Source organism: Sphingopyxis sp. LC363, assembly GCF_000756385.1.
Classification (GTDB): Bacteria; Pseudomonadota; Alphaproteobacteria; order Sphingomonadales; family Sphingomonadaceae; genus Sphingopyxis.
The window spans coordinates 57,672-113,413 of sequence record NZ_JNFC01000072.1 but is presented as its reverse complement, the minus strand read 5'-3'; the positions used below and the strand labels follow the sequence as shown (position 1 = coordinate 113,413).

Annotated in this window: 58 protein-coding genes, 1 tRNA gene and 1 other RNA gene (2 of these 60 cut by a window edge); 24 read left to right on the top strand and 36 right to left on the bottom strand. The window is 64.8% G+C overall.

Annotation, left to right across the window (positions count from 1 at the left end; genetic code table 11):
- A protein-coding gene (gene eno / locus FG95_RS19035) for a phosphopyruvate hydratase (RefSeq protein ID WP_037557921.1) crosses the window boundary here: on the bottom strand, window positions 1–627 show its start. It extends 648 nt beyond the left edge of the window; the window shows 627 of its 1,275 coding nt (coding positions 1–627); it begins with the start codon at window positions 625–627; its stop codon lies off the left edge, out of view.
- Window positions 628–826: 199 nt separating this feature from the next.
- On the opposite strand from eno, the gene FG95_RS19030 reads away from it, so the two are divergent.
- The 5 genes from FG95_RS19030 (at window position 827) to FG95_RS19010 (ending at window position 2,863) form a co-directional block, all read left to right on the top strand.
- Window positions 827–1,375: a hypothetical protein gene (locus FG95_RS19030; protein WP_235211620.1), complete on the top strand. Its 549-nt coding sequence runs from the start codon at window positions 827–829 to the stop codon at window positions 1,373–1,375.
- Window positions 1,376–1,382: 7 nt separating this feature from the next.
- Window positions 1,383–1,847: a phage holin family protein gene (locus FG95_RS19025; protein WP_037557920.1), complete on the top strand. Its 465-nt coding sequence runs from the start codon at window positions 1,383–1,385 to the stop codon at window positions 1,845–1,847.
- Window positions 1,831–2,223 carry a hypothetical protein gene (locus FG95_RS19020; protein ID WP_037557919.1) on the top strand — a complete coding sequence of 131 codons (393 nt, stop codon included), beginning with the start codon at window positions 1,831–1,833 and terminating at the stop codon, window positions 2,221–2,223. The genes FG95_RS19025 and FG95_RS19020 overlap by 17 nt, the downstream gene beginning before the upstream one ends.
- Window positions 2,207–2,566, top strand: coding sequence for a hypothetical protein (locus FG95_RS19015; protein ID WP_037557918.1), 360 nt, complete (start codon window positions 2,207–2,209; stop codon window positions 2,564–2,566). The genes FG95_RS19020 and FG95_RS19015 overlap by 17 nt, the downstream gene beginning before the upstream one ends.
- 81 nt (window positions 2,567–2,647) lie before the next feature.
- Window positions 2,648–2,863 carry a DUF4170 domain-containing protein gene (locus FG95_RS19010; protein WP_037557917.1) on the top strand — a complete coding sequence of 72 codons (216 nt, stop codon included), beginning with the start codon at window positions 2,648–2,650 and terminating at the stop codon, window positions 2,861–2,863.
- Between the two features lie 142 nt (window positions 2,864–3,005).
- On the opposite strand, the gene FG95_RS19005 is transcribed toward FG95_RS19010, so the two are convergent.
- The 4 genes from FG95_RS19005 to FG95_RS18990 form a co-directional block, all read right to left on the bottom strand.
- On the bottom strand, window positions 3,006–3,284 hold the full coding sequence (locus FG95_RS19005; RefSeq protein WP_037557916.1) for an ETC complex I subunit: 279 nt from the start codon (window positions 3,282–3,284) through the stop codon (window positions 3,006–3,008).
- Between the two features lie 69 nt (window positions 3,285–3,353).
- Window positions 3,354–5,819 carry an ATP-dependent helicase HrpB gene (gene hrpB / locus FG95_RS19000; protein WP_037557915.1) on the bottom strand — a complete coding sequence of 822 codons (2,466 nt, stop codon included), beginning with the start codon at window positions 5,817–5,819 and terminating at the stop codon, window positions 3,354–3,356.
- Window positions 5,816–6,202, bottom strand: a complete 387-nt coding sequence (locus FG95_RS18995; protein ID WP_037557914.1) for a DUF1801 domain-containing protein — start codon at window positions 6,200–6,202, stop codon at window positions 5,816–5,818. Before FG95_RS18995 ends, hrpB begins: the two co-directional genes overlap by 4 nt.
- Before the next feature lie 6 nt (window positions 6,203–6,208).
- Complete coding sequence (locus FG95_RS18990) at window positions 6,209–7,222, bottom strand: polyprenyl synthetase family protein (RefSeq protein ID WP_037557986.1); 1,014 nt, start codon at window positions 7,220–7,222, stop codon at window positions 6,209–6,211.
- Between the two features lie 108 nt (window positions 7,223–7,330).
- On the opposite strand from FG95_RS18990, the gene FG95_RS18985 reads away from it, so the two are divergent.
- The 3 genes from FG95_RS18985 to FG95_RS18975 all read left to right on the top strand — a co-directional run bounded on the left by FG95_RS18985 (window position 7,331) and on the right by FG95_RS18975 (window position 10,024).
- On the top strand, window positions 7,331–7,618 hold the full coding sequence (locus FG95_RS18985) for a chorismate mutase (protein WP_037557913.1): 288 nt from the start codon (window positions 7,331–7,333) through the stop codon (window positions 7,616–7,618).
- Window positions 7,615–8,310: a glutathione S-transferase N-terminal domain-containing protein gene (locus FG95_RS18980; RefSeq protein WP_037557912.1), complete on the top strand. Its 696-nt coding sequence runs from the start codon at window positions 7,615–7,617 to the stop codon at window positions 8,308–8,310. The genes FG95_RS18985 and FG95_RS18980 overlap by 4 nt, the downstream gene beginning before the upstream one ends.
- 145 nt (window positions 8,311–8,455) lie before the next feature.
- Complete coding sequence (locus FG95_RS18975) at window positions 8,456–10,024, top strand: hypothetical protein (RefSeq protein WP_052182523.1); 1,569 nt, start codon at window positions 8,456–8,458, stop codon at window positions 10,022–10,024.
- Here FG95_RS18975 and FG95_RS18970 read toward each other — a convergent pair.
- The 15 genes from FG95_RS18970 to FG95_RS18905 form a co-directional block, all read right to left on the bottom strand.
- On the bottom strand, window positions 9,988–11,460 hold the full coding sequence (locus FG95_RS18970) for a UbiA family prenyltransferase (protein ID WP_052182522.1): 1,473 nt from the start codon (window positions 11,458–11,460) through the stop codon (window positions 9,988–9,990). The genes FG95_RS18975 and FG95_RS18970 overlap by 37 nt on opposite strands.
- Window positions 11,450–12,643 (bottom strand): hypothetical protein, encoded by a 1,194-nt coding sequence (locus tag FG95_RS18965; RefSeq protein WP_161786584.1) that lies wholly within the window; start codon window positions 12,641–12,643, stop codon window positions 11,450–11,452. The genes FG95_RS18970 and FG95_RS18965 overlap by 11 nt, the downstream gene beginning before the upstream one ends.
- 98 nt (window positions 12,644–12,741) lie before the next feature.
- A complete protein-coding gene (locus FG95_RS18960) occupies window positions 12,742–13,110 on the bottom strand; it encodes an EamA family transporter (protein WP_037557909.1) in 369 nt (122 codons plus the stop codon).
- A 123-nt stretch (window positions 13,111–13,233) separates the two neighbouring features.
- On the bottom strand, window positions 13,234–14,916 hold the full coding sequence (locus FG95_RS18955) for a sulfatase-like hydrolase/transferase (protein WP_200880228.1): 1,683 nt from the start codon (window positions 14,914–14,916) through the stop codon (window positions 13,234–13,236).
- 355 nt (window positions 14,917–15,271) lie between these two features.
- Window positions 15,272–16,576, bottom strand: a complete 1,305-nt coding sequence (locus tag FG95_RS18950) for a sensor histidine kinase (protein ID WP_037557980.1) — start codon at window positions 16,574–16,576, stop codon at window positions 15,272–15,274.
- A 105-nt stretch (window positions 16,577–16,681) separates the two neighbouring features.
- Window positions 16,682–17,344 carry a response regulator transcription factor gene (locus tag FG95_RS18945; RefSeq protein WP_037557905.1) on the bottom strand — a complete coding sequence of 221 codons (663 nt, stop codon included), beginning with the start codon at window positions 17,342–17,344 and terminating at the stop codon, window positions 16,682–16,684.
- 133 nt (window positions 17,345–17,477) lie between these two features.
- A complete protein-coding gene (locus FG95_RS18940) occupies window positions 17,478–17,786 on the bottom strand; it encodes a PepSY domain-containing protein (RefSeq protein WP_037557903.1) in 309 nt (102 codons plus the stop codon).
- Between the two features lie 88 nt (window positions 17,787–17,874).
- A tRNA-Val gene (locus FG95_RS18935) sits at window positions 17,875–17,949 on the bottom strand.
- Window positions 17,950–18,122: 173 nt separating this feature from the next.
- Entirely contained in the window at window positions 18,123–18,395 is a 273-nt protein-coding gene (locus tag FG95_RS18930; protein ID WP_037510426.1) for an HU family DNA-binding protein, read from the bottom strand.
- Window positions 18,396–18,563: 168 nt separating this feature from the next.
- Window positions 18,564–20,960 (bottom strand): endopeptidase La, encoded by a 2,397-nt coding sequence (gene lon / locus FG95_RS18925; RefSeq protein WP_037557901.1) that lies wholly within the window; start codon window positions 20,958–20,960, stop codon window positions 18,564–18,566.
- A 237-nt stretch (window positions 20,961–21,197) separates the two neighbouring features.
- Entirely contained in the window at window positions 21,198–21,533 is a 336-nt protein-coding gene (locus FG95_RS18920; RefSeq protein WP_037557899.1) for a YbaB/EbfC family nucleoid-associated protein, read from the bottom strand.
- Window positions 21,530–23,233, bottom strand: coding sequence for a DNA polymerase III subunit gamma/tau (locus tag FG95_RS18915; RefSeq protein WP_081933264.1), 1,704 nt, complete (start codon window positions 23,231–23,233; stop codon window positions 21,530–21,532). The genes FG95_RS18920 and FG95_RS18915 overlap by 4 nt, the downstream gene beginning before the upstream one ends.
- A 43-nt stretch (window positions 23,234–23,276) precedes the next feature.
- Window positions 23,277–23,374: signal recognition particle sRNA small type (ffs, locus tag FG95_RS20385), an RNA gene on the bottom strand.
- A 141-nt stretch (window positions 23,375–23,515) separates the two neighbouring features.
- A complete protein-coding gene (locus FG95_RS18910; protein ID WP_037557897.1) occupies window positions 23,516–23,851 on the bottom strand; it encodes a 2Fe-2S iron-sulfur cluster-binding protein in 336 nt (111 codons plus the stop codon).
- On the bottom strand, window positions 23,851–24,942 hold the full coding sequence (locus tag FG95_RS18905) for a cysteine desulfurase family protein (protein ID WP_037557895.1): 1,092 nt from the start codon (window positions 24,940–24,942) through the stop codon (window positions 23,851–23,853). The genes FG95_RS18910 and FG95_RS18905 overlap by 1 nt, the downstream gene beginning before the upstream one ends.
- 140 nt (window positions 24,943–25,082) lie before the next feature.
- On the opposite strand from FG95_RS18905, the gene FG95_RS18900 reads away from it, so the two are divergent.
- Window positions 25,083–25,739 (top strand): alpha/beta hydrolase, encoded by a 657-nt coding sequence (locus FG95_RS18900; RefSeq protein ID WP_037510410.1) that lies wholly within the window; start codon window positions 25,083–25,085, stop codon window positions 25,737–25,739.
- Between the two features lie 149 nt (window positions 25,740–25,888).
- On the opposite strand, the gene FG95_RS20975 is transcribed toward FG95_RS18900, so the two are convergent.
- Complete coding sequence (locus FG95_RS20975) at window positions 25,889–26,053, bottom strand: hypothetical protein (RefSeq protein WP_200880227.1); 165 nt, start codon at window positions 26,051–26,053, stop codon at window positions 25,889–25,891.
- Between the two features lie 112 nt (window positions 26,054–26,165).
- On the opposite strand from FG95_RS20975, the gene rpiB reads away from it, so the two are divergent.
- From rpiB to FG95_RS20660, 7 genes are all read left to right on the top strand, one after another.
- Window positions 26,166–26,630 (top strand): ribose 5-phosphate isomerase B, encoded by a 465-nt coding sequence (gene rpiB, locus FG95_RS18895; RefSeq protein ID WP_037557894.1) that lies wholly within the window; start codon window positions 26,166–26,168, stop codon window positions 26,628–26,630.
- Window positions 26,627–27,934, top strand: coding sequence for a serine hydroxymethyltransferase (glyA, locus tag FG95_RS18890; protein WP_037557893.1), 1,308 nt, complete (start codon window positions 26,627–26,629; stop codon window positions 27,932–27,934). Before rpiB ends, glyA begins: the two co-directional genes overlap by 4 nt.
- A gap of 4 nt (window positions 27,935–27,938) precedes the next feature.
- Window positions 27,939–28,157 (top strand): hypothetical protein, encoded by a 219-nt coding sequence (locus FG95_RS18885; protein WP_037557891.1) that lies wholly within the window; start codon window positions 27,939–27,941, stop codon window positions 28,155–28,157.
- Window positions 28,158–28,161: 4 nt separating this feature from the next.
- Entirely contained in the window at window positions 28,162–28,629 is a 468-nt protein-coding gene (gene nrdR, locus FG95_RS18880; RefSeq protein WP_037557889.1) for a transcriptional regulator NrdR, read from the top strand.
- Window positions 28,626–29,354, top strand: coding sequence for an RNA methyltransferase (locus tag FG95_RS18875; RefSeq protein WP_037557886.1), 729 nt, complete (start codon window positions 28,626–28,628; stop codon window positions 29,352–29,354). The genes nrdR and FG95_RS18875 overlap by 4 nt, the downstream gene beginning before the upstream one ends.
- Before the next feature lie 36 nt (window positions 29,355–29,390).
- Window positions 29,391–29,657: a hypothetical protein gene (locus FG95_RS18870; RefSeq protein ID WP_037557884.1), complete on the top strand. Its 267-nt coding sequence runs from the start codon at window positions 29,391–29,393 to the stop codon at window positions 29,655–29,657.
- Window positions 29,658–29,807: 150 nt separating this feature from the next.
- A complete protein-coding gene (locus FG95_RS20660) occupies window positions 29,808–30,029 on the top strand; it encodes a hypothetical protein (RefSeq protein ID WP_152567713.1) in 222 nt (73 codons plus the stop codon).
- Between the two features lie 6 nt (window positions 30,030–30,035).
- Here FG95_RS20660 and FG95_RS18865 read toward each other — a convergent pair whose 3' ends face one another.
- Window positions 30,036–30,350 (bottom strand): chorismate mutase, encoded by a 315-nt coding sequence (locus FG95_RS18865; RefSeq protein ID WP_037557881.1) that lies wholly within the window; start codon window positions 30,348–30,350, stop codon window positions 30,036–30,038.
- Between the two features lie 214 nt (window positions 30,351–30,564).
- On the opposite strand from FG95_RS18865, the gene rpsD reads away from it, so the two are divergent.
- The gene (rpsD, locus tag FG95_RS18860) at window positions 30,565–31,176 is read left to right on the top strand and encodes a 30S ribosomal protein S4 (protein WP_037557879.1); all 612 of its coding nucleotides are present in this window, start codon (window positions 30,565–30,567) and stop codon (window positions 31,174–31,176) included.
- Between the two features lie 63 nt (window positions 31,177–31,239).
- On the opposite strand, the gene FG95_RS18855 is transcribed toward rpsD, so the two are convergent.
- Window positions 31,240–33,201 (bottom strand): S9 family peptidase, encoded by a 1,962-nt coding sequence (locus tag FG95_RS18855; RefSeq protein WP_037557976.1) that lies wholly within the window; start codon window positions 33,199–33,201, stop codon window positions 31,240–31,242.
- A 150-nt stretch (window positions 33,202–33,351) separates the two neighbouring features.
- Here FG95_RS18855 and FG95_RS18850 point away from each other — a divergent pair, with 150 nt between their 5' ends.
- The 4 genes from FG95_RS18850 (at window position 33,352) to FG95_RS18835 (ending at window position 37,726) form a co-directional block, all read left to right on the top strand.
- Window positions 33,352–35,037: a M28 family metallopeptidase gene (locus FG95_RS18850; protein WP_037557877.1), complete on the top strand. Its 1,686-nt coding sequence runs from the start codon at window positions 33,352–33,354 to the stop codon at window positions 35,035–35,037.
- 132 nt (window positions 35,038–35,169) lie between these two features.
- Window positions 35,170–36,153: an agmatine deiminase family protein gene (locus FG95_RS18845; RefSeq protein WP_037557874.1), complete on the top strand. Its 984-nt coding sequence runs from the start codon at window positions 35,170–35,172 to the stop codon at window positions 36,151–36,153.
- A 55-nt stretch (window positions 36,154–36,208) separates the two neighbouring features.
- Window positions 36,209–37,060, top strand: coding sequence for an N-carbamoylputrescine amidase (aguB, locus tag FG95_RS18840; protein ID WP_037557873.1), 852 nt, complete (start codon window positions 36,209–36,211; stop codon window positions 37,058–37,060).
- Window positions 37,061–37,081: 21 nt separating this feature from the next.
- Window positions 37,082–37,726 (top strand): FABP family protein, encoded by a 645-nt coding sequence (locus FG95_RS18835; protein WP_037557870.1) that lies wholly within the window; start codon window positions 37,082–37,084, stop codon window positions 37,724–37,726.
- 3 nt (window positions 37,727–37,729) lie between these two features.
- On the opposite strand, the gene FG95_RS18830 is transcribed toward FG95_RS18835, so the two are convergent.
- The 9 genes from FG95_RS18830 to phhA form a co-directional block, all read right to left on the bottom strand.
- Window positions 37,730–38,353 carry a PilZ domain-containing protein gene (locus FG95_RS18830; protein WP_037557974.1) on the bottom strand — a complete coding sequence of 208 codons (624 nt, stop codon included), beginning with the start codon at window positions 38,351–38,353 and terminating at the stop codon, window positions 37,730–37,732.
- A 249-nt stretch (window positions 38,354–38,602) separates the two neighbouring features.
- Entirely contained in the window at window positions 38,603–39,355 is a 753-nt protein-coding gene (locus FG95_RS18825; protein WP_037557868.1) for a maleate cis-trans isomerase family protein, read from the bottom strand.
- A 7-nt stretch (window positions 39,356–39,362) separates the two neighbouring features.
- The gene (locus FG95_RS18820; RefSeq protein WP_037557866.1) at window positions 39,363–40,271 is read right to left on the bottom strand and encodes a fumarylacetoacetate hydrolase family protein; all 909 of its coding nucleotides are present in this window, start codon (window positions 40,269–40,271) and stop codon (window positions 39,363–39,365) included.
- Window positions 40,272–40,287: 16 nt separating this feature from the next.
- A complete protein-coding gene (locus FG95_RS18815) occupies window positions 40,288–41,424 on the bottom strand; it encodes a cupin domain-containing protein (protein ID WP_235211619.1) in 1,137 nt (378 codons plus the stop codon).
- Entirely contained in the window at window positions 41,421–42,431 is a 1,011-nt protein-coding gene (locus FG95_RS18810) for a carbon-nitrogen hydrolase family protein (RefSeq protein WP_037557863.1), read from the bottom strand. The genes FG95_RS18815 and FG95_RS18810 overlap by 4 nt, the downstream gene beginning before the upstream one ends.
- Window positions 42,428–43,669: a kynureninase gene (gene kynU, locus FG95_RS18805; protein WP_037557861.1), complete on the bottom strand. Its 1,242-nt coding sequence runs from the start codon at window positions 43,667–43,669 to the stop codon at window positions 42,428–42,430. The genes FG95_RS18810 and kynU overlap by 4 nt, the downstream gene beginning before the upstream one ends.
- Window positions 43,666–44,295, bottom strand: coding sequence for an arylformamidase (gene kynB, locus FG95_RS18800; RefSeq protein ID WP_037557859.1), 630 nt, complete (start codon window positions 44,293–44,295; stop codon window positions 43,666–43,668). The genes kynU and kynB overlap by 4 nt, the downstream gene beginning before the upstream one ends.
- Window positions 44,292–45,212, bottom strand: a complete 921-nt coding sequence (locus FG95_RS18795) for a tryptophan 2,3-dioxygenase (RefSeq protein WP_037557858.1) — start codon at window positions 45,210–45,212, stop codon at window positions 44,292–44,294. The genes kynB and FG95_RS18795 overlap by 4 nt, the downstream gene beginning before the upstream one ends.
- Complete coding sequence (gene phhA, locus FG95_RS18790; RefSeq protein WP_037557856.1) at window positions 45,209–46,081, bottom strand: phenylalanine 4-monooxygenase; 873 nt, start codon at window positions 46,079–46,081, stop codon at window positions 45,209–45,211. Before phhA ends, FG95_RS18795 begins: the two co-directional genes overlap by 4 nt.
- A 170-nt stretch (window positions 46,082–46,251) precedes the next feature.
- Here phhA and FG95_RS18785 point away from each other — a divergent pair, with 170 nt between their 5' ends.
- On the top strand, window positions 46,252–46,731 hold the full coding sequence (locus tag FG95_RS18785) for an Lrp/AsnC family transcriptional regulator (protein ID WP_037557854.1): 480 nt from the start codon (window positions 46,252–46,254) through the stop codon (window positions 46,729–46,731).
- Between the two features lie 3 nt (window positions 46,732–46,734).
- Here the strand turns inward: FG95_RS18785 and FG95_RS18780 are convergent, their stop codons facing one another.
- From FG95_RS18780 to FG95_RS18765, 3 genes are all read right to left on the bottom strand, one after another.
- On the bottom strand, window positions 46,735–48,975 hold the full coding sequence (locus FG95_RS18780) for a hypothetical protein (protein ID WP_152567712.1): 2,241 nt from the start codon (window positions 48,973–48,975) through the stop codon (window positions 46,735–46,737).
- Between the two features lie 290 nt (window positions 48,976–49,265).
- Window positions 49,266–49,736 carry a hypothetical protein gene (locus FG95_RS18775; protein WP_037557849.1) on the bottom strand — a complete coding sequence of 157 codons (471 nt, stop codon included), beginning with the start codon at window positions 49,734–49,736 and terminating at the stop codon, window positions 49,266–49,268.
- A 606-nt stretch (window positions 49,737–50,342) separates the two neighbouring features.
- Window positions 50,343–53,603 (bottom strand): TonB-dependent receptor domain-containing protein, encoded by a 3,261-nt coding sequence (locus FG95_RS18765; protein ID WP_037557844.1) that lies wholly within the window; start codon window positions 53,601–53,603, stop codon window positions 50,343–50,345.
- Window positions 53,604–53,935: 332 nt separating this feature from the next.
- On the opposite strand from FG95_RS18765, the gene FG95_RS18760 reads away from it, so the two are divergent.
- On the top strand, window positions 53,936–54,448 hold the full coding sequence (locus FG95_RS18760) for an RNA polymerase sigma factor (RefSeq protein WP_037557841.1): 513 nt from the start codon (window positions 53,936–53,938) through the stop codon (window positions 54,446–54,448).
- Window positions 54,445–55,440, top strand: coding sequence for a FecR family protein (locus tag FG95_RS20010; protein ID WP_052182518.1), 996 nt, complete (start codon window positions 54,445–54,447; stop codon window positions 55,438–55,440). Before FG95_RS18760 ends, FG95_RS20010 begins: the two co-directional genes overlap by 4 nt.
- A gap of 6 nt (window positions 55,441–55,446) precedes the next feature.
- Here the strand turns inward: FG95_RS20010 and FG95_RS18750 are convergent, their stop codons facing one another.
- On the bottom strand, window positions 55,447–55,742 hold the end of the coding sequence (locus FG95_RS18750; protein WP_037557838.1) for a TetR/AcrR family transcriptional regulator. The gene runs 331 nt beyond the window's last position; the window shows 296 of its 627 coding nt (coding positions 332–627); the start codon falls outside the window, past its right edge; the stop codon is at window positions 55,447–55,449.

Here is a 55,742-nt window from a genome sequence, read left to right as displayed (position 1 = left end):
CGCGAAGCCGCCCTCGTCGCCGACCGCTGTGGCGAGCCCCTTCGCCGACAGCCCCTTTTTCAGCGTGTGGAAGATTTCGCTGCCCCAGCGCACCGCCTCGGCGATGCTGCTGGCGCCGACGGGCATGATCATGAATTCCTGCACGTCGATCGGGTTGTCGGCATGTTCGCCGCCGTTGATGATGTTCATCATCGGCACCGGCAAGGTGCGAGCCGAGACGCCGCCGACATAGCGATAGAGCGGCAGGCCGCGCGCGTCGGCCGCGGCCTTGGCGGCGGCGAGGCTGACGCCGAGGATCGCGTTGGCGCCGAGGCGGCTCTTGTTCGCGGTGCCGTCGAGGTCGATCATTGCCATGTCGAGTTCGCGCTGGTCCTCGGCATCGAGGCCGATCAGCGCCTCGACGATGTCGCCGTTGACCGCCGCGACCGCCTTGGTCACGCCCTTGCCGAGATAGCGCGCCTTGTCGCCGTCGCGCAGTTCGACCGCCTCGTGCGCGCCGGTCGAGGCGCCCGAGGGAACCGCGGCGCGGCCGAAGCTGCCATCCTCCAGCAGCACATCGACTTCGACGGTGGGATTGCCGCGGCTGTCGAGGATTTCGCGGCCGTGGATGTCGATGATGGCGGTCATGGAAACTGTCCTGCTGGGCGCCCCGAACGGAGCAGGTTGAGAGAGCGCCCGCCTGTTATCGGCCGGGTGACGTTAGTGCAACCGCTGCATAGGAATTTTGCGCGGGGATGGAACCATTGGGCGCGCCTTGCTATATATCTTGCAGGACCAAAAGAGGATGCCCGCCCGCGCGGCGCCCGACACGACAGAAGAGGACTAAATGATGGCCAAAGCCGCTACTCCCGCGACGAAGAAAGCCGCAGCTCCCCGTCCCAGGGCGCCCGCGAAGGCTGCCGCCACCAAGGCCGCGCCCGCCCGCAAGCCCGCATCCGTGAAGGCCGCCAAGGACCATCCCATCCGCGACCAGATCGCCGCGACCCGCGACACCATCAAGTCCGAAGCGTCGAAAAAGGCCGCCTCGCTGAAGGATGAGGCGACGGCGTTCAAGAACCAGGCCTCGGCCAAGGCGCGCGACGCCGCGACCAAGGGCAAGGACAAGGCGGCCGAGGCCGTCGGCAGCCTTGCCAAGATGCTTGAGGACAGCGCCGGCACCGTCGACAGCAAGTTCGGCAAGCAGTACGGCGACTATGCCCGCTCGGCCGCCTCGACCGTCGCCGGCCTCGCCACGACGCTCGACAAGAAGGATCTCGACGAACTCGCGGCCTCGACGCGCGACATGGTCAAGAAGAACCCGGCGATCGCCGTCGGCGCCGCCACGGTGATCGGCTTCGTTCTCGCGCGCATGCTCAAAGGCAGCTCCAACGATTGACAGCAGCTTGTCATCTTCCGATCCGAACATTCCGCCAACGTCCGATGAGCGCCGTTTCGACGGCATAAGTCATGGCTATGCGCCGGACGGGCGCCCGCTCGCCCCGCCCCCCGTTCCGCTCGAAAAGATTGTCGGCGATGTCGTCGACAATCTGTCGGCGACGGCAAAGGCGGAGCTTGCGCTGCTCGAAGCGCGCGGCGAGCTGGCGCTGCACGGCGCGTCATGGACCGCGGGTTGGGGCGCGGTCGCCGCCTCGGCTTTGGGCATCGCGATGCTCGCGCTCGCTTTCGGGGCGATTCTGGCGCTCGCGCCGCATGTCGGGCCGTTCGTCGCGACCCTGATCGTCGTCGCCATATTGCTCGCCGTGGCCGGGTTCGCCGGCTGGCGCGCGCGAAAGAGCTACGCCGACATTCGCACTGCGCTCCGCAGCGACCTGACCAACGAGAGGATCGACGATGCCGCGGATGCGTAACCGCCTGATCGCCGCGGCGCGACGCTCGATGCTTCAGCGGGGCGAACTTTATCGGCGGCTCGATGTCGCGAAGGAGGCGCTCCGGCCGTCGGCGCTCGTCGATCGGGGCAAATACCGGATCGGCGAAAAGGTCGACGATGCCGCGCATGCCGTCGGCCAAGAGCTTCGCGACAATCGCTGGCCGATCGCGATCGCCGCGGCGGCGGGCGCGCTGTGGTTGCTGCGCGAACCGATCAAGGAACATGCGCCGAAACTGACGCGCAAGATTCAGGACCTGGCGAGTGAAGTCGCCGATCATTTTCGTGCCGTCGACGAACCGGCGGACGAGGATGAATTTGAAACTCTGGAGGAAGACGATCATGAAGCCGTTCGGTGAAACCGCCCGCGAAACGCGTGCCAAAGCGAGTGAACTTGCGGAGAAAACCGCCGAAAACGCCCGCCTGACCGCCGAGGCGGCGAAGGCGCGCATTCAAGGCGGCTATGGCCGCGCCCGCGCCGCGACCGAAGAATTCGCGGCAAAGGCCAGCGAACAGGCCGGCGTCGCGCGCGAAGCCGCCGGTGAGGCCTATCAGAAGGGCAAGGCGCAGGCGAAACGAGCCAACAGCAAGCTCAAGGACGTCGCCGAGAAGCAACCGCTGACGCTCGTCGCCGGCGCGGTCGCGATCGGCGCGCTGCTCGGTTCGCTGCTGCCCAAGGGCGTCCGCAAAGACGAGGAATGAGCTGCACTTGCCGTTAGGGCAAAGCACTGGTAGGGGCCGCGCCTTCTCCCCTACCAGCGTTTATCCGCAAGGAAAGCAGTCATGAGCAAATTGCATCTCGTCTTCGGCGGACGCGTCAGCGATCCGCAGGGTCTCGACTTCGTCGACCTCGGCAATCTCGACGTCGTCGGCCTCTATCCCGACTATAAATCGGCCGAAAAGGCATGGCGCAGCGCGGCCCAGCGCACCGTCGACGACGCCGAAATGAAATATGTCGTCGTCCACCTGCACAAATTGCTGCAGCCCGACGCTGAGTAAGCGGCATACATCCCATCCGTATCCCCGAGCGAAGACGAGGGGCTATGCCGAGCGAAGTCGAGGCGGCGACATGGCAGCTTCTCGCTACGCTCGAATGAGCCCCTCGTCTTCGCTCGGGGATACGGTGGTTTAACTAGCCGCTTTACCGAAAATTGTCCGCGTAGGCCTGGATTTTCAGCGTGCGGACCGGCGTCGGCGTAATCTCGACCTCGATACCGTTCTTCTCGGCGTAAGCGACCGCCTCTTCGCGGCTGGCGAAGCCGAGGCGAAGCTGGCGCTGCGTGTCGCCGCTGCCCGCCCAGCCCATCAGCGGATCGGCCTTGCGCGCCTCGGCGGGCGCGAATTCGAGCATCCAGCGCTGCGTCCCGGCGCGCCCCGACTGCATCGCATTCTTGGGCTTTTGGAAGATACGCGCTTTCATCGGGGTCGTCCTGTATAATCGGGGTCTGTGCCGCCGCCTTAGCGCCAAGCTCGCGACACCGAAAGGGGTCTATTGCGCATCGCGCCGCGCCTGCGCGGCTTTGGTCAGCAAGGTCGGGCGCGCGTTCGCCGGATCGTCGGGCCAGCTGTGCTTGGGATAGCGTCCGCGCATCTCTCGCGCGACATCGTGCCAGCTCCCGCCCCAGAAGGATGCGATGTCGCGCGTCGTCTGGATCGGGCGGTGTGCGGGCGAGGTCAGCGCAAGGATCAGCGGCACCGGCGGATCGCCCACCGTCGGGTGGCGCGCGAGGCCGAAGAGCTCTTGGACGCGCACGTTGACGGTCGGGCCGCCGTCGGCGCCATAGTCGATCGGATGGCGGCTACCCGCCGGGGTCGCATAGTCGGCGGGGGCGTGCTTTTCGAGCAGCTGCCGCGCCGGCCAGTCGAGCATCGCCATCAGCGCGTCGGCAAGCTTGCGATCGCCGATATCGCGCAGGCCGCGGCACCCCGAAAGCAAGGGTTCGAGCCAGATTTCGAGGCTGTCGCCGAGCGCGTTGGTCGACAATATGTCGAGCCCCGCGAAGGATGCGCGCTGGCGCAGCGCCTGCGACGCTGGCCCCCAGCCGATCAGCACCAAACCCTTGTCGCGCACCGCAGCCATGCGCACCGCGACGTCGTCCTCGGCCTTGTCGCTGCGCGCCGCCTGCCCGCTCGTCAGCGCGATCGCGCCGAGCCGTCGCTCGCGGCGGTGGTCGACGCGGTCGTTCGCGCTGTCATAACTGCTCGCCGAATGTTCGACGATCCGGTCGGCGAACAGCGCCTCGACCTCGTCCTGCCCGATCGGCGCGGCGGCGAGGATGCGCACGCCCGCGGCATGGCCCTGCGCATCGGCGATCGCGAGCCATTCGCTGCCCGCAAGCGGGTCGACCGCATCGATGCGATAGGCGCGGCCGCCGACGCTCAGATATTCGCCGCGCTGCCCCGCGCGCTGGCGCGCGACGCGGTCGGGCCAGGCGGTCGCGATCCAGCCGCCGATCGAGCGCGGCGCGGCCTCGCCCGCCCCCGCCGCCAGTTTCTCGCCGATCGTCGCGAGCCGCCGCGCGAGCCGCCACGCGCCTTCGCTGCGCTGGTTCCGCTGGCCGCGCCAGCGCGACAGCCGCGCTTCGACATCGACGCCGCGCCCGCCGAGCCCCGGCTCGGTGAGCAGCACCGCGAGCCGCCCCGCGATCTCACCCTCGCCCGCGCGCGCCGCATCGAGCAGCATGTGCGCGAGCGGCACCGGCAGCGGGATCGCCGCGAGCGCCTTGCCGTGCGCGGTGATGCGGCCATCGTCTGCCAGCGCGCCGATCGCCTGCAATCGCGTCTTCGCCTCCGAAATCGCGGCGGGCGACGGAGGGTCGAGCCAGCCCAATTGACGCGGATCGACAATGCCCCAGCTCGCGCAATCGAGCACGACGGGCATCAGGTCGTTTTCGTGGATTTCGGGCGGATCGAAGGGCGGCATGCCCGCGGTCGCCGCGGCTTCCCACAGACGGTAGGCGACCCCCGGCCCCTGCCGCGCGGCGCGGCCCGCGCGCTGCGTCGCCGACGCCTGGCTCGCGCGTTCGGTGACGAGGCGCGCGATCCCCGCCGCCTTGTCGAAGCGCGGACGGCGCGACAGGCCGGCGTCGATCACGATGCGCACGCCGTCGATCGTCAGGCTGGTTTCGGCGATGCTCGTCGCGAGGATCAGCTTGCGCCGTCCGTCGGGATCACGGACGAGCGCCTTGCGCTGGAGCGCCGGGTCGATCTGGCCGTGCAGGCGGTGGACGGCCAGCGGCAGGCGCGCCCCCTCGACCGCCGGCGCCGCGCGCTCGATGTCGGCGGCGCCGGGCAGGAAAGCGAGCATGTCGCCTTCGGCCTCATCGGCGGGCGCCTGCCGCACCGCCGCGAGCACCGACGCTTCGAGCCTGTCCTCGGCGCGGCGGCCGATATGGCGCAGGTCGAGCGGCCAAATCTTGCCTTCGCTCTTCACCACCGGCGCGTTGCCGAGCAGCGCGCCGAAGCGCGCGCCATCGAGCGTCGCCGACATGGCGACGAGGCGGAGGTCGTCGCGCAGCCCCTGCTGCGCGTCGATCGCCAGCGCGAGTGCGAAATCGCCATCGAGGCTGCGTTCATGCACTTCGTCGAACAGCACCGCCGATACGCCGGCAAGTTCGGGATCGGCGAGGATGCGGTTGCGGAACAGCCCCGGCGTCATCACGAGTAGGCGGGTGTCCTTCGACTGCTTGCTGTCGAGGCGGGTCGCATAGCCGACCGGGCCGCCGCCCGCGGCGCCCATCTCTTCGGCAATCCGCTCGGCGGCAGCGCGCGCCGCGAGCCGGCGCGGCGAGAGCAGCCACACCGCGCCCGTGCACCATGGCTGGGCGAGCAGCGCCGGGGCGACGCGTGTCGTCTTGCCCGCGCCGGGGGGTGCTACAATGACCGCATTGGGTTTCAGCACCAGCGCCGCCATGATGTCGGGCAGCACCTGATCGATCGGAAGCGCCTGCCTCATACGCGCGCTGCCGGGTTGCCCAGTTCGGCATTCAAACGGAAAGCCTCGGCGGCGAGTTTCGACACTTGGCCGCCCCCCACCTCGCTCGCCTCGGTCAGCACCAGATTGCCGAGCTCATATTTGCCGCTCGCCTTGATCCGGGGTTCGAGGTCGCGCAGCCTTTTGCCGCGCCAGAAGCCGAGCAGGACGCGATGCGCTTCGGCGCGGATCAATATGCACGGGCCATTCGCCATGAAGACGAGGTTGGTCCATTTGATCGTTTCTTCAAAGGGCGCGGCGGCCATGATCGCCGCGCGCATCATCCGACACCGTTCCAGCTGCCAGCCCGACAGCGCCGCGATATAGTCATCGGGGCTGTCCGCCGCGGGGCCCATCGTCGCCATGAAAGCTCAATAAGCGCGCGCGACCGCGAAGGCGACCGCCTCGGTCAGCGCCGATTTCGCCTGGCTCGCACGGAAGCCGCCGATCGCATCGACCGCGCGCTGGCCGTAGTGACGCGCCCGCGCCAGCGTATCGGCGATCGTATCGTGCTTGTGGAGCAGCGAGGTCGCATAGGCGAGATCCTCGTCCGATGTGCGGTGGCCGACGATCGCCTGTTTCCAGAATTCGCGCTCCTCCGCGGACCCGCGCGCATGGGCGAGGATGACGGGCAGCGTGACCTTGCCGTCGCGGAAATCGTCGCCGACGCCCTTGCCCATCGTTTCGGCGTCCGAAACATAGTCGATCGCATCGTCGACGAGCTGGAAGGCGATGCCGAGATTGCGGCCATAGGCGTCGAGCGCCGCTTCGGTCGCTTCGTCGCGCTCGGCCACGACCGCGGCGATCTTGCATGCCGCGGCGAACAGTTCGGCGGTCTTGGCGTTGATGATCGCGAGATATTGATCCTCGCTCGTCTCGATCCGGCGCTGGGCGGAGAGCTGGTTGACCTCGCCCTCGGCGATCACCGCCGAGGCGCGGCTGAGGATCTTGAGCACCTTCAGCGATCCGTCCTCGACCATCACCTCGAACGCGCGGCTGAACAGGAAGTCGCCGACGAGCACCGACGCGCTGTTGCCCCAGATCATGTTCGCGGTCTTGCGGCCGCGGCGGAGGTCCGATTTGTCGACGACATCGTCATGGAGCAGCGTCGCGGTGTGGATGAATTCGACCGCCGCCGCCAATTTGCAATGCCGCCGCCCCGGATAGTCGAGCAGCTTGCCGCAGGCGAGCGTCAGCATCGGCCGCATCCGTTTGCCGCCGCCCGCGATCAGGTGCCCTGCGAGTTCGGGGATCAGCGGCACTTCGGACTGCATGCGGTCGAGGATGACCGAATTCACCTCATTCATGTCGGCGGCGACGAGCGCCATCATCGGGTCGAGCGAGGGCGGCCTCTGCCCATGTAGCTGATGAATTTCGGCAGTCATGACGCGGCGACCCTTGGCCGCGCGGTCGCGATTTTGCAACGACTTTCGGCTTGCCAGCAGCCCCCCGCCGGTGCCAAGCGTGCCGGAGATAAGAGGAGCCGCGCACCCATGGACGACCAGCTGAGCCGTTACCGCCAGAGCATCGACAATATCGACGCCGCGCTCGTCTATATGCTCGCCGAACGGTTCAAGGTGACCAAGGCGGTCGGCGAACTCAAGGCGCGCGAGGGCCTGCCCCCCGCCGACCCGAGCCGCGAGGAACGGCAGATCGAGCGGCTCCGCAGCCTCGCCCGCGATGCCGACCTCGACCCCGATTTCACCGAGAAATTCCTGCGCTTCATCATCGACGAGGTGATCCGCCATCACCAGCAGGCGAAGCGCGAGCAGGACGCATGAGCCCGGGCCACCCGATCTTCGCCCGCTGGCCGGCCGAGCATCCCGAGCGCATCCAGCTTTTTTCCGCGCCGACGCCAAACGGGGTGAAGGCGGGGATCATGCTCGAGGAAACCGGCCTTCCCTATGAGCCGCACCGGATCGACATCATGGCGAACGAAAGCCATGACCCGGCCTTTCTCGCGCTCAACCCCAACGGCAAGATCCCCGCGGTCTACGACCCGCAGGGCCCCGGCGGAAAACCGCTCGCGCTATTCGAATCGGGTGCGATTCTGATCTACCTCGCCGACAAGAGCGGGCGGTTCCTGTCGGCCGATCCGGCCACGCGCTACGAGACGATCCAGTGGGTGATGTGGCAGATGGGCGGCGTCGGCCCGATGTTCGGCCAGCTCGGTTTCTTCCATAAATTCGCCGGGCGCGAATATGAGGACAAGCGCCCGCGCGACCGCTACGCGGCCGAATCCGCGCGGCTGCTCGGCGTGCTCGACGGCCGTCTCGATGGCCGCGCGTGGATCATGGGCGATGAATACAGCATCGCGGATATTTCGCTGCTCGGCTGGGTGCGCAACCTGATCGGCTTTTACGAGGCGCGCGAAATCGTCGGTTTCGATCGCTTTGCGCATGTCCAGCGCTGGCTGGATGCGGGGCTCGCACGGCCCGGCGTCCAGCGCGGGCTGGAAGTAACCGCGGCGTGAGGCTGGTAAAGGCGGGAGCTCGGCACCGTCAGACTCTTCAATTTTTCAGATGGACGTTGATCATGCCGTCGGCTGGAATCGCTTTTCGGCAGCACGACAAATTGCCGCACACGAAATAGGGCTTTGCCGGAAGGAATACGGCGGGATGATGATCGGCAAAAAGGTGGTCCCGCTCTCGTGCGCGGCGCTGCTCATCCTTCTCGCCGCCGTGCCGATGTTGGTCGTTACCGTGCCCGGAGCATCGGATTATCCCAATCATCTTGCGCGTCACCATATTTTCGCGGCGATCGGACAGGGAACGGCACTCGACCGTTATTTTATCGTCGACTGGCGCTGGGTCGGCAATCTTGGCGTCGACCTTCCCGTCCTGGCGCTTTCGTCCTGGCTTGGCGTGGAGCCCGCCACGCGCATCGTGAGCGCGCTGATCGCTCCGCTCACCGTTGCCGGCATCCTCCTATTGTCCCGTTCGGCGCACGGCCGTGTGACGGGGGGCGCGATGCTCGCGCTGCCATTCGCTTTCGCGCAGCCCTTTTTGTTCGGTTTCCTCAATTATTGCCTGTCCGTGGCGCTGGCGCTGCTCGTCGCGGCGGCGTGGTATGCCAAGCGGCCGGGTAGCCTTCATGCCGCGCTTGCCTTCGGTCTCGGCGCCATCGCGGTGTGGACCGCCCATATCATGGGATGGGCGATCCTGCTTTTCCTTGTTGCCAGCGCAGAGCTCGCGATGGTGCGAAGCTGGCGCGATCTGGTGCATCGCGCCTTGCGCGCTGCGCCGTTGATTTTGCCGATCGTTCCACTCCTGGTCTGGCACGCCGAAGGCGGCGGCCGTTTGTTCTGGTATGCTCCCCACCTCCTGCAGGCGAAGGCCATGAATTTCGTCACGGCGCTCAAAGGCCTGTCGATGCCATTCGACCTCGCGATAACGGCGAGCATCTGCCTCGGCGCGATCCTTGCGTTCCTGTGGGCGGGCGGGCGCCGGCTGGAGCCTCGCCTCGCCGCGGGCGGCGGATTGCTGCTGTTCGCGACGCTCGTGCTGCCGACGACGGTTTTGGGAAGCTGGGGTGCGGACCTGCGCCTCGCTCCCGTGGCGATGATGGTCACGATCATGGCGATCCGCCCCGCTCCAAGACCCGAACGCGAGCGGCTGCTGATCATGCTGGGCGCGAGCCTGTTCGTGCTGCGCGCAGGGTGGACATCGGTGCATTGGTGGCAGGCCGACCGCGCGCTGCAAAAGAGGCTGGTTCTGCTCGACGAGGTGCCACGGGGGAGCCGGCTTGGATTCCTGTCCGCGGAAGCAGGGTGCGACAACTGGACATTGACCCCGAACCGCAAGCTCGGCGCCTATGCGATCACGCGGCGCGACGCATTCGGCAATACGCTGTTCCAGATCCCCGGCTCGGACGTGATGACGATCCGGCAACCACCGGATCGCGCCCGCTGGTTCGACGGTTCGCAGGACATTCCGGTCCACTGCCCCGAAGGCGCGCCGGATCGGCATGCGCTCGGCGAACGAATGAGAAGCATGGCACAGGCGGATTTCAACGCATTGTGGATCGCGGGAATCGATAGCAAGAGCGTTCCCCGCTTGCCGGGCTATGCGATAGTCTACAGCCGCGGGATCGATACGCTGTTGATCAAGCAGGCGTCCGAGCCCCCTGAGCCCGGCTCGATTCCGCGCCCTCAATCGGCGATCAGGTGGATGGGCGCCGGTCCGTAGAGGGCGCCAAGGAAAACGCAGGCCATAACGACGCCGACGAAGAGGCTTCGCCTGTCCTTTATCGCGAAAGCCACCGGGTCGCCCTCGACCTCGCCGCGCCGGGCCATCATCCAGATGCGGTTCAGCCAGTAGATCAGCGGCAGGCAGAGCAGCCACAGCATTTCGGGCAACGCATAATGTTCGGCCGTTTCCGGGTCATGCGCGAACAGAGCGAGCACGAGGATCGCTACCATTCCGGCCGAGATCCCCGACATCATCACCACGTCAAGATCGCCGCCGACATAGCCGCGCCCGCTCAGCAGGCGCCCGGGTTCGATCGCGTCGCGCATCTCGACATAGCGTTTCAGATAGGCGAGGCTCAGGAACAGGAAGACCGAGAAGAGCAACAGCCAGAAGCTGAGTGCTACCCCGATCGCGATCGCGCCGATCCAGATACGGATCGTGTAGAGCGAAGCGAGGACGATCGCGTCGCCGACCATCACCGCCTTCAGCCGGAACGAATAGGCGGTCGTGATCGCCATATAGGCGAGGAGCCAGAAGGTCAGTTCCGGGCCACCCAACAGCCATCCCCCGGCAAGGCCGACGGCCGCGAGAAGCAGGGACAGGCCGAGCGCGGCGGGGATCGGGAGATCGCCATAGGCAAGCGGCCGTTTCCATTTGGTACGATGCGCACGATCGGAGTCGATATCGAGCAGGTCGTTCAGCAAATAGATCGACGAGGCGATCAGCGACATGAGCAACGCGGCCGCCACGGCCGTGAGCAATATGGCGGGCTTCGTGAACTCGCCCGACGTCAGCGCGGGAACGATCACCAGCGCGTTCTTGGCCCATTGGTGGGGCCGCATGGCCCTGACAATGGCTCGGGCGGGGCTGCGGCGCAGGTCGCCGAGGCGTTCGACCGCCGATCGCGGCGGGACATGGCCGACCGACCAGCCCTGCCGCGCTTCGCGCCACAGGCAGCTGTCGGCGCGGCTGTCGCCCACATAGTCGAACGGCGTATCGGCACCGATGCGTGCACGGATGGCCGCCAGCTTGGCGGCGCCTTTCAGGTTGGAGCGGCCGCGCGTTGCAATGACCGGATCCGAAAGCGCCAGATGATCGGCGATGCGGCGGATGTGCCGCCAATGGCTTGCGCTCGCGAGGATCACCGGGCGGCCTTCGGCCCTCGCCTGCTCGATGAGATCGAGTACTTCTGGCCGGTAGGGCAGTCGCGCGGCATCGATGCGGTCGCGCCGCGCGGCCATTGTCTTGGCGACGGCGCGACCCGCGATCAGCCATGCCAGCACCGCGATCAGCGCGGCTATGCCCGATCGCCCGATCCGCACGAAGCTTTCGAGCGAGATATCCGCGCGCGTCAGCGTCCCGTCGACGTCGACGAACAGCGGCACGGCCTCGTTGGCGAGGTCAGGGGCGCGGTCGGGTTGTTCATGCAGCATCGCGTACGGCCCTTCGCGCCGGAAGCCGCTCGATCCAGGCGGCGACCGGGACGGCTGCCATGACGATCAGCAGCGGAATCGCCGGATCGCGGTAGCGGATGATGATATAGGCGGCGGCATGGATCAACCAGAAGCCCGCGATCATGGCGGCAAAAATCCATTTGCCGTCGCTTGCGATCCGCCGCGAACGAAAGGCGAGCAGCCCGATCAGCAGGATCAGCCCATATTGCGCAACCTCGAAGAGCCGGATCGAGGCGATGGCCTTCGAGGCCGCGAAATCGTTCGCGTCGGGAAGATTGGGTTGCCAGAAATAGACGAGTTTGAGCGCGGCCAGTTCCGCCGCCCGGCCAGGATTCGCGTCGATCCAGTCGAGCGCTGCGGCTTGCAGGCGGTCCGCATTGCCGGCCTCGCCAAGGCGCAGGCGCGTGGCGTCCCAATCCTTCGCCAGCGGCGTGTCGGCGATGCTCACGAACCTGCCGGTCGCGGCGGGGTTGTTGCCGAGATACAGGTTGAACGCGGCGTTGGTGGTGAGGACCGGACGGCCGACCATCTGGTTGGTCGCGTAAAGCCACGGCGCCAGCATCACCGCGCCGCCGACGATGAAGCATAGCCCCGCGGAAAAGGCCGGTGCAAAGCTGCCCCGCGCGCGCCAGAGCATCAGCAGCGCGGCGGCGACGCCGAAGCAGAGCAGCAGCGCCGAACCGCCCGTGACCAGCGCCGCCCCCCACAACAGGCCGGCGACCAGCGCGGTGCCCGCCGGGCGTTCGCCGCGCGCGATCCCGACCGCGCAGAGGGCGATGCCAAGCAGCAAGGGGGTCGAGAGATTCTCCTTTGCCAGCATCGTCGCGTTCCAGAGGCCGGGAAACCAGAGCGCATAGACGGCAGCGGCGATCAGCCCCGCGCCGCGATGCCCGGACAGCGCGATCGTGAGCCGGTAGATCAGTCCGATGCTGACCGCGCACAAAAGCAGATTGACCGCGATCGCCACGCCGACCGAACTGCCCAAAGCCTTGAAAAAGGGAGCCAGCAGCAAGGGGTAGCCGGCGCTGTAGAAAGCCTTTTGGCCGTACATATCGGCGAGCTCGCCGCGTTCGGCGAGGCCTTGGGCCATGGTGAAATAGGCGAGCGGATCGCTATCGAGTGGATGCTGCAGGACCCACGCGCCCGCCACTCTCAGAACCACGGCGACGAGGACGATCGCGGCGAGCAGGGCCGAGCAGGCTCGCGGTGAGAGCTCCAGTATCGCGGGCTGAAGATTTGGGCTCGGCGGAGTCACGGGATTTACGCCGAGCGCGCGACCAGCACGCAGCCGACGGCGATCAGCAGGGTTCCGACGACGCGTGCGACGCTGATGCTTTCGTTCAGCCAAAAGGCACCCGCAAGCATCGTCAGAATGAAGCCGATCCCGACGAAGGGATAGGCCAGCGACAGCGGGGCACGGCCGAGAACGAAAAGCCAGAGCAGCGCTCCGATGCCGTAGAGGGCGAGGCCCAGCAGGATCATCGGGGATTGCGCGAGGCCGCCAATCTCTCCGCCGATGCCCGTCGATCGGCCACCGGCGGCGGCGGTCGTCCCGATCTTGAGGGCGAGCTGCGCAAGGGCGGAGAGGCTTACGCTTGCGAGGATCAGAAGGAGCAGGCGCACTGTCATGGACAATCTTTCGGTCTGTCAGCGGTTTGCCACTAATCGCGGCGATACAAGATAAGGTTAATCTTGAGCCAAATGTCGAGCCAATTCCTGCCGAACAGGCCACTGTCCGTCGCGCGTGCCGACTTACCGCCGGCCGCGATCAGGATCGTCGCGAATGTCGGCGCGGGGCGGCTGAACGACGCTTGCCGGATCGATCATGACCCACTGTGGTTTGCGATTGAGCCGCGCATTGAACAGCTTGTTGAAGCTCACAGGATCGTGCGAAGCTTCGTTCAGCGCCCGTCCGTAGCGCTTTTCGACGGCGCCCGGATCATAACCCATCAGTTCCAGCAGGGTCGGGAAAATCATATAGTGGCTCGACCGGTTACGGTTATGCGCGACATCCCGGCGCCAATCCACGCCCGAACCCCGGTTGCCGTCGATCACCACCAGCGGAACGACGCCTTCTTCCTGGACGGGATCGACGCTGCAATGGGTGGAAAGTCCGGGATTGCCCCGCTCATGCAGATTCTGGCCATGGTCGGACGTGTAGATCATCGTCGTCTGCGAAAAATCGGCCTCGTCGCGAAGCGTTTCGAAGAACGCCCCGACATTCCACAGCAACGTATTGCGATAGGAATTGTGGTAGCGAACCCAATCCTCCATTCCACCGGCGAAGCCCGCGCGGCTGCCGGTATCGGAAATATTCCGGTATCGTCCGCGTGGCAGAACCGGATGATAGCGCAGGTAAGCCGCCGGAAACTTGTCGTGAACCGGAAAATGGGCACCGACCTTGTTCACGAGAATGAATTTCGGACGATGATCGGCAGGTTCCCGGATGAGTTCGCTCGCCGCCGCCCGGTCGCGCTGTTCCACGGGCACATTGTCGAATTGCACGAAGTGGTCGATCAGCGCGCGCTCTTCATCGCTCATCATGTTTTGCAGCGCGCCGCCGGTTCGCTGGCTGTCGATATAGACGGTGCGCAGCCCGGCCTTGCGGGCATAGGCCCAGATCGACGGCTGCGTGCCGTTGATCCGCTGATAGTCATTGCGCGTGCCGCCGTAGCGAAGGGTGACATTGCTGCCGACGCTGCAATTGGTGACCGACGCGGCGAGACCATAGTTGTAAATGCGGGCGGATGGCCAAGTGCCTGAGAGCGGCGTGGGCACGCCGGGCGGCGAATTGACGTCCAGATACTGGCCGGCGACGCTTTCATCGACGATGAGGATGATATTCCGGCTGAGCGGCCGGCGGGCCCACCGAAGGCGAACGGACTGGCGCTCGCCAATATTGCCCGTCGCCTTCTCATATCCGGCAAGCGTCAGATAGGCGATCGGCGCGAAGCTCGGCGGCTGTCCACGCGCACCGTCGCCGCCGCGAAGGAAAAGCAGTCCCGTCAGTGCGAACATCGCCAGCCAGGGCGTCGCGGCGACCAGCCATCGGGGGAGCGGAAGGTGCCGCCGCGGCGCCATTCCGATGGCCGCCAGCAGAAGCAGCGCGGGAAGCGCCGCCCCGACAAACGCGGTCTGATTCTGCGCCAGGGCATCGCCAATGAACGCCGCGGAGTGCAGCATGTTGATGAAGGCGTCGTAGGTCAGGAACTCGGTCGTCACGCGCTCGAACACGAGCATGTAATAGGCCGCCCCGGCCAGCAGGAACGCAGTGATCCAGCGTAGAATTGCCGGCGGAGTGTAGGCGGCCCCGAGGAGCCCACCCCACAATATGATGAGGAGAAACAGATAGCCCGCGTGCGGGACGGGTCCTACGAGATCGGCAGAGCGATTGACGATAGCGGGCAGCGCCGAAAGAAAACAAAGTGCCAGCAATACCTCTTTGACGTAAGCCCGCACATCAGAGTATCGCTTCATGTCGCCCCCGGAACATGCCCTATGCTATTCCCTTTCCCGCCAAGGGAATATTAAATCGACGTTATTGTCGGCAAGGTCCGCAGCGACGATACCGATTGGCGAGACGATCATCGTCGCGGCGAGGTGCCAGTTCACCTTGTTTTGGCAGCTTCTCCGCGGTCATTCTTTCCCGGCCGAAAGCGAGCGCGAGCCTCGACCAGGCGGCACGTCATCTGCTCGAGATCGTCGTGGTCGCTGGACAAAATGACTTCGCACCCGGTCGGCTTTCCGTTCGTTCCGTAGCGCACGAGAAACTCTGCGATCCGACGCGGTCCTACCCCGCCGGCAGCCTTAGGCGCACCAGCAACCCGCCCAGATCCTCGCTCTCCTCCAGCATGATATTGCCGCCGTAAATCTCCGCCACGTCGCGCACGATCGCGAGCCCCAGCCCCGTCCCCGGCTTGCCGCTGTCGAGCCGCACGCCGCGGTCGAAGATACGCGAGCGGTCGGCGGGCGAGATGCCCGCGCCGTCGTCCTCGACCAATATCTCGGCCATATTGTCGTCGCGGCCGATCGTCACGAAGATGCTGCCCCCGCCATATTTGGCGGCATTTTCGAGCAGGTTGCCGATAAGTTCGTCGAGATCCTGCCGCTCGACGCGCGCAATGACGCTCTTGTCGCCCGCGGCATCGAGCCGCACATCGGGATAGAGCGCGGCGACCGCGCGCGACACGCTGCCGACGCTGTCCCATACCACCGCGCGGGCCTGCGCCGCGCCGCGGCGGCCGACCGCACGCGCGCGTGCGAGGTGGTGGTCGACCTGCCGCTGCATCGTCGCCGCCTCGCGCCGCACCGTTTCGGCCAGTTCGCTGTCCGAGCTGGTTGCACTATTGACGAGCACAGTGAGCGGGGTCTTCAGCGCGTGCGCGAGATTTCCGGCGTGGAGCCGGGCTTCCTCGGCCTGTTTCTCATTATGCGCGAGCAGCGCGTTGAGTTCGTCAACCATCGGCTGCACTTCGAGCGGCAGCGGCGCGGTGACGCGGCGGTTCTGCCCCCCGCGCATCGCCGCGATCGCGCGCCGGATGTGGCGCAGCGGCCACAGGCCATAGAAGGTCTGGAGCGCCGCGAGGATGATGAGACCGAGCCCGAGCAGCACGAGGCTGGGGATCAATGTCTGCCGCACCGCGCTGACCTGCGCATCGAGCGCCTCGCGCGACTGCGCGATCTGGTACCGCCAATTGGTCCGGCTCCCCGGCAGGATGACATTGCGTTCGAGCACGCGCAATTCCTCGTCGGGGAACTGGTTGCTGTCGTATGTGTGGATCTGGTTGTCGACATGGGGTGTCGGCGCCTTCAACGTGCGCTCCCACAGCGAACGCGAGCGGTAGGGTTCCTGATTGCCCCCGCTGATCTGCCAATAGAGGCCGCTGTACGGTTCGAGGAAGCGCTGGTCGCCGAGCGGCTCGATCAGCCGCACCTCGCCATCGGGGCCGATCTCCGACGAGCGGATCATCGCGATCAGCACATATTCGAGGCCCGAGTCGAAATTGCGCGTGATCGCGCTCTTCAGCACCTGATCGAGCGCGAAACCGCCGCCGATCAGCAGCACCGAAATCCAGAGCGCCGCGATCGCGATCATGCGCCGCGCCAGCGAGCCGGTGATGCGGCCCGACGTGGCTAGGGGCTTGATTGCCGCGTCCGGGTCGGTTTCGACCTCCGGGGCGACGTCGGCCGTCGACATGGTTTATTGCGGATCGTCGAGTTGATAGCCGAGCCCGCGGATCGTCGTGATGATGTCGGCGCCCAATTTTTTTCGGATGCGCGTGACGAACACTTCGATCGTATTCGAATCGCGGTCGAAATCCTGATCGTAGATATGCTCGATCAGCTCGGTACGCGACACGACCTTGCCCTTGTGGTGGAGCAGGTAGGACAGCAGCTTATATTCCTGCGCGGTCAGCTTCACCGGCTCGCCGGCGAGCGTGACGCGGCCCGAGCGCGTGTCGAGACGGACGTCGCCCGCGATCAGTTCGCTCGACGCATTGCCCGACGCGCGGCGGATCAGCGCGCGCAGGCGAGCGATCAGCTCCTCGGTCTGGAAGGGCTTGGCCAGATAGTCGTCGGCGCCGGCGTCGAGCCCCGCGACCTTGTCCGACCAGCTGTCGCGCGCGGTCAGCACGAGCACCGGGAAATTGCGCTTTTCGCGGCGCCAGCGGTCGAGCACGGTCAGCCCGTCGATTTCGGGAAGCCCGAGATCGAGGATCGCCGCGTCATAGGTTTCGGTCGAGCCGAGGAAATGCCCGTCCTCGCCATCGGTCGCGAGGTCCACGGCATAGCCAGCCCCCTCGAGCGTCGCCTTGAGCTGCGGGCCCAGCGTGGGTTCGTCCTCGACAATCAAAATCCGCATTCAGGCGCCTTTCCTTTGCGAAACCGAACCGGACGGCCCGCATGTTTCGACTGTGTATCAAGTCCGAACGTCCATCGCAAAATCTCGTTGCGACGAAACGGGCGGTCTTTTTGGGGTCCAGACCCACTATTTGTCAGGGCTTGCGGCCGACGATCCGGCCCGTGCGGGCATCGACATAGACAACGACCACCTGGCTGCCGTCCATGAATTTGAGCTTGTAGATCATCCGTCCCGCATCGAACTGCGGTCCGCCAAGATAGGTCATGTCGTTGTAGGGCGGGCGCGAACGGATATCCGCGACCAGCTTGTTCAGCGGAACCACCTGCCCCTGCGCCGCGGCCTGGCGCAGATTGTCCTGATCACGGTCGCCGCGCGCGAGCGCGGGGGCGCCTGCCGACAGCAGCAGGGCGGAGATCAGCGAAAGGGTCAGGGTGCGGGTCATGGCCGTTTCTCTAACGCGAAAGCATTGAATAGGCGATGAATGGGCGGGTCAGCCACGGTTCGGGTTTCCACCATGGCGCGAAGGGCCATGGTGGGCGCGACAGGGATTGAACCTGTGACCCCACCCGTGTGAAGGGTGTGCTCTACCGCTGAGCTACGCGCCCGTCCCGGTGCGAACCGAAGTCCGGCGTCCGAAAGCCGGACGTCCATAGCCGCTGGCGCGGTGAATGCAACGCCCATTTGCCCGAAAATTCGCCCACCGACCGACTGGTAATGCAAATCGGGCCGCAGCTTGCGCCGCGGCCCGAGATGTTTTTACCAAAAGGCGCGGGCCAACTTAGTTGACGGCGTCCTTGAGGGCCTTGCCGGCCTTGAACTTCGGCTGGTTCGACGCCGCGATGGTCATCGTTTCGCCGGTGCGCGGGTTGCGACCGGTCGATGCCTTGCGCTTGCTGACCGCGAAAGTGCCGAAGCCGACGAGACGGACTTCGCCGCCCTTCTTCAGCGAGCCGGTGATCGCGTCGAAGACAGCTTCCACGGCCTTGCTGGCATCACCCTTGGTCAGGCCGCTCGAATCGGCGACGGCGGCGATCAGGTCTTGTTTGTTCATGCCTAAGGAACCCCTGCATTATGGTTGAATGATTCTCATGGCCCGAAGCCATGGCGCGCCACTAACGATGTTTGCCCCTGTCTTGTCAAAGCAAAAAAGGGCGAAAAACGTTCCAAAACGTCGATTTTGCGACGAATTTGGGGTGAAACGCCCCCGAGCGGCGGCGCCTCAGTGCCGAATCGCCGATTCGGGGTCGCTTCCCGGCGGCACCGGCGGCGACGCGGCAAGCTCGTCGGCCTCGGTCCATTCGATCGGCACGACCGGCGACACGAGCGCTTCGGCCAGCACCTGATCGACATGGTTGACCGGGATGATCTTGAGCCCGCTCGTGATATTCGCCGGGATTTCAACGAGGTCCTTTTCATTTTCCTCGGGTATCAGCACCGTCTTGATGCCGCCGCGCAGCGCCGCGAGCAGCTTTTCCTTGAGCCCGCCGATCGCGAGCACGCGCCCGCGCAGCGTGACTTCGCCCGTCATCGCGACGTCGCGGCGCACCGCGATCCCGGTCAGCGTCGAAATCATCGCGGTGACCATGCCGACGCCCGCCGACGGGCCGTCCTTCGGCACCGCGCCTTCGGGCAGGTGAATGTGGATATCCTTGCGCGCGAACAGGCTCGGCTTGATGCCATAGGCCGGCGCGCGCGCCTTCACGAACGACAGCGCCGCCTGCACCGACTCGGTCATCACTTCGCCAAGCTTGCCGGTGGTACGCACCTGTCCCTTGCCCGACGCGGTGACCGCTTCGATCGTCAGCAATTCGCCGCCGACCTCGGTCCATGCCAGCCCGGTGACGGCGCCGACCTGATCCTCCAGATCGCCCATGCCGTGGCGGAACTTGCGCACGCCGGCGAATTCGGAAAGATTGTCCGGCGTAACGGTGACGCTTTCCGCCTTGCCTTCGAGAATGCGGCGCAGCGCCTTGCGCGCCAGCCGCGCGATCTCGCGTTCGAGCGTGCGGACGCCGGCTTCGCGGGTGTAATAGCGGATGAGGTCGCGCAGCCCCTCTTCGGTCAGCTCGAACTCGCCGGCCTTCAGCCCGTGCGCCTCGACCTGCTTGGCGATCAGGTGCAGCTTGGCGATCTCGACCTTTTCGTCCTCGGTATAACCTTCGAGCCGGATGATCTCCATGCGGTCGAGCAAAGGCTGCGGCAGGTTGAGCGAATTGGCGGTGGTCACGAACATTACGTCGCTGAGGTCGACGTCGACCTCCAGATAATGGTCCTGAAACTTGCCATTCTGTTCGGGGTCGAGCACCTCGAGCAGCGCCGAGGCCGGATCGCCGCGAAAATCCTGACCGAGCTTGTCGATCTCGTCGAGCAGGAACAGCGGGTTCATCGTGCCGGCCTTTTTGAGGTTGGTCACGATCTTGCCCGGCAGCGAGCCGATATAGGTGCGGCGGTGGCCGCGGATTTCGGCCTCGTCGCGCACGCCGCCCAGCGACTGGCGCACGAATTCGCGGCCCGTCGCCTTCGCGATCGAACGGCCGAGCGAGGTCTTGCCGACGCCCGGAGGGCCGACGAGGCACAGGATCGGCCCCTTCAGCTTGTTGGTGCGCGCCTGCACGGCGAGATATTCGACGATCCGGTCCTTGACCTTTTCGAGCGCATAATGGTCGTCGTCGAGGACGGCCTGCGCCTTGGCGATATCCTTCTTGAGCTTCGACTTCTTGCCCCACGGCAGGCCGATCAGCGTGTCGAGATAGTTGCGGACGACCGTCGCTTCGGCGGACATCGGCGCCATCGCGCGCAGCTTCTTGAGCTCCGCCTGCGCCTTCGCCTTCGCCTCCTTCGACATTTTGAGGCTGTCGATCTTGAGCTGCAACTCGGCCAGGTCGTCGCCACCCTCGCCATTGTCGTTGCCGAGCTCGCGCTGGATCGCCTTCAACTGCTCGTTGAGATAATATTCGCGCTGGCTCTTTTCCATCTGGCGCTTCACGCGGCCGCGGATCTTCTTTTCGACCTGCAGCACGCCAAGCTCGCCCTCCATGAAGGCGAAGACCATTTCGAGCCGCTTCGACGGCGCATCCTCGACGAGCAAGGCCTGCTTGTCGGAGACCTTGATGTTGAGGTTGCCCGCAACCGAGTCGGCGAGGCGCGAGGCGTCTTCGATCTGCGACAGCTGCACCGCGGTTTCGGCGGGCATCTTTTTGTTGAGCTTGGCGTAATTTTCGAACTGGTCGACGACCGAACGCATCAGCGCGGCAGTATCGACGCTGTCGTCGACCGTGTCGCCGATCGGCTTGACGCTCGCCATCACCGCCTTGTCTTCGTCGGCGAGCGACAGCAGCTTCGCGCGCTCCTTGCCTTCGACGAGCACGCGAACGGTGCCGTCGGGCAGCTTGAGCAGCTGGAGCACGGTCGCGATCACGCCGACATCGTACAGGTCGTCGCGCTGCGGATCGTCTTCGCCCGGATCGAGCTGCGCGACGAGGAAGATTTCCTTGTCGCTTTCCATCGCGGCCTCGAGCGCGGCGACCGAGCGGTCGCGGCCGACGAACAAAGGTACGATCATGTGCGGGAAAACGACGATGTCACGCAGCGGAAGAAGGGGATAAGATTGCGTCATTACGGCTCCTGGGCGGGCCCCGCGACCGGGCGCACCGCCCTTTCTTATAGGTGGTTCGTCGCTAATATGGCGTAACTTCGCACGCATTCAATGTAGGAGTGCTGAACAGGAAGAATAACGTCGCCCCCGCGAAGGCGGGGGCCGCTATCGGCCTGATACTGCGCCGCAACGTAAAGCGACGGCGGCCGCTCCCAGAGGCACGTGACTCTGGTCGCCCTTCGCGGGGGCGACGGATAATCAGAACGGCAGCTTGAAACCCGGGGGGAGCGGCAGGCCGCTCGTCATCTTGCCCATTTCCTCATTGCTCGCGGCATCGGCTTTTTCGCGCGCGTCGTTGAACGCGGCGGCGAGCAAATCCTCGAGCATCTGTTTGTCCGAAGGAACGATGAGGCTGTCGTCGATGTGGATCGCCTTGATGCGGCCCTTCGCGGTCGCGGTGATCTTCACCAGACCGCCGCCCGACACGCCTTCGACCTCGACGCTGTCGAGCTTCGCCTGCGCCTCCTGCATCTGCGCCTGCACGGTGGCGGCGGCTTCCTGCGCCGCCTTCATCATTTCTTCGATCGATTTCATAGGTTCGACCTATGGCGATTGTCGTCGTCTTCGACAAGCCTCGCCTCGGGAAAAGCGGTCAGGGCGGCCTTTACGACAGGCAATTCGCGGATTCGCGCATCATTATCGTCGAGCTTCGCCTGCCGCACCTGCCCAAGACTCGGCCGCGCGTCACCCTCGCCCGGCCGCACCTGCCAGCGGCTGCCGGTGTGGCTCAGCAGCGCCTCGCCAAGCCGCCGCGCGAAATCGCCGTCGAGCGCGGGAACCGGTGCGTAGACGAGTAGGCCGGGCTCGAGCTCGACAAGCTTGAGATCGTCATAAACTTGACGCGCAAGCTGATGATTGCCCGAGCTTTCGAGGAGTTGGTGAATTTGCGCGATCGTCAGCGCCGAAGCCGGCATTTCGGCCGCGGGCGCTTCTGCGGGCGATGCCACGGAAGTATCGCTTTGCGCCGAAGGCGCCGCGGGCGCGACCATCGGCGTCGCCGGCACACCGCCCTTTTCGAGCAGCTTCGCAAGCTCGCCCGGATCGGGCATCGACGCGGCGTAGATCACGCGCAGCAGCAGCATTTCGAGATGTTCGAGCGGATTGTTCGCGCGCAGCACCTCTTCATGCCCCTTGAGCAAGAGCTGCCAGAGGCGATTGAGCGGCGCGAAACCGAGCTTTTGCGCCCAGTCGCCGATGCGTTCGCGGTCCGATGCAGCAAGCGCGGGGTCGTCGTGGCGCGAGACCTTTGCCAGCGTGATCGCATGCGTCAGGTCCATCAACCCGCGCACCATCGCGACAGGCTCGATCCCAAGCGCATATTGCGACCGCGCCAAGTCGATCGCGCCACCCGCGTCGCCGCCCAAGATCGTCGCCATCAACTGCGCGATCGACGTGCGATCGGAGAGGCCGAGCATCACGCGAACCTGATCGGCACTGATCTTTCCCCCGCCGTCGAGATCGGCGTGCGCGATCGCCTGGTCGAGGATCGACAGGCCGTCGCGCACCGATCCCTCGGCGGCGTTGGCGATCAGCCAGATCGCCGGCGCCTCGGCCTCGACGCCTTCCTTCTGCAGGATCGCGCTGAAATGCGCGAAGAGCATGTCGGGGGTGATGCGGCGAAGGTCGAATCGCTGGCAGCGCGACAGCACCGTCACCGGCACCTTGTTCACTTCGGTCGTCGCGAACAGGAATTTGACGTGCGGCGGCGGCTCTTCCAATGTTTTCAGCAATGCGTTGAACGCGTTGCGCGACAACATATGCACTTCGTCGATGATGTAGATCTTGTAGCGCGCCGACACCGCGGCATAGCGCACGGCCTCGATAATCTCGCGCACATCGTCGACGCCGGTGTTCGACGCGGCGTCCATTTCGATCACGTCGATATGGCGGCCTTCGGTGATCGCGCGGCACGGCTCGCACACGCCGCATGGGTCGATCGTCGGCCCGCCCTGCCCGTCGGGACCGATGCAGTTCAAGGCTTTGGCGATCAGGCGCGCGGTCGACGTCTTGCCGACCCCGCGCACGCCGGTCATCAAAAAGGCGTGCGCCAGCCGGTCGCGCGCGATCGCATTGCCGAGCGTGCGCACCATCGCGTCCTGACCGATCAGTTCGGCGAAGGTCTGCGGGCGATATTTGCGGGCAAGGACGCGGTAGGGACCCGATGACGCCTGCGGCACCGTCTCGGGCAGATCCATTCCCAGCATCGGGGTATCGTCGTCGGCGGAATCGTCCATGGCCCCGTCTTAGGGGGACGCTGCGGTCTTGTCGAAGGGGGAAATGGGTGGAAGCCGGAACGACCCGCGGCGAATTCGTTGCGGCTGCTTCCTTCCGGACCTGACCGGGTTGGCGAAGACCACGTCCGCCCGACTTCCGCTGCGCATATGGCGAGGAGCGCGGGGAAATGCAAGCGGTGGCCCCAACCCTCCACTTCGTCATTCCGGCGAAGGCCGGAATCTCGACCTCGCGCCCTGACGCCTCGGCGAGATCCCGGCCTTCGCCGGGATGACGAAAACGGGCTAGCGCGGTCCCTGCATATTGCGGCTTTCGGCCGGGATATGGACGGTCAGCCCGTCGAGATCGTCGGTCAGCACGATCTGACACGACAGGCGGCTGGTGCGGCGCACCCCGGCGGCGAGGTCGAGCATATCTTCCTCCATCTCGCTCGCGGGCGGCAGGCGGTCGAAATCCTCTTTCGCCACAATGACGTGGCAGGTCGAGCAGGCCATTTGGCCCTCACACGTGCCTTCGAGCGGCATCAAATGCGCCTGCGCGACGTCGAGCAATATGTCGCCGGCCTGCGCCTCGGCCTCGGTGCGCGCCTTGCCGTCGGCGTGGATGAAGGTGACGCGCATCAGTTCACGCCCTGCAATCGCGCGGCGTCCTTGATCGCATTCAGACCCTCGCGCAGTTCCCGCTCGCTCGTATAGCGCCCCCAGCCAAGCCGGATCGACGCGCGCGCGTCGGCTTCGCCGATCCCCATCGCGCGCAGCACATGGCTGACCTTGCCCGAACCGCTACCGCAGGCGCTGCCGAGCGAAAAAGCAACGTCGCGCGCGTCGGACATCAGGCGGAGGCCGTTCACGCCGTCGCGCCGGACGTTGAGATTGCCGTGGTAGCGCGGGTTTTCGGCGCCATTCAGCGTCCATTCGGGGAGCATATCGCGCGCGAGCGACCAGAGCCGCTCGACATGCGCGGCGTCCTTGTCGAAGCGTTCGGCGGCGAGCGCGGCGGCGGCGCCGAAGCCGGCGCAGAGCGCGGGCGAAACGGTGCCCGAACGCATCCCCTGCTCCTGCGCGCCGCCGAACATCAGCGGCGGCAGGTCGACGCCGTCCCGGACCCACAGCGCGCCGATGCCCTTGGGTCCGTGGATCTTGTGCGCCGATATCGCGATCAGATCGGGGCCGTCGGGAATGGCGACGCGGCCGTAGCCCTGCACCGCATCGCAGAGCAGCAGGCTGTTCTTCGCATGCGCCGCCGCGGCGAAATCCGCGACGGGCTGGATCGTGCCGACCTCGTTGTTGACGAGCATCGCCGCGACGACGCCGCCTTCCGGGATCAGTGCGTCATCGGGCGGCAGGGCCAGCCCTTCGCCGTCGGCCGGGAGGATCGTCGCATTCAGCCTTTCGAGGCATTGCAGCGAGGCTGCATGTTCGATGCTCAGCCCCGCGACGCCGCCCGGCATGACCTCCGCGCCGCGCAGCAGCGCCCAGTTGAGCGCCTCGGTCGCGCCCGAGGTAAAGAAGACGCGCCCGCCCTTCGGTAGCAGCGCCGCGACCTGGTCGCGCGCGACCTCGACCGCTGCTGCGGCGGCGCGGCCGGCCTTGTGCGTGCTCGAGGGATTCGCAAAACTATCGCCCTCACCAGCCCCCTCGAGCCAGCGCAGCATCGCCTCGCGCGCCTCGGGAGCGAGCGGCGTAGTGGCTTGATAGTCGAGGTAAATCATCCGGCGCGAAAGTCCTTATTGCGAAAGATTCGCAAAAGTTGCATGTTGAGACCTATTTTCTATATAGGCGCCAATCTCGCTCCGCCACCCCGCCCCTCGGCGAATCACTGGCAAGCCCAAGACATATAGAAGGTGCGCCCATGCCCGACGTCATTTTCCCCGGCCCCGAGGGCCGCATCGAAGGCCGTTTCTCCCCCCCGCCGCGTCCACGCGCGCCGGTCGCGCTGATCCTGCACCCGCACCCGCAGGGCGGCGGGACGATGAACGACCGCATCACCCAGGCGATGTACAAGAGCTTCGTCGCGCGCGGTTTCGCGGTGCTGCGCTTCAACTTCCGCGGCGTCGGCCGCAGCCAGGGCACGTTCGACAACGGGATCGGCGAACTCTCCGATGCCGCCTCGGCGCTCGACTGGGTCCAGTCGATCCATCCCGAAGCGCAGACCACCTGGATCGCAGGCTTCAGCTTCGGCGCGTGGATCGGCATGCAGCTCTTGATGCGCCGCCCCGAAATCCGCGGCTTCCTGTCGGTCGCGCCGCCGGCGAACATGTACGACTTCAGCTTCCTCGCCCCCTGCCCCTCGTCGGGCATCATCGTCGCGGGCGGGCAGGACGAGATCGTGCCGCCGAGCGCGGTGCAGAAGCTGGTCGACAAGCTGCGAACGCAAAAGGGCATCACGATCCATCACGACGAAATCCCGCGCGCGAATCATTTCTTCGAGCATGAGCTCGACCAGCTGATGAAGTCGCTCGATAACTATCTGGATATGCGCCTCGCGCCCGATTCGCCGATCCGCTGACGAAATGATCCTCCCTGTGCCGCAGGCATGGGGAGGTGGCAGCGGCGTAGCCGCTGACGGAGGGGCCAATGGCGCAACGTCGCTGCCCCTCCACCACCGCTTCGCGGCGGTCCCCCTCCCCACCGCTTCGCGGCAGGGAGGATCTTTTATTATTTCACCGGCACCAGCCAGATCGCGACATTCGCGAACATCACCAGCGCGGCGACCAGCATCAGCCGCGCGCGGCGACGATCGCCCTTGCGGAAGACGATGACGGCACCGCCGGTAAGCAGCACCCCGGTCAACATCAGGATGGACATGATCGTGTCGGACATGGGGCGGCTTTATCGGCGCCGTCACAAATTTGCCACCTCGCTTATGGCCAATTCGCGCGGCTTGGCCTAAAGGCCGCTCATCGATTCCCTTAGACCCCTCGGGAGCCGCATCATGCGCATCGCCATCGCCTCCGACCACGCCGCTTACGAGCTGAAAGCCGCGCTTGCCGATTGGCTGCGCGAACAGGGGCATGAGGTCGAGGATCTCGGCACCAACGGCCCCGAAAGCGTCGACTATCCCGACTATGGCTATCGCCTCGGCGCCGCGATCGCTGAGGGGCGCGCCGACCGCGGCGTCGCGCTATGCGGTTCGGGCATCGGCATTTCGATTTCGGTCAACCGCAACCCCGCCGCGCGCTGCGCACTCGTGTCCGAGCCGCTGTCGGCGAAACTCGCGCGCGAGCATAATGACGCCAACGTCGTCGCGATGGGCGCGCGCCTGACCGGCATCGACATGGCCAAGGCGTGCCTCGACGCCTTCCTGACCACCGAATTCGCCGGCGACCGCCACGCGCGCCGCGTGGACAAGCTTTCCAATCCTCCCGTCAATTTGGCCCAACTGGAGACCAGCCGATGACCACCGAAACGCTCGACAAGCCCATCAAATCGGCCGGCTATTTCACCGACGGCGTCGGCACAGTCGACCCCGCGGTCGCGGCGGCGATGAAGCATGAACTCGAACGCGAACAATATCAGATCGAGCTGATCGCGTCGGAGAATATCGTTTCGAAGGCGGTGCTCGAAGCGCAGGGCAGCGTGTTCACCAACAAATATGCCGAAGGCTATCCGGGCCGCCGCTATTATCAGGGCTGCGCCCCGTCGGACGAGGTCGAACAGCTCGCGATCGACCGCGCGAAACAGCTCTTCGACTGCGGCTTCGCCAACGTCCAGCCGCATTCGGGCGCACAGGCTAACGGCGCCGTGATGCTCGCGCTGACCAAGCCGGGTGCAACGATCCTCGGCATGAGCCTCGACGCCGGCGGCCACCTGACCCACGGCGCGGCGCCCGCCATGTCGGGCAAATGGTTCAACGCGGTGCAATATGGCGTGCGCGCCGACGATCATCTCGTCGATTTCGACCAGGTCGAGGCGTTGGCGAAGGAACATCGCCCGTCGCTGATCATCGCGGGCGGCTCGGCCTATCCGCGCACGCTCGATTTCGCGCGCTTCCGCGCCATCGCCGACGATGTCGGCGCGCTGCTGATGGTCGATATGGCGCATTTCGCCGGCCTCGTCGCCGGCGGCGCGCATCCCTCGCCGATGGAGCATGCGCATGTCGTCACCACGACGACGCACAAGACGCTGCGCGGCCCGCGCGGCGGCATGATCCTGACCAATGACGAAGCGATCGCCAAGCGCATCAACTCGGCGGTCTTCCCCGGGCTGCAGGGCGGCCCGCTGATGCACGTCATCGCCGCGAAAGCCGTGGCCTTCGGTGAAGCGTTGCGCCCCGAGTTCAAAACCTATGCGAAGGCGACCATCGCCAATGCCCAGGCGCTTGCGGGCCGGCTGAAGGCGCGCGGCGCCGATGTCGTCGCGGGCGGCACCGACACGCACCTCGCGCTGATCGACCTCCGCCCGCTCGGCATCACCGGCCGCGACGCCGACGAGGCGCTCGAGCGCAGCGCGATCACCTGCAACAAGAATGGCGTGCCCTTCGACCCGCTGCCGCCGGTCAAGACCAGTGGCATCCGCGTCGGATCGCCCGCGGGCACGACGCGCGGCTTCGGCATCGCCGAGTTTGAAGAGATCGGCGATATGGTCGCCGACGTGCTCGAAGCGTTGCGCGACAAGGGCGAGCATGGCGACGCCGACGTCGAAGCCAATGTCCGCGGCCGCGTCCGCGCGCTGTGCGAGCGCTTCCCCATCTATCAGGGATAAGACGATGGCGCGGCAGCACCCCGAGGAACCGACGCTGGTCGAGTTGACGATCGAAGAGATCAAGGCGATGGGCAAGCAGGGAATGGATCATCCCTCGACGCGTCCGGTACTCGTCGGGGCCGGGATCGGTACGGTTCTGGGTGCGGCGCTGCCGGTGGTGAGCTGGCCGGTCGGCCTGTTCGTCGGGGCGGCTGTTGTGCTGCTCAACCGGGTGAAACGCTAGGCCTATGCGCTGCCCCTATTGCGGACATGAAGACAGCCAGGTGAAGGACAGCCGTCCGACCGAGGACGGCGCGGCGATCCGCCGTCGCCGCCAGTGCGAGGATTGCGGCGCGCGCTTCACGACCTTCGAGCGCATCCAGCTCCGCGAAGTCGCGGTGCTCAAGACGGGCGGGACGCGCGAACCCTTCGACCGCGAGAAATTGATGCGCAGCGTTCAGATCGCGTGCCGCAAGCGCCCGATCGACGGCGCGCGCATCGAACGGCTGGTGTCGGGCATCCAGCGCCAGCTCGAAACCTCGGGCGAAAGCGAAGTGCAGGCACAGCAGATCGGCGCAATGGTGATGGAGGCGCTCAAGGGCTTCGACAATGTCGCCTATATCCGCTTCGCCAGCGTCTATCGCGATTTCACCGAAGCCAAGGATTTCGAGGAATTCGCCTCGACGATCACCGAGGCTGCGCGGCCGATCAAATGACCGCGGCCGCCCCGCCCCCCGTCATCGTCCTCGTCCGTCCGCAGCTTGGTGAGAATATCGGCAAGGCGGCGCGCGCGATGCTCAATTTCGGGCTGACCGAACTGCGCCTCGTCGCCCCGCGCGACGGCTGGCCCAATCCCGATGCCGGCCCGGCGGCGTCGGGCGCCGATGCCGTGCTGGCCGAAGCGCTGGTTTTCGATACGCTCGCCGACGCGGTCGCCGATTGCACGACCATCTATGCCACCACGGTGCGCAAGCGCGGCGTCACCAAACCGGTGCTGACGCCGGAAGCGGCCGCCCGCGAGGTCCATGCCAGCGCGGGACGCTCGGCCTATGTTTTCGGGCCCGAACGCTCGGGACTCGAAACCGACGACGTCACCCTCGCGCACAAGATCGTCACCGTGCCGATCAACCCCGAATTCGCGTCGCTCAACCTCGCGCAAGCGGTGATCCTGCTCGCCTATGAATGGTCGAAAGGCGTCGCGCTGGCGAGCCCGCCCGAAGTGCCGCTCGATCCCCCGGCGGAGCATGGCGTACTTGAGGAATTCATCCAGCATCTGGAGCGCGATCTCGACAAGAGCGGTTATTTCTTCCCGCCCGAACGACGCGAAATGACGCTGCGGACCTTGAGGAACGCGCTAACCAAGACGGGCTGGTCTTATAATGACATCCGCATGATGCACGGCATCGTTACGGCGCTTGGCCGCCCAAAAGAAAAGAGCTAAGCCCGCAGAATCATATAATATAGGATCGATGCCTCCATGATGACGCTCATTCTTTCGCTCGCACTCGCCGTGGCCGGCGCGCCGGATCAGGCTGCCAGCGACCAGACCGCCTCGGTTCAGACGGCCAAACCTGCCAAACCGAAGAAAATCTGCAAGTCGACGAAGATGACCGGCAGTTCGATCGGTCGCCGCGTCTGCAAGACCCAGGAGCAATGGGCCGCGCAAGCCCGCGACGGCACACAATCTCTCGATCTGGTCGACCAGGGCTACAAGGCCAATACCGGTAACGGCGCGGTCAATTAATACCGGTCTCGGTCCTGCAACATCGCATTTGGTCCGACAGGTTCGCGAGGTGCAGGAAGAACGGGCCAGGTATCCCATGCGGCTGAACGAAGCTGGCGACCAATCGCCCGGACGCAGTAGAGCCGCCTCTTTACACGGAGCGAACAGTTTATGATTTCCGCGATGCTTTCCCTTGCCTTGGCGGCAAGCGCCGCCAATAGCGCAGAGGCCCCGGCAAAAGCAGCAAAACCCAAAAAGGTCTGCGAAAAAATCGAGGTCACCGGCAGCACTGTACCCAAACGCGTGTGCCGCACGGTCGTCGAAACCGCGAAGCCGAAAGACGAGACGGCCCCGGCACCCGCCGAAGCCCCGGCAGGCGGTTCAACCAACTAACCGGTCTCAGCGATCGGCGCGCGCGCGGTCCCATTCGACCGCCTCATAAGCGATCGACTGTTCGACCAGTTCGTTCCACACCGCGCGCAGCCGCTCGGGCTCCAGCCCGGCAGCTTCGGCTGCGCGCGCGACATTGCCCAGCACCTCGGCCTTGCGCGCTTCATCGCGGACGGCATTGCGGTCGGTCTTGATGCGCGCGGCGGCATCCATATAGCCGAAGCGGCGGACGAGCAGCGCAACGAGTTCGCGGTCGACCTGATCGACCCCGGCGCGGACCTCGATCATCGTTTCGCATTGTTCTGGAAGTTTGGCGGACGTCATGCGCGCTGCCTTTAGCGGCTTTTTCGCCGCTGTCGAGCGGCGGGCTTGCCGCTTGACTTTACCGACCTCTCCGTCTAACCGCGCGCCTTCGCAATGGACCCCGCACCCCGGTGAAGCGGCGGTCGCATATGGTGTCGAGCCTGTCGAGACATCCATATGGTGCGACCCGGGAACGAGCCGAAATCCTTCGGCACACAGCAAATTGGAGACGACAATGTCGAAGCGCCAGAGCGCCAAGTATAAACTCGACCGCCGGATGGGCGAAAATATCTGGGGTCGCCCGAAGAGCCCGGTCAACCGCCGCGAATATGGCCCCGGCCAGCACGGTCAGCGCCGCAAGGGCAAGATGTCGGACTTCGGCATCCAGCTTCGCGCGAAGCAGAAGCTCAAGGGCTATTACGGCGACATCACCGAAAAGCAGTTCAAGAAGAACTACTTTGAGGCTTCGCGCATGAAGGGCGACACCGGCCAGAACCTGATCGGCCTGCTCGAGCGCCGCCTCGACGCCGTCGTCTACCGCTCGAAGTTCACGCCGACGATCTTCTCGGCACGCCAGCTCGTCAGCCACGGCCACGTCTATGTGAACGGCGTGAAGTGCAACATCGCGAGCCGCCTCGTGAAGCCGGGCGACGAAGTCACCCTCGGCAAGAAGGCGCAGGAAATGGCGCTGGTCGCCGAAGCCCAGAGCCTGCCCGAACGCGACCTGCCCGAATATCTCGCCATCGACGGCACCAAGGCGACCTTCGTCCGCGTCCCGACGCTCGACGAAGTGCCCTATCCGGTGAAGATGGAACCGAACCTCGTCGTCGAATTCTATTCGCGCTGATCGGGTTTCCAGGAACCAATTCAGAAGGGCGGCCGATCTGGCCGCCCTTTTTTTTGCGCTGCGTCAGCGCGGCAGGAACTGCGTGATACGTCGCAACATCTCGGCGCGAACATCGCTGTCGCCGATGTCCTGGGCTACGCGCGGATATTCGATGAACTCGACTTTTTTTCCGGCCGTCGACAGCGCGCCGTGCATGGCGCGAACCTGGTCGATTGTGGAGTCATGAGCGAGCCCGCCGGCGACCATCAACACCGGAGCCTGAATCCGCTCCGCATTTTGTGCCGGAGATCCCTCGCGGAGATGGGGCCCCGAACCGAGGAGTTGCTGCATGACCAAATTATTGCTGAACTTGGTGCTGGCGTCTTTCAGCTTCTGAAGGTCGGTAATGGGCGCTATCGCCACGATCGACCGGAACAAGGATGGCGCCACGACGCCCGATTGCAGTGCGGCGTAGCCGCCATAGCCCCAGCCGACGATGGACAGCCTGCCTGGATCGGCGCCCTCTCCCACGATCCAGCGCCCCGCATCGCTGACGTCGCCAATGGCGGTGCGCCAGGATTGAAAACCTCCGTCGCGAAACCATTGCTCGCTATAGCCCGTCAGCCCCCGATAATCGGGCTGCACCACCGCATATCCGCGCTGGGCAAAATATTGCGCGAGCCAGTTGAACCCCCATTCGTCGCGATCGGCCAGTCCGCCATGCGGAATGACGATGGCGGGCAACCCCACCGCATCGGCACGGCCGGGCGGCAGCGTCAGATGAGCCGAGAGCATGGTCCCGTCAGCGGCTGGATAACGAACCGGCCGGACGGGCGATAACGCCAGGTCGGCCAGCGCAGGGCGGTCCTCGAGCAGTGGCCGCAATTGCTTCAATGTCGGCGTATAGCGATAGTAACGGCCCGGATCTGTGTCGGAGCCTGCCCACAACAGCCAGTGCGCCTCGCCGACCGATGCGTCGATGAAATATACGCTGCGTCCGCCCAAAGCCTTGGAAAGCGACTGGGCCATATCCGACAGACGAGGGTCGGTCAGTTTCATTTGCCGACGATCGGTAACATAGGTCGCACCGATGACGCGCTGGTCGCGACCGACCTGAACCAGTCCATCCACATCGGCCCGAGGGTGCCGGAACAATGTCTGTCCCTTGCCCGTTCCGTCGAGCTGAACTGCGACGACGGCATCGCGACCGTCAACCTTTGCCAAACCAATAGCCCGGTTGCTTTCGGCATCGACGGCAAAGGGGTCGAATCCATTGTGCCGGACAAGATCGAACGCCGACAGCGGTTGCCAGTCTCCACCTTTGTCGTCCCGAAAGAAATAGCGTATCCGGTCGGTCGGGTAGCCTGTCCTTCCGGCGGCCGTCAAAGCCCCCATGATCCTGATGTTGCCTTGGCCATCGGTGATATATTCGACCGCATCACGCTGGGGCCTTTCGGCAATTTTTATGAGGTCTCCGGACAGGTCCACCAAATCGACGCCCATCCCTTCCTCATCCTTCTTCAGGAGCGATGCCGAGTGGAGATTGGCCTCACGGACATTGCTGCGCATGATCAGAAGGCTATCAGGGGTTCCAGGCTGCCAGTCGATCACGCTCCCGCCCCGCCCGTCGAAGCCGATCGAATTGGCGCCGCGCCGTTTGCTCAATGTCTTGACGTTGCCGCCAGCGGAATCGACCGCGATCAATGTCGTGAAGCCGTAGACGAATTCGCCGATCTTCTCCCTCCCCGCGACCTGGCAGACGATGCGAGCGTCGGTGGCCCACCGGCACCATCTGAGCGTTTCGGGATCGCCGCTCGCTCGCAGGATACGCTGTGGCGCCGATCCATCTTCGATACGGACGACATAGAGGTCGTTGGCCAGACCCTTGTTCGGCGCCACGAATGCAATCTGCTGCCCGTCGGGCGACAGGCTCACTTGCGCGACCCCTTCCTGCGCCCCGAAGCGGCGCTCCAGATCATTCTCCTGCGCCTGCGCCGCCCCCGCGGCAATCCCCAAACCCAGCAAATATAGCCAGCGCCCCCGCATATCCATCCCCCTGTTATCCGGTCCCCTTTTGCTTCTCTAAAAGCCGACGTCCGCTTTTCCAAGCGCCGAAAGTGCCACAAGCGGCGCTTGCGCCCCCGGCACGGGGCTGGCACAAGCCCGCGGTCGAATACGAAAACCCGAGGAACTTCCATGCTTCGTTTCCCCCGATCGACCGCAGCCCTTGCGGTTCTCCTGACCGTTGCCGCGTGCAACGCGTCGGACAAGACGGCCACGTCGGCCGTCGCCATTCCCGATGTCGAAATCCCCGAATTGTCGCTCGCGACGCTTCAGGAGGTGACCAAGGAATTGTCGTCGGACGCTTATGAGGGCCGCGCGCCCGGCACCGCGGGCGAGGAAAAGACCGTCGCCTATATCATCAAGAAATATGAGGAAGCGGGGCTGAAGCCCGGGAACAACGGCAAGTGGACGCAGGACGTGCCGCTGGTCGAGATCACCGCGAAGAACGCAACCCCGCTGAGCTTCACCGGCGGCAAGACGCCGGTCACCGCGCAATATGCGAAGGACTATGTCGCATTCAGCTATCGCGTGCAGCCGAAGACCGCGGTCAAGGACAGCGACGTCGTCTTCGTCGGTTACGGCATCAACGCCCCCGAAAAGGGCTGGAACGACTATGCCGGGCTCGATGTGAAGGGGAAGACCGTCATCGTCCTCGTCAACGATCCCGACTGGCAGACCAAGGAAGCCAAGGGCGAATTCAACGGCCGCGCGATGACCTATTACGGCCGCTGGTCGTACAAATATGAGGAAGCCGCGCGGCAGGGCGCCGCGGCGGTGCTGATCGTCCACGACACCGAGCCCGCCGCCTATGGCTGGAACGTCGTCGAATCGAGCAATACGGGGACGCAATATCTGGCCGACAGCAAGAATGGCGGCGCCGACCAGACCGTCGCCAACGGCTGGATCCAGCTTCCCAAGGCGAAGGAACTGTTCGCGAGCGCCGGGCAGGATTTCGACGCGCTGCGCGAGGCCGCCAAGAAGAAGGGTTTCAAGCCCGTCGCGCTGACCGGCGTGAAGGCGAATTTCAGCTTCGACAACGCGATTTCGAAGAAGATGTCGCGCAACGTCATCGGCGTGCTGCCGGGCGCCAAGCGCGCGCAAGAATATGTTCTCTACACCGGCCACTGGGATCACCTCGGCCGCTGCACGCCGGTCGACGGCGACGACATCTGCAACGGCGCGGTCGACAATGCGAGCGGCATCGCGGGCCTCGTGACGCTGGCGCATGCCTTTCAGAAGGCGGGCGCGCCCGACCGCAGCATCGTCTTCCTCGCCGTCACCGCCGAGGAATCGGGCCTGCTCGGCTCGAAATATTATGCCGAAAACCCGATCTTCCCGCTCGCGCAGACGGTCGGCGGCGTTAACATGGACGCGCTCAACGCCAGCGGACCTGCCAAGGACATCGTCGTTGTCGGCGGCGGCAAGTCCGAACTCGACGCCTATGTCGAAAAGCTCGCCAAGATGGAGGGTCGTACGGTCAAGGCCGAGCCGACCCCCGAAAAGGGCTTTTATTACCGTTCGGATCACTTCAGCTTCGCCAAGCTCGGCGTGCCGATGTTCAACTTCGGCAGCGGCGACGAGTTGGTCGAGGGCGGGGTCGAGGCCGGCAAGAAGGCGGCCGAAGATTATGAGAAGAACCGCTATCACGCGCCGGGCGACGAATATGAGGCGATCACCAACTGGGACGGCATGATGTCGGACCTGCGCCTCTATTATGCCGCGGGCCGCATGCTCGCGATGACCGACGCGTGGCCGAACTGGGTCGAGGGCGACGAATTCCGCGCCGCCCGCGACAAGTCGCGCGCTGCTGCGAAATAGGGTAATCCCCTCATCCGTTGGTGCTGAGCTTGTCGAAGCACGGTCCTTCTTTTCGACGGTGCAGGAAAAGAACGGCCCTTCGACAGGCTCAGGGCGAACGGATTTCGAGATAGCTCTATACCGGAAAGCAACATGACCCTACGCATGCCTGCCGAATGGGCGCCGCACGATGCCGTGTGGATTGGCTTCCCGCACCTCGCAGAGGAATGGTCGGGGGCGATCGATGAAGGACGGCGCGACGTCGCCGCCTTCGCCAACGCCGTCCACGACGGCGGCCGCGGCGAAGAGGTGCGGCTCGTGGTCAACGATGCGCGGCAGGCGGACATCGCCGCCGCGCTCGTCGATCCGGGCGTGAAGATTCTCGTCCAGCCCTTGGGCGACATCTGGCTGCGCGATACTGGGCCGATCATCGCGGGAACGGGCACGGGACGCCGCGCGCGCAATTTCAAATTCAACTGGTGGGGCGAGAAGTTCGTCATGCCGGGCGACCAGGAAATCGGCGCCGCGCTGGCACGCGAAAGCGGGCTGCCGGTCGACGATCAGGACTGGGTGCTCGAAGGCGGCGGCATCGATGTCGATGGTAGCGGCCTTTGCGTCACCACCGAGGAATGCCTGCTCAATCTCAACCGCAATCCGTCGCTGACGCGCGAGGATATTGCGGTGCGGCTGCACCAGTCACTCGGCATCGAGCGGCTGTTGTGGCTCGGCAACGGCCTCGTCGGCGATCACACCGACGGCCATGTCGACAATCTCGCGCGCTTTGTCGGCGAAGGCCGGCTCGCGCTGCCGGTCGCGGCGGGCGAGGACGATCCCAATGCGCATATCTATGCCGATGCCCGCGCGCGCACCGCGGCGTTCGGCGGGGTCGAAATCGTCGACCTCCCATCGCCCGGCCGGGTCGAGATCGGCGGCGAAATCGCCGCGGCGAGCTATATGAACTTCTATATCGGCAACAGCGTCGTGATCGTCCCGATCTATGGCGTTCCTAACGATCAGACTGCGATCGACACCCTTGCCGCACTGTTCCCCGACCGCCGCGCGGTCGGCGTTCCTGCGCGCGGGATCATCGTCGGCGGCGGCAGCTTCCATTGCTCGAGCCAGCAGCTTCCTAGCTAGCATCGGGCGCGAAGCCCCCTATATTCCGCCCCGACTCCCGCACACCGGATAGGCCATGACCCGCACCATCACCGTCTCCGCGCTACAGCTTGCCCTGCCCGGCCCCGTCGAACCGAATATCGAGGCCGTCTCGGCGCTTGTCGAGGAAGCGGCGGCGAAAGGCGCGCAGGTCATCCTGCCCCCCGAGCTCTTCGAAGGCCCCTATTTCTGCCAGGTCGAGGAAGAGGAGCTGTTCGCGACCGCGCGCCGGACGACCGAGCATCCGAGTGTCGTGGCGATGCAGGCGCTGGCGGCGAAGCTGAAGGTCGCGATCCCGACGAGCTTCTTCGAGCGCGACGGGCCGCATTATTACAACACGCTCGCGATGATCGGCCCCGACGGCGCGATCATGGGGACCTATCGCAAAAGTCATATCCCCGACGGCCCGGGTTATGAGGAAAAATATTATTTCCGTCCCGGCAACACGGGCTTCAAGGTGTGGGACGTTTTCGGGACGCGCATCGGCGTCGGCGTCTGCTGGGACCAATGGTATCCCGAATGCGCGCGCGCGATGGCGCTGATGGGCGCCGAACTGCTTTTCTATCCGACCGCGATCGGGTCCGAACCCTATGACGCCGACCTCGACACCAGCCGCATGTGGCGCCGGGCGATGCACGGCCATGCGGTGTCGAACTGCATGCCGGTGGTCGCCGCGAACCGCATCGGGCCCGAGGGCGACGCGAATTTCTATGGCCACAGCTTCATAACCAACGAATGGGGCGACATGACGCAGGCCTTTGGCGCGAGCGAAACCGGGGTGCTCGTCGAGACGATCGACCTCGACCGCGCGGCGAAGCACCGTGCCGGCATGGGCTTCTTCCGCGACCGCCGGCCCCAGCTTTACGGGCGGCTCGTCGAGGACATCTGATCGCCAGCAAGGGGGCAAGCGATGGAATTACCCGCGGATATCTTCACCGAGCCCGAGGACGTCGATCCCGAAACGCTCGCCAACCTCGGCCCGCTGCGGCGGCTTGCCGGAATCTGGGAGGGCCAGCGCGGGGTCGATATCAACCCCAAGGCCGACGGCCCCGAAACGCGCGAATATTATGAGCGGATTGAGCTGCAGCCGATCGACCCGCAGGCGAACGGCCCGCAGCTCTTCTACGGGCTGCGCTATCATCTGCACGTCAACACGCGCGAAGAGGATATCGCCTTCCACGATCAGGTCGGTTACTGGCTCTACGAGGCGTCGACGGGCCTGATCCTCCAGACGCTCGCGATCCCGCGCGGGCAGATCGCAATCGCCGCGGGCCACGCTGCGCCCGATGCGAAACAACTCGTCGTCAAGGCGGAGCGCGGCCAAACCGAATATGGCATCTGCTCGACGAGCTTCCTCGAACTCGCCTTTCGCACCGATGCCTATCAACTGACGGTCGATTTTCACGACGACGGGTCGTGGAGCTATGTGTCCGACACGACCTTGATGGTGAAGGGAAAGGGCGAGCCCTTCCTCCATCGCGACCGCAACCGCCTGACAAAAATCGCCGAGCCCGACCTCAACCCCTGGGCGAAGATCGTCCGCGGCGCCGCCTGAGCATCAGCTTTCGAAGCGGCGGATGCTTTCCAGGTCGGCGCGGTCGAGCGGCTGCGTCAGCCACAGGCCGCCGCGCCCGGCCCGCGACCAACGCACAATCGCGCGGCGCTTGACGTCGCCGGCGAGTATGAGGTCGAATTCCTTGCCGACCTCGAAATGGCCGTCGTGGACGAAGCCCGCGCCGTTCTGCGACAGGTCGACCAGTTCGATGGGCGTCGCCGCGCCCTCATCGGTCACCGCCTGCGCTTTCGTATGCACCGGCAGGCGCGGCTGACGATAGCCGGTGGCGCGCTGCTCGGCCGCCAATTGCTTGAGCACGTCGGCGACGTCGACTTCCTTGTCGAAGGAGACGCCGCAGCGTCCTGCGTCGGACCAGACGACCTCGCCGCGGATCGTAACGGTATCGGAAAGCGCGATCTCGAGCTTTTCGCCGACCGCGATGGGGACATCGGCCGCGAGCATCATGCCGCGGTCGGAAATGTTGCGGACCCGCCACAAGCCCGCGTCGCCGTTGCGCATCACCTTGGCGATCCGCCAGACCGTGCGATAGCGATCGCCTTCGCGGCGATCGGTGCTGGCGGCGATATCCCGCTCCTCTGCCGGATCCGAGAAGCGATGTTGGTTCATGCCGTCCACCTTATAGAAGCAGCGGAACAAGCATAAGTGCTTGTCTATACTGCAAAACACACAATCCCCACGCCACCGCAATACTAGAATTAGTCATATAATTCAATCATGTTGCAGATCATCGTTAACATCTTCGTCGTCACGCGCCGGAAACGCGCGCACCCCGTGAAGGCGAATGTCGCATTTTGCATATTTTACGGTGGTGGAATGCAGGGATTAAGCGCCGGATCGGCAGATATCGGCATTGGCTCAATAGCGGCCGGAAAGCAGCGCGCCGGCGCCCGGAACCCGCGTCGCAAGCCCGAGCCGCGCGAGCATCTGGTGCGCGGTGCAAATCGCCGCCGATATCACGGGTTTCCCGATCGCATCCTCGATCCGCTGCACCGCCGGCAACGACGGCATCTGGACGCACGCGGAAAGGACGAGCGCGTCGACGCCGGTCAGGTCGAGCCGCTTGTAATGGTCGAGCAGCTTGGCGGGATCCTGCGCCGCGACCTCCAGATTGTCGGGGATTTCGAGCGCGAGCCAGTCGGCGACCTCGACGCCCTCATTTGCGATATAGCCGACGACCATCTCGGTCAGCGGCTTCATATAGGGCGCGACTAGCGCGATGCGCTTCGCCCGCAGCGCCTTCAGCCCCTCGATCAGCGCGCCGGCGCTGGTGACGACGGGCGCCGCATGGCCATTCTCGACCGTGCGCTGGTGGAGGCGGGCTTCTGAAACGCGATGATACCCTTCGCCCATGCTCATGATCGCGACGAGGCAGGCATAGCCGAGCACATCGACCGCGGCGTCGGACAATTCGAGCGCGCAGCGGTCGGAGTCGGCGTCCATCGCCGCCAGTTCTTCCTTCGTCACCTTCTTCATCCGCATCCGCGACGAGTGGAAGGTGAAGCGTTCGGGCGCGATGGCCTCGCGCGCGCGGAGCAGCGCGGGGATTTCGGTTTCCATCGTGACGTTCGAGCTGGGCACGATCTGCCCGATGCGAATGGGGCGTGTCATATCGCGCTCAGACCGCGACGATCGGATTACGGAGCGTGCCGATGCCTTCGACGGTGCATTCGACGACGTCGCCCGGCCACATGAATTCCTGCGGATCACGCCCCGCGCCGACCCCCGCCGGGGTTCCGGTCGCGATGATATCGCCGGGTTCGAGCGTCATCACGCCCGAAATGTCGGCGATCAACTGCGGCACGTTGAACAGCATGAAGCGGGTGTTGCTGTTCTGCTTCTCGACCCCGTTCACATGCGTCAGGATGTTGAGGTTGTGCGGATCGCCGATCTCGTCGGCAGTCACGATGCACGGCCCCATCGGCGCGAAGCTGTCCTGCCCCTTCGATACGATCCACTGCCCCGCGCGGCGGCAATCGCGCGCCGACACGTCGTTGATGACGGTGTAGCCGAACACATGGTTCAGTGCGTCGCCCTCCGCGACGTGGCGCGCGGTGCTGCCGATGATCACCGCAAGTTCGGTTTCCCAGTCGAGCTGCTGCGTGACCTTCGCGTTGTGGCGGATCGGGTCGTTCCACGCGACGACCGCGGTCGGCGGCTTCGAGAAGATCACCGGCTGCTGCGGGAGTTCTTTCGATGTGTCGAGGCTGCGCGCCGATTCAGCAACATGCTCGGTATAGTTAAGACCGATACCGAAGATATTCTTGCGCGGGCGCGGGATCGGCGCGAGCAAGGCGACATTACCCTCGGGCAGCGAGGTGCCGATCAGGTCGGCGGTCGTCGCGCTTTCGATCGCTTCGCCGAGGAAACGCAGACCTATCGGGCCCAAGTCGATGAAATCGAGCATCGTCGAGGGCAGATCCTGCCCGATCGCGTCGCCGAAATATTCGACGTCGATCACAAGCCCGTCGTGGATAAGGCCGAGCCGGGGTTCGGTCTCGACCGTGCGATAAGTCACAAAGCGCATAGATAGTCCTGTCTGCTCAGGCGGGCTGGTGGCCGCCATTTTCGGAATAGGGTTCCTCAATGCGGACGCCGAGCGCCTCCATCACAGGGAAGTCATTGAACGAGAAAAGGAAAGCTTCCTCAGAGGCATCGAGGTTGACATGCTCGTGCCACATCCACGCGGGCACGCAGAAAATGTCATGTGTCGCCCAGTCGAACCGCTCGCCGCCGATGATCGAATAGCCGCGGCCGCCCGCGACATTATAGACGACATTGCCGGTGTGGCGGTGCGCCTTTCCGCGGAAACCGCCTTTGAGCATCTGCATATGCGCGCCCATCGTCTGGAGCGCCCAGCCGCCGGTCAGCGGGTTCGAATAGCGGACCATATGCCCGTCGAAGGGCGTGCCCTCGGAGACTTTGGCGAGGTTCCACAGCGCGTCGCGCGTCGCTTCCCAGCGATAGACCAGCACCGGCGAATAAGGCTTCTCCCACGCTGGCACGCCCTCGGGCCGCAACCCCGCCCCACCATAGCTCAGCGGCAGATCGTCGACCGGAAACGCCGCCGTTTGCGCGGGCTGGTCGTAGACCGCGTAGAAATTGGTCTCGAGGCTGTTCATCAGCGGGATATCGAGCCCGTCCTGCCAGATCGACACCTCGCCCCCGGCGAGGACGCCATGATCGTGCCAGGCGCCGTTCGGGGTCAGCACATAATCATTGGCGCCGAGCGTGATATGATGCCCATCGACGACGGTATACGCGCCCTTCCCCTCCATGATGAAACGGTGCGCCGACGCGGTGTGCTTGTGCGCGGGGGTGATTTCGCCGGGGCGCATCGCCTGCATGCCGCTGAACAGCCAGCCGCACACCGCGACATTCTCGCGCCCCGCATCGCTGTCGTTGAGCAAAGTCACGACGCGGCGCCCCGCCTCTTCGGGCTTCACCAGATCGAGCGCGCGCAGGCACATGTCGCGCATCTCGGCATAGCGCCAGAGCGTCGGGCGATAGCGCGTCTCCGGCTCCCACGGCTCGATCGCATTGGCGCGTTTCCAGAAGGCGCCTGCATTATGCCCCGCAAGCTCCTGATAAAAGGCTTCGAGTTCGGGCGTATCTGTCACGCGCGACCGCCCGAGCACATCGTCACGCGGATCGACGATCGTGCTATTGCCTGCCATCATGACGTCTCCTCGGAATCGGCGGGCCTCGGCTCGTCGACGAACAGGGCCGACGCGCGGGGGGTCCGGTCGACCGTCAGGTTGAAAATGTCGAAGCGGTTATAGCCGCCGATGATGTCGTGCATCAGCTTCGGCCGGATGCACTCGCCAAGGTCAATATCGGCATAGACGATGCCTTCGTCATCAATCAGCGCCTCGCCGACCAGATTGCCGTGCGGGTCGATCACGCCCGAAAAGGCGCTGTTCGGGCGCGACAGCAACTCGCGATTCTGCGGCCGATCGGCGCTCATTGCGTCGATGATTTCGGGGCTTATCGCCGAACAAGCGACGATGGTGAAGACCTTGCCCTCGAAACTGTGCGCGGTCGCGCGGATTTTGATCGCCTCGGCCATATTGTACGACGCGGGCGCGACGGGCAGCGCGATATAATTGGCGACGTGGACCAGCTCGCCCTGCGACAGCAAGGCGAAGCGCGCGAGCGTGTTGGTATTTTCGCCGCATGCGAGCGTGCCGAGCGGCCCGACGGGGGTATCGTAAATGCGGATCGAGCCGCCGTCGCCGCCCGCCCAAGTCAGCTTCTCGGCCCAAGTCGGCACCAGCTTGCGATGCCGCCCGAGCAGGCTGCCGTCGGCACCGATGATCAGGTTGGTGTTGTAGAGCGTGCCGACGCTCACCGGATCGCGTTCGTTGATGCCGATGACGACGGTGCAGCCATGATCGCGCGCGGCATCGCACAGCGCCGCGACCTCGGGGCCATCGACCAGCACCGACGCGCGGTACAGCCGCTCGTGCCACTCGGCGCCCTCGATCGGCGTCATCAGCCAGTTCCAATAAGGATAGGCGGAAACGAACACCTCGGGAAAGGAAACAAGCTCAGCGCCATTGCCCGCGGCCTCCGCGATCAGCGCGCATGCCTTGTCGATCGTGCGCGCAGTATCGAGAAACACGGGCGCGGCCTGCACCGCGGCGACGCGCGATTTGGGCAGGAAGGGCGCCGATGCCTCGCTCATGTCACTGCCGCCCGTTGGTGATATTGCGGCTTGTCCCACGCGCGCATCGCGCAGACCTTTTCGAGCCGGCGGGCCGTTTCGACGATGTCGCGATAGCGCAGGTAAAGCGGCGTCAGTCCAAAGCGCAAAATGTCGGGTGCGCGGAAGTCGGCGATCACGTCAAATTCCTTGAGCGCCTGCACGATCTGATAGCCTTGCGGATGCGCATAGGCGACCTGGCTGCCGCGCTCCGCATGCCCCTGCGTGCTCACCAGTTCGAAGCCGTAAACGTCGCACAGCGGCTGCATCTGCTCGATGAACAAGTCGCCGAGCGCGAGCGATTTGCGGCGGATTTCGGCCATGTCGGCTTCGAGCATCAGGTCGACGCCGACTTCGAGCGCCGACAGCCCCAGCACCGGCGGCGTGCCGCACTGAAAGCGTTCGATCCCCTCGGCGGGGTCGTAATCCTCCTCGAAATCGAACGGCCGCGCATGACCGAACCAGCCCGACAGCACCGGCGTGGCGCCGTGGTGCCGCGCCGCGGCGAAGAGATAGGCGGGCGCGCCGGGGCCGCCGTTCAGGAACTTGTAACCGCAGCCGATCGCGAAGTCGGCGTTCGCGCCATTGAGGTCGACCGGGATCGCGCCCGCGCTGTGACTCAGATCCCAAACGACGAGCGCCCCGGCTTCGTGCGCCGCCCGCGTGACTGCCGCCATGTCGCGGACACGGCCCGACTTGTAGTGGACCTGCGTCAAGAGCAGAACCGCGACATCATCGTTCAGCGCATCGACGACATCGTCCGGCGCGACGGTCACCGCCTTCACGCGCCCACCCGAAAAAGCCTCGATCCCCTGCATCATATAGACATCGGTCGGGAAATTGGTCGCTTCCGACAGGATCACCGTCCGTTCACGCCGCAACGAAAGCGCGGCGGTCAATGCCTTGAAGATATTGACTGAAGTCGAATCGGTCGCGACGATCTCTCCCGGCTTCGCGCCGATCAGCCGCCCGATCTTGTCGCCGATCCGGCGCGGCGCGGTCGACCATTCGGCGCCGAGCCACGAGGTGATCAGCCCCTCGCCCCACTCGTCGCCGATCACGTCGGCGAGCCGCTCGCCCGTCGCCTTGGGCAGCGCGCCAAGCGAATTGCCGTCGAGATAGATCAGCCCCTCGCGCAGGTGAAAGCGCCCGCGAAAATGAGCAAGCGGATCGGCTGCATCGAGCGCCGCCACGTCGGTCGCGAAGATCGTTTCGGTCATGCGATTTCCCTCAGGATGGCGCGCACCGGGCTGGCATCGGCGCCGACGATGCGGAGCGGCAGCGCGACGAGCTCGTACCGGCCCGGCGGCACATCATCGAGCACCAGCCCTTCCAATATTCGCATATCAGCGGCCTTCACCGCCTGATGCGCGTCGAGCGTCTTCGATTGTTCGGGGTCGAGCGATGCCGCATCGGTGCCGATCAGGCGCACGCCGATGCTGCCGAGCCGCGCTATCACTTCGCTGGCGATCGCGGTGAAATCGCCGTCCCACGCCTCGTGCGGAAACCGCTCATAGGTTCGCAGCAACACGCGCTCGGCACCGTCGATCGCGGTCCAGTCGATATCGGCAATCTCGACCCTCCCGCGCGCATGGCGCACGTCGAGCAGCACGCACGGTCCGATATAGGGATCGAGGTCGCAGTCGGCCGACGAGACGCCGTCATTGGCATAGTGCAGCGGCGCATCGCCGTGGGTGCCTGCGTGCAGCGGCGTGAACATGCCGCCGACGTTGACCGGGCACCCATCGCCGATCACCGCATGGCTGTGGAGCGCGAAGGCGGGCTCACCCGGCCACACCGGCACCGCGGCGTGGAGCGGCTGCGAAATGTCCCAGATCCGGCTCATGCGCGCGTCCCTTCGGAATAATCGCCGCCCCCATAGTCACCACCTTGCCGCGGCGCGACCATCTCGGTCCGCATCGACCAGAGTTCGGGGAAGAAGCTGAGGCTCAGCGCCTTGACGAGGTAATTGACCCCCGACGATCCGCCCGTCCCCGGCTTGTGCCCGATCACGCGCGCGACGGTCTTCATGTGCTTGAAGCGCCATTCCTGGAAATAATATTCGAGCGCGGTGATCTTCTCGGCGAGGGTGTAGAGATCCCAGTGATGCTCGGGATCGGTGTAGATCGCGAGCCATGCCTTCTCGACCGCCTCCGACGCCTCATAGGATTTGGTCCAGTCGCGCTCGAGATGATCGGCGGGAATGGCGAAGCCGCGCCGCGCGAGCAGCCGCAGCAACTCGTCATAGAGCGACGGAGCCTCGAACGTCGCACGCAGCCTTTCAGTCGCTTGCGGGTCGTCCTTGTGGACGATCATCATATCCTCGCGCTTGTTGCCGAGCAGATATTCGAGCTCGCGATATTGCTGCGACTGGAAGCCCGACGCGCGGCGCAGGAAACCGCGAAAGGTCAGGAAGTCGTGCGGTGTCAGCGTCGCGAGCACTTCCCAGCTGTGGATCATGTGGCGCTGGATCGTCGCGATCCGGTCGAGCCCCTTGCCCGCGATCTCGAGCTGGTCGCCCTTGATCGCGTCATAGACGATCCGGCCTTCATGCAGGACGAGCTTGAGCCACAGCTCCATCGTCTGGTGCATGATGATGAACAGCATCTCGTCGGGCTTGTCCGACACCGGCACCTGCGCCGACAGAAGCTGCTGCGTCTGGATATGGCGCGCATAGGTCAGGCCATTGTCCCACTGGATCGTCTCGCCGTCGATCTCGGTCTCGAAAATTTCGGTGCCGCCGTCGCGCGTCTGCCTGATCATGAGCGTGCCTCTCTGCCTGCCGGAGCGGCCGGCAGACGTCCTTCATAGGCCAGATCGCCGGGCCAGCCATCCCCCGGTTCGAGCGCCGGTTCGCCCGCAATCTTGCGATAGATGCTGGCGAAGTCGGTTTCCTCGGTCGCGCGCAGCAATTCCTCGAAGCCCGCAACGACGAAATAGGTCTGCTGCAACTGGTCGAAATGATATTTGGTCCGCATCACGCGCTCGATATCGAGCCAAATCCGCCGCGGTTCGGGCGCGGTCAGCGCCGACACGGTTTCGGCGAGGCTGGACATCAGCCCGCCGCCAAAGGCGCGAAGCTCGCCATCCTCGACGACCAGCCCGAACTCGACCGTATAAAGCCAAAGCCGCCCGAGGAAATCCGACGCGCCCAGCTTTTCAGCGCGCAGCCCCGCCTGCCCATAAGCGACGAGGAAGTCCGAAAAGGCCGGATCGGTCAGCATCGGCACATGCCCGAAAATGTCGTGAAACATGTCGGGCTCTTCGCTGTACGCAATCTGCTCGGGCGAGCGGAGGAAATTGGCCGCGGGAAAGCGCCGGTGCGCGAGATGCTCGAAAAAAGGCTCGTTCGGGATCCAGCCGGGCACCGCGACGACTTCCCACCCCGACGCGGGTTTCAGCAGCGCGTTGAGTTCGGCGAAATCGGGAACCCCCGGCTTCAGCTTGCGAAGAATGTCGAGCCCGCCGAGAAACGACCGGCACGCATAGCCGTCGAGCGCCGCCGACTGCCGTTCGAAAAGGGCGCGCCAGGTCTTGTGCTGCCCGTCGGTGAAGGCACGCCAGTTTTGCGGCATTGTCCAATCGGCCGCGACGCCTTCGGGCGGTACGTCGAAAATATGCGTCGCGGCCATCGGTCTCTCTCCAAACCTTCGGCCGCCAGACTAGCCTGCGCGTGCGCGAACATTGTGCGGATTTGGTGGCGAAGCGGGGCGAAAAATCGTCATTCGTTCTGCATTTTTTCTTATTTGAAGGAATATGTTCCTCCATGTTAGCTTCTTGCCGCCATTCAAGGACGAAACGCATGGACAAGCTCGACTGGAAGATCGTCGCCGCGCTCGAACGCGACGGCCGCCAATCCTATGCCGACCTCGGCGAGCAGGTCGGCCTCTCCAAATCGCCCTGCTGGTCGCGGGTGAAAAATCTCGAGGAAAGCGGCGTGATCGAAGGCTATGCCGCGCGCCTCGATCCGATCGCGATCGGCCTCGCGGTGCAGAGCTTCGTCGAGGTGCAGATCCGCTTCGACGCGCATATCGAATTCGAAGCCGCGGTGCTCGCGCATCCCGCCGTCGTCGAGTGCCACACGACCGCGGGCGAAAGCGACTATTTGCTGAAGATCTTCGCACGATCGGCCGACCATCTCGACGAGCTGCTTCGTCACAATCTGTCGAAACTGCCCGGCGTCCAGCGCTTGAAGACGGTGGTGTGCCTCAAGACGATCAAGCGCCATGGCCATCTCGCCGAATGGGCGCGCACGACCGAGAGCCGCGACCGCGTCAACTGACCATCAAAACCGCTTCCGTACCGAAAGCTGGATCGTGCGCCCGAGCGGGTCCACATCATAGCGCCGATACCCCGCCGGAACACTCCCGTCGTCCAGCACCACGCGCCGATAGCTGTTGAACAGGTTTCGGATTTCGAGCGAGATGTTCAGATCCGAAAGCCATTCTGGCTTCTCCGGCGTTCGCAGCAGGCGCTCGGGCTCGGCGAAGAGGCGGAGGTTCAGCGTCGTCACGGGGCGATGGAGATAATCCGGCTGGCCATCCGATCCGGCAGGCGCGCGGAGCCGGAATCCGCTCTGCCAATTGCCGTCGAGCGTCACGCCCATGCCCGGTTTGCCCGCCACAAGCTGGACGCTCACATTGTGCCGCGACTGCGCCGTATCGCCGTCCAGCCGGTCGATCACGGGGGCGCCAAGGCTGGTCAGCAGTTCGCTGCGCAGCAACCAGCCGTGGTTCACAGACAGGGTGAATTGCCAGGGATGACCCGTCAACGCAGCGGAGGCGCCTTCCTCCTTCCGCCCCGGTGCAAGCAACAGCGTCAGGCTGTTGTTCAGCCGTTCGGTCGTGTCGCGCACGATCCGGATCGGCCGGGCGTCCACCCGGATCAGGCGCCCCGCCGCATCGCGGACGAACCGGTCGGGAAAGGCGACTTCGACCGCCAGCGAAACCCCGGGAAATCCGCCCGCGCCACCCGTCGACTGCTGTCCCCGATATTCGACCGACAGCGAGAGCAGCCGGGGATCGAACGGACGCAAAGTGGCGCCCAGCGACAAGGTGCGACGTCGGCCCGATCCCAGATCGGGGTTGCCGCCGGTGACCCAGACCGGTTCGGCGATTTCCTGTCGTGCGAAATCGTAAACGCGTCGCACCTCTTCTGAATAAGGGGCGGTCAATTGATCGAGCGATGGCGCGAGCTTGGCGAAGCTGACCGATCCGTCGAACCGGAGTGCGGGAACAGGGCTCCAGTTCGCGCCCAGCTCGAACCGCGGACGCGACGTCTCGCGGGAACCGAAGGTCAGACCGCCGGCGAAGTCCAGCGCCAGGTCACCGAGCAGCGAATGCGGGTTTTCGTTTCGACTGGCGATCGGCACCGCGAACGACAGCCGGCCGTCATATCGGTCCTGTCCCACGCGGACGGTGCGGTCGTCATCGTCTATTCCGTTCCTGAACCGACTGGTCGTGCGGTTGCGGTTCATTCCCGCCGTCAGCGTCGCCGTCAACGGCCCGGCCGGCAGGTCGGCGATCGATCGGTTGTAGGTCAGCCGCGTGCTCAAGTTTTCGCTCACCGACCGGTTGCGGCTTGTAGCGAATCCTTCGGGCGACAGCCCGTCGGGCTGGTCGATGCGGCCGTTCGCCCAGACGCGCGTATAGTTGGCGCTGAAGATCGCGCGCCCGCCGGCGAGAGGCCCCGACAAGCTGGTCGAAAGACCGAGATTCCGGGAATTTTGCCTGCCGAGCAGGACCGGCGCGCGCGCGCCGGGGTCGGTCTGCGCCAGGCCCAGCGATTGCCGGCTGCCACTTGCCGCGGCGTTGAGGCTCAAGGAAGCACTGAAGCGCCCGATCGGCCGCGTAAGCCCCGCGGAGACCGACATCTGCTCCGTCGCGGGACGCAGCGACCGAAAGGCGTCGTCATCCGCCCGTGGTGGCGACGAGGCGCGCGAACTTTCGAACAGCGCGCTCTCGCCCGCAAGCTGGACCTGCGCGCTCCACCGCGCCTTGCCGTCGATGACGAAACGCCCCGCCGATCCGCTGCCGCCAATTTGGCCCCCCGCGGTCGGCGCCTTAACGCTGGCCTGCGCCTCCCAAGACACGAAATGTCGTTTGAGGACGAGGTTCACGACGCGCTGGTTGCCCGCATAGCCGTATCGCCCGGCGGCTTCGGGCGGCAGGATCGCAAGACGCTTGAGCGCGGCCGGCGGGAAGCTCGCCAAATCCTGAATCGAATCGACGCGCTCGCCATTGATCAGAATGATGGGCCGTTCGTCGGGTCGCCCGGTCAGCGGCGTGATGCGGCGCACCAGTTCCCCGATCGAATAGGCACCATAGGAATCGATCTGCAACTCGTCGAGCTCGATTTCGGGTTCGACGAGCGCCTCGCCATATCGGGCGGTGACGACGATCTCCTGATCATCGCCGACTGCGACGGCCTCGCCGTCGGCGGCGTCCGGCGATAGCGCCCCGGCAGAAGGCAGGTCCTGCGCGCCTGCAGCAACGAACGGCCACAGGCACATCGAGGCCAGCAGCACCGCACAACGCCATCCGGGATTGCGGAAGGCCTCGCGCCCGCCGGACGGGCCCGATGGATCGTCCGCGTCGTTTTTGCGCGCTGCTTCCCTTTCCCGCATCCGGCTTCGCGATTCCCTGGCCCTAAACCTCCGTTCGTAACCGATTATCGAGTGCGCTAAGACCGCCGCCCCCCGGCCGCCGACAAAGTCGAATGCGGACGGGAACGGCGACGGTCGCAGCGGCGAGAAGCCATACACTGATTGATGTGGCCGGGCACGGAGGGTTCAGCCCGGCCACCTCCCAACCGGACTTAGGAGAGATTCAGGTTGGGGATCGAGATGCTTGCATCGTGGATCGTGCAGGTGTTGCCGTTCGGATCGATCGGCGGCAGCGTCTTGTTGGTGATCGTCAGCACCTTGGTGCTGTTGTTCCAGTCGCCGCGAACGGTGCCATAGCAGGGGTCGTTGGCGATCGTGTTGGCGCCCATGGTGATGTCGACCTTGGTGGCATCGCCCGGGACCGTAGCGGCCGACCAGGTGCCCTGCGGGACGACGGCGAAGCAGCTGAAATCGCCCGGCGCGATATCGGGCGATGTAATCGCGACGGTGGTGCTCGACGTGACCGTTCCGTCGAAGGTGACGTCGCAGGTCACACGAAGGGTCTGCTCCAGATCGGCATAGCCGCTGCTGCCGTTGGCGTTGCCGCTGAACGATTGCGCATTGGCAGCGAAGGGCATGGCGAGCGCTGCGACGGTTCCCATCAGGGCCGTGAATTTGTTCATGACACTTCCTCTTCCTAGTCGATGTTGATTTGGAAAGGCGGGATGCCTCCCGACTCCTATGACGCACGCGATGCGAAAGAGGGGGGATGGAGCGCGACATTTTTTATACGCATTTTTAGTATTTTGGTAGTGACATCGAATAGGGTTTCGAAGAAATTTACCATCGCCCGCAGATGTCTGCCAATCTTCTTGAGCGCCGTGCGCCAAATCTGCATCGTCACCCAACACCCGTTCGTGTTGAGCTTGTCGAAGCACCGTTTTTTTTGACGGCAGAAAGGAAGAACGCCCCTTCGACAAGCTCAGGGCGAATGGATCATATTAAACGCACGATGCTCTGACGCCTTAACCTCGTTGCCGACCATGGAGCGAGAGCCATGATCCGACCGGGTTCAGGCGCATCGCCCTCCTATCGCGTATAAAAAAACGGAGGCCGCCGTCGATAACGAGCGGCGGCCCCAGGGGAGAGGTTCGTGATACTCGCGCGGTCCGATTGCACGGAGAAACCGACACCCCTCCAATATCGCTTGTTCCGAGCCGGCGCCGTGTCCCCTTCGCGACGCCTCTTCGGCCAGATGTTCGACCAGCCAGGTCCCGTCGATGGCCCTCCTAGAACTTCACCGTGGCGTTCAGGCCGACGATGCGGGGGTCGAGCGTGAAGACGTTGGTGCTGAGGCCGGTGTCGTCGCTGTTGGTGAAGGTGCCGGTGATCGGCGCCTTGTCGAACAGATTCTTGACATAGAGCTGGAGCGCGAAATCGCCTTCGCCGCGTGCGAGGTTGACCGCCAGATTGACATTGTCCCACGCCTTCAGCCGGTCATATTCGGTGTTGAAAACCCGCGCATAGCTCTTGCCCTGCCGATAATAGTCGCCGCGGAAGGTCAGCACCCAGTCGCCGCCTTCGAGGAAGACGCTATATTGGGCGCCGATGTTGAACGTATAATGCGGCGCGTTGGGCAACTCGTTGCCGCCGAGGTCGGCATAAAAGCCCTTCCCGCCGTTCGGCGCATCGGTCAGCGGATTATAGGTGAAGCCCAGCAGCCGATCGAACTGGAACGCGGGATTAACGCCCGGGAGCTCCGGATTGAAGGTGCCGTAACGCGCGGACCCGGCGCATAGCGCCGAGAGCATCAGCAGCTTGAAATCCTCGGGCACCCGATCAAAATCCAATATCCGTTCGACGAGAGCTTTGGGCGCGATGCAGTTGGAGGGAACCTGAAGCCATGGCCGCAGCAGCATCCAGTCGGGATTGCCCTGGGTCCGGTCCATCACGTCGATCGACTTCGCGCCCTTGTCGATCCGCGTGTCGAGCAGGCCGAGCGTCGCGTCGAGCCGGAAGTTGCGCGAGGGCCGCCACGCCGTCTCGAGCTCGAGCCCCCAGGTCTTGGCGCTGAAATTTTCGTTGAGCGAGATGCGGTCGACGATCTGCGAAATCTGATAATCCTGATAGGCGTTGAAGAAGGCGGCCGCGTTGAGCGTGAACCGGCCGCCGTCGAAGCTGTTCTTCGTCCCGATTTCGAACGCCGTCACATATTCGGGTTTGAAGGTTTCGGGGAGCGGCTGATATTGAATCACCTTCTGGTCGATATCGGCGCGCGGCGGGTTGGCGCCGCCGCCCTTGTAGCCGCGCGATCCCGAGGCATAGAGGAGGGTGTCGTCGGTGAAGGACAGGTCGGGCTTCCAGTCGACGACCAGCCGCCCGGTCACCGCGTTCCATTTCTGTCGGATTTCGGGAAACTCGCGGAAACCGCGGCTGATCGTGCCGCCTGAGATTGGGCCACCCCTCGTGGGGTCATTTTCGATCGCGCCGAGCAGCAACTGGCTGGGGACCGGTGTCGCGATCTTCTTGTCACGCGTATAGCGCAGCCCCAGCGTGATTTTCAGGTCATCGGCCGCCTGCCAATAAAGCTCGCCGAATATCGCCTGCGATTTGGTCCGTACCGGATTCTTGCTGCGGAAATAATTATGGCCGTCCTCGGGTCCTTCGCCGATCGGATTGGGATCGACCCAGACGCATTCACGGCCTGTCGGCGTTCCTTCGCCGCAGTTGCGGGTTATCGAGCCGCCGCCCTCCCTGGCGCCATTATAGTTATACTGGGCGATCAAGGTGAACAGGTTGTTGTATACGAAATAGTCGTCCTGCGATTTGAAATCGAGATAATTGGCGCCGATGTTGAAGTTCAACGGGCCGTCGAAGGCGGATTGCAGCCGCAGTTCCTGCGTCCATTGGCGATTGCGCGACCGGCTGAGATCGGCCGACAGGATACGATCCGACGCCCCCAGTTGCGGATCGGTGAAGATACCCCCCGGGGTCGGCCCCGGAACGGTTACCGGCTGGGGCGGGCCCGACGAATTTTGAACCAGCACCGCCGAATCGTTGAAAACGGGCGCCGAGACGAAGCGATTATAATCCTGCGACGAATAATAGCGATCGCGCGCATAGGCGGTCTGCGAAACGAGTTTCAGATCGTCGCCAAGGCCTAGTTCCATGTTGAACTGAAACACATCATTCTTGGCGCGGAAGACGGGGTCATAACTCGTCGCGACCTCCCGCAAGTCGCGCGATTGGACGACATCGCCATAAGGATCGAAATTGCGAGGAATTGGAAAGACGAGCGGGCGGCGTGTCGCAACGGTCGGATCCCGGCCCATACTCATGTTGATCTGGGGGAACATGACGTAAGCGAGCGCCTTCGCATTCGGCGCACCAAAGGCGGCATCGCCATAGAGCGACGCCGACTGGCACCCCTGGCTGAACCGGCTCTGCAGGAATTCGGGCACCGCGATATCGCCGACCTGCGCCACGCCGGGATCGGTGGTGCATAGCTGTTTGCCGGTGCGCGAGCGGTTGTCGTCTTCCTCGAAATGCTGCCAGATCGCATTGACCTTGAACCGGTCGCTCGGCTCCCACTGGACCGATGCGCGCGTCGACCACAGGTCGCGGCCGTTGATCCGCTGCTGCGTGAACGTATTATAGTCGAAGCCATCGCGCTTCGTCATCGCGCCCGCGACGCGGACGGCCAGCGTGTCGGTGATCGGCACATTGAGCATCCCCGACAGGCGCCGCGTTTCGAAGCTGCCGGCCTCGGCCTTCACTTCGCCTCCAAAACTGTCGTCGGGAAGCGCCGGGATGACGTTGACCACGCCCGCGGTCGCGTTGCGGCCGTAGAGGGTGCCCTGCGGACCGCGCAGTACCTCGACGCGCTCGAGGTCGAAAAATTCGGCTTCGAAAAGGCGGTTGCGGATCAGCGGCGTGTTGTTGAAGCTCACCGCGACGGCGGGGTCGTTCGATGCGGAAATCGCCTTGGTCCCGATGCCGCGGATCGTGAAGTCATAGCCGCTGAAATTGCTTTTCGAGAAATTGACGTTGGGCACCGCGCGCACCAGTTCGGCTCCGCTCTCGATCTTGTGGTCGTCGAGCGCCTTCGGCGTGAAGGCGCTGATCGCGATCGGCACGTCGCTGATCTTTTCTTCGCGCTTCTGCGCCGTGACGACGATTTCAGTATCGTCCTCGATCTCACCGCCGGCGGCGAGCGGGGTTACGTTTCCCTCCCGCGTCACCACAAAGACGTCGCCGTCGCGGCGATAGCCGAGGCCGGTGCCGAGCAAGAGCGCGCGCAGCGCCGTTTCGGGGTCGGACCGCTTGCTGTGGCCCGCGGTGCGCTTGCCGTTGACGATCGCCGCATCGACCAGGATCGTCGCGCCGCTTTGCACGCCGAAGTCGCGTAGGGCCCGGTCGAGCGACTGCGCCGGAATGCGGTAACTCGTGACATGTTCGCGCGCCAGCGCCGTATTGCCCGACAACGCCAGGCAGCCGATCGCCGCACCACTCAACAGAAATTTGCGCAAATTGCATGCACGAACCCGCATGTCCCCTCTCCCTCACCCTGTGCTGCGGGATTCATGTCCCGCTGTTCCGGCGTTCGATGCGACGCCATTCGGATAGACGCCCCATTTTCAGACATGGGGGGATCGGTCGAATAATATTTTCAACAATGTTAATATCTACGCCGGTGAACGGGTCGTTAGGAAAATTAGTCGGCGGGCGCGTTTTTATCCCCCCTCTTGCGAATTTCCCGCGTCTACCCTGTTAACTCCAGCACAGAGTGGAGCCGCAATGACCGTTTTGGGGACGATGCCGGGATGACGCGTAGGGCTGGGAGCATCTCGCAATGCCTGTTTTGTCAGGATCATTATTGACGATGGCTGTCCCGCAACAGGACCGGGATCTGGCCGCATGGATGGCGACCTATGGCCCGGGCCTGCGCCGCTATTTCCGGCGTCGCGCCGACGACGCCGATGTCGATGATCTGGTGCAGGAGGTTTTCCTGCGCCTGCAATCGGCACAGCTCAGCGCGCCGATCGACAATGTCGAACGCTATCTGTTCACCGCCGCGCGCAACGCGCTGATCAGCCGGCACCGCCGGCAAAAGGCGCGCGCGAGCCTTTTGCACGACGAGTTCGAGGACGGCCTCGAAATCGCCGAGCAACGGTCGCCCGAACGCATCGTGATCGGCCAGCAGGAATATCGCCGCGTGCTCGAGGCGATCCAGAATCTTCCGCCGCGCGCACGCGAGGCCTTTCAATATCACCGGTTCGAAAATCTGACCTATCAGGCGATTGCCCAGCGGATGGGCATTTCCAAGGAGGCGGTGAAGGAGCTGATGCACCGCGCGCTCGTGCGCATCGTCGAAGAAATGGAGCCCGACCTGTGAGCGGCAACGACGCCTTCGCCCGCGCCGCGCTCCGCGCCGAGGCGGTGCAATGGTTCAACCTCGAACGGTCGGGCGACATGACGGTCGACGACGAGCTTCGCTTCCTCGACTGGCTCGATCAGTCCGACGCCCATCGCGACGCCTATCGGCTCGTCGAGCGCGCCTGGCTGATCGCCGGAACGATTCCACAGGAAGCCGAAATGCTGGCACCGCCTGCGCTCGATGGCGAAACGGGACACCGGCGGCCCGGCTGGCGCCGACATCTGGCGCTGGCGGCCTCGCTGCTGCTGGTCTTCACGCTCGGTTGGATGGCCTATCTCGATGGTTTTCCGGGCTTCGGCACGACACAGGCTCAGCAGTTCCGCACCGGCGTCGGCCAGACGACGACCGTCACCCTTCCCGAAGGCTCGGTCGTGACGCTCGATGCCGAAACCGAAATGCGGCTACACGAAACACCGCGCGAGCGCCGGGTCGATCTGGTCGCCGGACGCGCCTTCTTTCGCGTGGCTCCCGATCCGTCGCGACCCTTTATCGTAAACGCCGGCGGGAAGAGCGTGCGCGCGATCGGTACCGCCTTCGAGGTCAGCTTCGAGCATGGCAACATGGTCGTCACGCTCGCCGAGGGGAAAGTGCGGGTTGAGGAGACGGAATCCGGGTCGGGCAGCGGCACCGACATGGTGCCCGGCGGCCAGCTCGTCATCGGCGCCGACCATAATTGGACGCTCAGCCGCGTCGATGTCGCGAAAGAGACGAGCTGGACCGAGGGACGCCTGATCTTCATGCGCGACCCCTTGTCCGAAGCGGTAGCCGAAATGAATCGCTATTCGCCGCGAAAGCTCATCTTCAAGGACGGCAAGATACCCGAAAAGCAGGTCGTCGGCGTGTTTCAGGCGGGCGATGTCGACGCTTTTGTCAAGGCGATGGAATTGAACGGCATCGCGCGCCGGGTCTCAACGACCGACGATCAGATTGTCCTGTCAGGAAACGAGTAGTGCCGGTCAGGCCGCAGCGGGGGGAATTCCCGTCGGAATCAGGAACAGCGGCAGGATACGCGCGATCAGGTCGCGCATCGCGTCGTCGGGCTGGTCGAGCATATCGCGAACATGCGGTCCGATGACGGCGTCGCCGAAAGCGGTCACCGCCATCATCAGCACCGCCGCGCGCACCCGGTCGGGTGCGGCTTCGTCGGTCGACTGGCCGACAATCGCCTCGACCAGCGCGCGCACCGCGGCGCGCACGGGTTCGAGATGTTCGACGTCGCCCGACAGGATGATCCACGCCGCGAGCGGCCCCG

Coding starts and splice junctions, on each gene's coding strand:
- FG95_RS18985 (WP_037557913.1), top strand. CDS start 7,331: ATGGACGACCAGCTGAGCCGTTACCGCCAGAGCATCGACAATATCGAC.
- FG95_RS18870 (WP_037557884.1), top strand. CDS start 29,391: ATGATGACGCTCATTCTTTCGCTCGCACTCGCCGTGGCCGGCGCGCCG.
- FG95_RS18915 (WP_081933264.1), bottom strand. CDS start 23,233: ATGGACGATTCCGCCGACGACGATACCCCGATGCTGGGAATGGATCTG.
- FG95_RS18795 (WP_037557858.1), bottom strand. CDS start 45,212: ATGATCAGGCAGACGCGCGACGGCGGCACCGAAATTTTCGAGACCGAG.
- rpsD (WP_037557879.1), top strand. CDS start 30,565: ATGTCGAAGCGCCAGAGCGCCAAGTATAAACTCGACCGCCGGATGGGC.
- FG95_RS18825 (WP_037557868.1), bottom strand. CDS start 39,355: ATGACACGCCCCATTCGCATCGGGCAGATCGTGCCCAGCTCGAACGTC.
- kynB (WP_037557859.1), bottom strand. CDS start 44,295: ATGAGCCGGATCTGGGACATTTCGCAGCCGCTCCACGCCGCGGTGCCG.
- FG95_RS18970 (WP_052182522.1), bottom strand. CDS start 11,460: ATGCTGCATGAACAACCCGACCGCGCCCCTGACCTCGCCAACGAGGCC.
- FG95_RS18885 (WP_037557891.1), top strand. CDS start 27,939: ATGGCGCGGCAGCACCCCGAGGAACCGACGCTGGTCGAGTTGACGATC.
- FG95_RS18950 (WP_037557980.1), bottom strand. CDS start 16,576: ATGATCGCGATCGCGGCGCTCTGGATTTCGGTGCTGCTGATCGGCGGC.
- FG95_RS18855 (WP_037557976.1), bottom strand. CDS start 33,201: ATGCGGGGGCGCTGGCTATATTTGCTGGGTTTGGGGATTGCCGCGGGG.
- FG95_RS18975 (WP_052182523.1), top strand. CDS start 8,456: ATGATGATCGGCAAAAAGGTGGTCCCGCTCTCGTGCGCGGCGCTGCTC.
- hrpB (WP_037557915.1), bottom strand. CDS start 5,819: ATGAGGCAGGCGCTTCCGATCGATCAGGTGCTGCCCGACATCATGGCG.
- FG95_RS19015 (WP_037557918.1), top strand. CDS start 2,207: ATGAAGCCGTTCGGTGAAACCGCCCGCGAAACGCGTGCCAAAGCGAGT.
- FG95_RS18900 (WP_037510410.1), top strand. CDS start 25,083: ATGCCCGACGTCATTTTCCCCGGCCCCGAGGGCCGCATCGAAGGCCGT.
- FG95_RS18875 (WP_037557886.1), top strand. CDS start 28,626: ATGACCGCGGCCGCCCCGCCCCCCGTCATCGTCCTCGTCCGTCCGCAG.
- FG95_RS18990 (WP_037557986.1), bottom strand. CDS start 7,222: ATGACTGCCGAAATTCATCAGCTACATGGGCAGAGGCCGCCCTCGCTC.
- aguB (WP_037557873.1), top strand. CDS start 36,209: ATGACCCGCACCATCACCGTCTCCGCGCTACAGCTTGCCCTGCCCGGC.
- FG95_RS18930 (WP_037510426.1), bottom strand. CDS start 18,395: ATGAACAAACAAGACCTGATCGCCGCCGTCGCCGATTCGAGCGGCCTG.
- FG95_RS19005 (WP_037557916.1), bottom strand. CDS start 3,284: ATGAAAGCGCGTATCTTCCAAAAGCCCAAGAATGCGATGCAGTCGGGG.
- FG95_RS18820 (WP_037557866.1), bottom strand. CDS start 40,271: ATGCGCTTTGTGACTTATCGCACGGTCGAGACCGAACCCCGGCTCGGC.
- FG95_RS18830 (WP_037557974.1), bottom strand. CDS start 38,353: ATGAACCAACATCGCTTCTCGGATCCGGCAGAGGAGCGGGATATCGCC.
- FG95_RS18905 (WP_037557895.1), bottom strand. CDS start 24,942: ATGATTTACCTCGACTATCAAGCCACTACGCCGCTCGCTCCCGAGGCG.
- FG95_RS19010 (WP_037557917.1), top strand. CDS start 2,648: ATGAGCAAATTGCATCTCGTCTTCGGCGGACGCGTCAGCGATCCGCAG.
- FG95_RS18960 (WP_037557909.1), bottom strand. CDS start 13,110: ATGACAGTGCGCCTGCTCCTTCTGATCCTCGCAAGCGTAAGCCTCTCC.
- nrdR (WP_037557889.1), top strand. CDS start 28,162: ATGCGCTGCCCCTATTGCGGACATGAAGACAGCCAGGTGAAGGACAGC.
- FG95_RS18810 (WP_037557863.1), bottom strand. CDS start 42,431: ATGAGCGAGGCATCGGCGCCCTTCCTGCCCAAATCGCGCGTCGCCGCG.
- FG95_RS18850 (WP_037557877.1), top strand. CDS start 33,352: ATGCTTCGTTTCCCCCGATCGACCGCAGCCCTTGCGGTTCTCCTGACC.
- FG95_RS20975 (WP_200880227.1), bottom strand. CDS start 26,053: ATGTCCGACACGATCATGTCCATCCTGATGTTGACCGGGGTGCTGCTT.
- FG95_RS18775 (WP_037557849.1), bottom strand. CDS start 49,736: ATGAACAAATTCACGGCCCTGATGGGAACCGTCGCAGCGCTCGCCATG.
- phhA (WP_037557856.1), bottom strand. CDS start 46,081: ATGGCCGCGACGCATATTTTCGACGTACCGCCCGAAGGCGTCGCGGCC.
- FG95_RS18815 (WP_235211619.1), bottom strand. CDS start 41,424: ATGATGGCAGGCAATAGCACGATCGTCGATCCGCGTGACGATGTGCTC.
- FG95_RS18845 (WP_037557874.1), top strand. CDS start 35,170: ATGACCCTACGCATGCCTGCCGAATGGGCGCCGCACGATGCCGTGTGG.
- FG95_RS18785 (WP_037557854.1), top strand. CDS start 46,252: ATGGACAAGCTCGACTGGAAGATCGTCGCCGCGCTCGAACGCGACGGC.
- FG95_RS18835 (WP_037557870.1), top strand. CDS start 37,082: ATGGAATTACCCGCGGATATCTTCACCGAGCCCGAGGACGTCGATCCC.
- FG95_RS18760 (WP_037557841.1), top strand. CDS start 53,936: ATGGCTGTCCCGCAACAGGACCGGGATCTGGCCGCATGGATGGCGACC.
- kynU (WP_037557861.1), bottom strand. CDS start 43,669: ATGACCGAAACGATCTTCGCGACCGACGTGGCGGCGCTCGATGCAGCC.
- glyA (WP_037557893.1), top strand. CDS start 26,627: ATGACCACCGAAACGCTCGACAAGCCCATCAAATCGGCCGGCTATTTC.
- FG95_RS18920 (WP_037557899.1), bottom strand. CDS start 21,533: ATGAAATCGATCGAAGAAATGATGAAGGCGGCGCAGGAAGCCGCCGCC.
- FG95_RS19020 (WP_037557919.1), top strand. CDS start 1,831: ATGCCGCGGATGCGTAACCGCCTGATCGCCGCGGCGCGACGCTCGATG.
- rpiB (WP_037557894.1), top strand. CDS start 26,166: ATGCGCATCGCCATCGCCTCCGACCACGCCGCTTACGAGCTGAAAGCC.
- FG95_RS18765 (WP_037557844.1), bottom strand. CDS start 53,603: ATGCGGGTTCGTGCATGCAATTTGCGCAAATTTCTGTTGAGTGGTGCG.
- lon (WP_037557901.1), bottom strand. CDS start 20,960: ATGACGCAATCTTATCCCCTTCTTCCGCTGCGTGACATCGTCGTTTTC.
- FG95_RS18865 (WP_037557881.1), bottom strand. CDS start 30,350: ATGACGTCCGCCAAACTTCCAGAACAATGCGAAACGATGATCGAGGTC.
- FG95_RS18980 (WP_037557912.1), top strand. CDS start 7,615: ATGAGCCCGGGCCACCCGATCTTCGCCCGCTGGCCGGCCGAGCATCCC.
- FG95_RS18910 (WP_037557897.1), bottom strand. CDS start 23,851: ATGCGCGTCACCTTCATCCACGCCGACGGCAAGGCGCGCACCGAGGCC.
- FG95_RS18995 (WP_037557914.1), bottom strand. CDS start 6,202: ATGGCGACGATGGGCCCCGCGGCGGACAGCCCCGATGACTATATCGCG.
- FG95_RS18940 (WP_037557903.1), bottom strand. CDS start 17,786: ATGACCCGCACCCTGACCCTTTCGCTGATCTCCGCCCTGCTGCTGTCG.
- FG95_RS18945 (WP_037557905.1), bottom strand. CDS start 17,344: ATGCGGATTTTGATTGTCGAGGACGAACCCACGCTGGGCCCGCAGCTC.
- FG95_RS20660 (WP_152567713.1), top strand. CDS start 29,808: ATGATTTCCGCGATGCTTTCCCTTGCCTTGGCGGCAAGCGCCGCCAAT.
- FG95_RS19030 (WP_235211620.1), top strand. CDS start 827: ATGATGGCCAAAGCCGCTACTCCCGCGACGAAGAAAGCCGCAGCTCCC.